The 57671-nt window shown below is 63.0% G+C and carries 44 protein-coding genes, 3 pseudogenes and 1 riboswitch (1 of these 48 running past the window's edge); of the genes and pseudogenes, 25 read left to right on the top strand and 22 right to left on the bottom strand.

Annotated features, from left to right (window positions below):
- The 3 genes in view from M3484_RS21935 to M3484_RS21925 are tightly spaced (each overlapping or abutting the next) and all read left to right on the top strand, a layout consistent with a single transcriptional unit that may run on beyond the window.
- Nucleotides 1-127: the 3' portion of a ribokinase gene (locus M3484_RS21935; RefSeq protein ID WP_249499247.1), read on the top strand. Its footprint begins 800 nt before the window's first position; 127 of the gene's 927 nt are visible here — the last part of the coding sequence; its start codon lies off the left edge, out of view; its stop codon occupies nt 125-127.
- Nucleotides 124-585 (top strand): D-ribose pyranase, encoded by a 462-nt coding sequence (gene rbsD, locus M3484_RS21930; RefSeq protein ID WP_249499246.1) that lies wholly within the window; start codon nt 124-126, stop codon nt 583-585. The genes M3484_RS21935 and rbsD overlap by 4 nt, the downstream gene beginning before the upstream one ends.
- Nucleotides 585-1415, top strand: a complete 831-nt coding sequence (locus tag M3484_RS21925) for a 3-methyl-2-oxobutanoate hydroxymethyltransferase (RefSeq protein WP_249499245.1) — start codon at nt 585-587, stop codon at nt 1413-1415. Before rbsD ends, M3484_RS21925 begins: the two co-directional genes overlap by 1 nt.
- A gap of 27 nt (nt 1416-1442) precedes the next feature.
- Here the strand turns inward: M3484_RS21925 and M3484_RS21920 are convergent.
- Nucleotides 1443-1610, bottom strand: a pseudogene (locus tag M3484_RS21920) (transposase); the annotation flags it as partial.
- 30 nt (nt 1611-1640) lie between these two features.
- Between M3484_RS21920 and M3484_RS21915 the strand changes: the two are divergent.
- Nucleotides 1641-1799 carry a hypothetical protein gene (locus M3484_RS21915; RefSeq protein WP_249499244.1) on the top strand — a complete coding sequence of 53 codons (159 nt, stop codon included), beginning with the start codon at nt 1641-1643 and terminating at the stop codon, nt 1797-1799.
- A gap of 89 nt (nt 1800-1888) precedes the next feature.
- On the opposite strand, the gene M3484_RS21910 is transcribed toward M3484_RS21915, so the two are convergent.
- On the bottom strand, nt 1889-2812 hold the full coding sequence (locus M3484_RS21910; RefSeq protein ID WP_249499243.1) for a LysR family transcriptional regulator: 924 nt from the start codon (nt 2810-2812) through the stop codon (nt 1889-1891).
- A 141-nt stretch (nt 2813-2953) separates the two neighbouring features.
- Between M3484_RS21910 and M3484_RS21905 the strand changes: the two genes are divergently transcribed.
- Together M3484_RS21905 and M3484_RS21900 are read left to right on the top strand one after the other, a co-directional pair.
- A complete protein-coding gene (locus M3484_RS21905; protein ID WP_249499242.1) occupies nt 2954-3778 on the top strand; it encodes an aldo/keto reductase in 825 nt (274 codons plus the stop codon).
- Between the two features lie 9 nt (nt 3779-3787).
- A complete protein-coding gene (locus M3484_RS21900; RefSeq protein ID WP_249499241.1) occupies nt 3788-4960 on the top strand; it encodes an MFS transporter in 1173 nt (390 codons plus the stop codon).
- 55 nt (nt 4961-5015) lie between these two features.
- Here M3484_RS21900 and M3484_RS21895 read toward each other — a convergent pair whose 3' ends face one another.
- Both M3484_RS21895 and M3484_RS21890 read right to left on the bottom strand, forming a co-directional pair.
- Nucleotides 5016-6104: an isocitrate/isopropylmalate dehydrogenase family protein gene (locus M3484_RS21895; protein WP_249499240.1), complete on the bottom strand. Its 1089-nt coding sequence runs from the start codon at nt 6102-6104 to the stop codon at nt 5016-5018.
- 9 nt (nt 6105-6113) lie between these two features.
- On the bottom strand, nt 6114-6860 hold the full coding sequence (locus M3484_RS21890; RefSeq protein ID WP_249499239.1) for a glucose 1-dehydrogenase: 747 nt from the start codon (nt 6858-6860) through the stop codon (nt 6114-6116).
- A 178-nt stretch (nt 6861-7038) separates the two neighbouring features.
- Here M3484_RS21890 and M3484_RS21885 point away from each other — a divergent pair, with 178 nt between their 5' ends.
- Entirely contained in the window at nt 7039-8526 is a 1488-nt protein-coding gene (locus M3484_RS21885) for an aldehyde dehydrogenase family protein (RefSeq protein WP_249499238.1), read from the top strand.
- Here the strand turns inward: M3484_RS21885 and M3484_RS21880 are convergent.
- The 11 genes from M3484_RS21880 to M3484_RS21830 all read right to left on the bottom strand — a co-directional run bounded on the left by M3484_RS21880 (nt 8523) and on the right by M3484_RS21830 (nt 18918).
- Nucleotides 8523-9422, bottom strand: coding sequence for a LysR family transcriptional regulator (locus M3484_RS21880; protein ID WP_092904107.1), 900 nt, complete (start codon nt 9420-9422; stop codon nt 8523-8525). The two genes, M3484_RS21885 and M3484_RS21880, sit on opposite strands and share 4 nt — an antisense overlap.
- A 152-nt stretch (nt 9423-9574) precedes the next feature.
- On the bottom strand, nt 9575-11086 hold the full coding sequence (locus M3484_RS21875; protein WP_249499237.1) for a sugar ABC transporter ATP-binding protein: 1512 nt from the start codon (nt 11084-11086) through the stop codon (nt 9575-9577).
- Nucleotides 11086-12150 carry a hypothetical protein gene (locus M3484_RS21870; RefSeq protein ID WP_249499236.1) on the bottom strand — a complete coding sequence of 355 codons (1065 nt, stop codon included), beginning with the start codon at nt 12148-12150 and terminating at the stop codon, nt 11086-11088. The genes M3484_RS21875 and M3484_RS21870 overlap by 1 nt, the downstream gene beginning before the upstream one ends.
- Entirely contained in the window at nt 12147-14261 is a 2115-nt protein-coding gene (locus tag M3484_RS21865) for an ABC transporter permease (protein WP_249499235.1), read from the bottom strand. The genes M3484_RS21870 and M3484_RS21865 overlap by 4 nt, the downstream gene beginning before the upstream one ends.
- A gap of 13 nt (nt 14262-14274) precedes the next feature.
- Entirely contained in the window at nt 14275-15288 is a 1014-nt protein-coding gene (locus tag M3484_RS21860) for a sugar ABC transporter substrate-binding protein (protein ID WP_092904113.1), read from the bottom strand.
- A gap of 39 nt (nt 15289-15327) precedes the next feature.
- Nucleotides 15328-16329 (bottom strand): ABC transporter permease, encoded by a 1002-nt coding sequence (locus M3484_RS21855; RefSeq protein WP_249499234.1) that lies wholly within the window; start codon nt 16327-16329, stop codon nt 15328-15330.
- 321 nt (nt 16330-16650) lie between these two features.
- Nucleotides 16651-17301, bottom strand: a complete 651-nt coding sequence (locus M3484_RS21850; protein ID WP_249499233.1) for an HAD family hydrolase — start codon at nt 17299-17301, stop codon at nt 16651-16653.
- Between the two features lie 115 nt (nt 17302-17416).
- Nucleotides 17417-17776, bottom strand: a complete 360-nt coding sequence (locus tag M3484_RS21845; RefSeq protein WP_249499232.1) for a hypothetical protein — start codon at nt 17774-17776, stop codon at nt 17417-17419.
- Nucleotides 17751-18182, bottom strand: a complete 432-nt coding sequence (locus tag M3484_RS21840; protein ID WP_249499231.1) for a hypothetical protein — start codon at nt 18180-18182, stop codon at nt 17751-17753. Before M3484_RS21840 ends, M3484_RS21845 begins: the two co-directional genes overlap by 26 nt.
- An 84-nt stretch (nt 18183-18266) precedes the next feature.
- Nucleotides 18267-18656, bottom strand: coding sequence for a type II toxin-antitoxin system VapC family toxin (locus tag M3484_RS21835; protein WP_249499230.1), 390 nt, complete (start codon nt 18654-18656; stop codon nt 18267-18269).
- Nucleotides 18643-18918, bottom strand: a complete 276-nt coding sequence (locus tag M3484_RS21830; RefSeq protein WP_092904423.1) for an AbrB/MazE/SpoVT family DNA-binding domain-containing protein — start codon at nt 18916-18918, stop codon at nt 18643-18645. Before M3484_RS21830 ends, M3484_RS21835 begins: the two co-directional genes overlap by 14 nt.
- Nucleotides 18919-19438: 520 nt before the next feature.
- On the opposite strand from M3484_RS21830, the gene repA reads away from it, so the two are divergent.
- From repA to repC, 3 genes are all read left to right on the top strand, one after another.
- Entirely contained in the window at nt 19439-20614 is a 1176-nt protein-coding gene (gene repA / locus M3484_RS21825) for a plasmid partitioning protein RepA (RefSeq protein ID WP_249499229.1), read from the top strand.
- Nucleotide 20615: 1 nt separating this feature from the next.
- Complete coding sequence (repB, locus tag M3484_RS21820) at nt 20616-21584, top strand: plasmid partitioning protein RepB (protein ID WP_249499228.1); 969 nt, start codon at nt 20616-20618, stop codon at nt 21582-21584.
- Nucleotides 21585-21853: 269 nt separating this feature from the next.
- A complete protein-coding gene (gene repC / locus M3484_RS21815; RefSeq protein WP_249499227.1) occupies nt 21854-22987 on the top strand; it encodes a plasmid replication protein RepC in 1134 nt (377 codons plus the stop codon).
- Between the two features lie 56 nt (nt 22988-23043).
- Here the strand turns inward: repC and M3484_RS21810 are convergent, their stop codons facing one another.
- Nucleotides 23044-23817 (bottom strand): carbon-nitrogen hydrolase family protein, encoded by a 774-nt coding sequence (locus tag M3484_RS21810; protein ID WP_249499226.1) that lies wholly within the window; start codon nt 23815-23817, stop codon nt 23044-23046.
- A gap of 86 nt (nt 23818-23903) precedes the next feature.
- On the opposite strand from M3484_RS21810, the gene M3484_RS21805 reads away from it, so the two are divergent.
- Both M3484_RS21805 and M3484_RS21800 read left to right on the top strand, forming a co-directional pair.
- Nucleotides 23904-25571 carry a flavin monoamine oxidase family protein gene (locus tag M3484_RS21805; RefSeq protein WP_249499225.1) on the top strand — a complete coding sequence of 556 codons (1668 nt, stop codon included), beginning with the start codon at nt 23904-23906 and terminating at the stop codon, nt 25569-25571.
- Nucleotides 25572-26045: 474 nt separating this feature from the next.
- Nucleotides 26046-26723, top strand: coding sequence for a glycosyltransferase family protein (locus tag M3484_RS21800; RefSeq protein WP_249499224.1), 678 nt, complete (start codon nt 26046-26048; stop codon nt 26721-26723).
- Between the two features lie 158 nt (nt 26724-26881).
- Here M3484_RS21800 and M3484_RS21795 read toward each other — a convergent pair whose 3' ends face one another.
- Both M3484_RS21795 and M3484_RS21790 read right to left on the bottom strand, forming a co-directional pair.
- Nucleotides 26882-27373 (bottom strand): hypothetical protein, encoded by a 492-nt coding sequence (locus M3484_RS21795; RefSeq protein WP_249499223.1) that lies wholly within the window; start codon nt 27371-27373, stop codon nt 26882-26884.
- Between the two features lie 238 nt (nt 27374-27611).
- The gene (locus tag M3484_RS21790; RefSeq protein WP_249499222.1) at nt 27612-27854 is read right to left on the bottom strand and encodes a hypothetical protein; all 243 of its coding nucleotides are present in this window, start codon (nt 27852-27854) and stop codon (nt 27612-27614) included.
- A 419-nt stretch (nt 27855-28273) separates the two neighbouring features.
- On the opposite strand from M3484_RS21790, the pseudogene M3484_RS21785 reads away from it, so the two are divergent.
- From M3484_RS21785 to M3484_RS21780, 3 genes and pseudogenes are all read left to right on the top strand, one after another.
- Nucleotides 28274-28618, top strand: a pseudogene (locus tag M3484_RS21785) (DUF1403 family protein); the annotation flags it as partial.
- A pseudogene (locus M3484_RS24080) lies at nt 28567-28938 on the top strand (DUF1403 family protein); the annotation flags it as partial. The pseudogenes M3484_RS21785 and M3484_RS24080, both read left to right, overlap by 52 nt.
- Before the next feature lie 65 nt (nt 28939-29003).
- Complete coding sequence (locus M3484_RS21780) at nt 29004-29288, top strand: hypothetical protein (RefSeq protein WP_249499220.1); 285 nt, start codon at nt 29004-29006, stop codon at nt 29286-29288.
- On the opposite strand, the gene M3484_RS21775 is transcribed toward M3484_RS21780, so the two are convergent.
- The 3 genes from M3484_RS21775 to M3484_RS21765 all read right to left on the bottom strand — a co-directional run bounded on the left by M3484_RS21775 (nt 29238) and on the right by M3484_RS21765 (nt 32392).
- A complete protein-coding gene (locus M3484_RS21775; RefSeq protein ID WP_349306288.1) occupies nt 29238-29660 on the bottom strand; it encodes a transposase in 423 nt (140 codons plus the stop codon). The genes M3484_RS21780 and M3484_RS21775 overlap by 51 nt on opposite strands.
- A gap of 360 nt (nt 29661-30020) precedes the next feature.
- Nucleotides 30021-31142, bottom strand: coding sequence for an aromatic ring-hydroxylating oxygenase subunit alpha (locus M3484_RS21770; protein WP_249499219.1), 1122 nt, complete (start codon nt 31140-31142; stop codon nt 30021-30023).
- A gap of 353 nt (nt 31143-31495) precedes the next feature.
- Nucleotides 31496-31697: riboswitch (cobalamin riboswitch) on the bottom strand.
- Between the two features lie 254 nt (nt 31698-31951).
- On the bottom strand, nt 31952-32392 hold the full coding sequence (locus tag M3484_RS21765) for a BtpA/SgcQ family protein (protein WP_249499218.1): 441 nt from the start codon (nt 32390-32392) through the stop codon (nt 31952-31954).
- Between the two features lie 573 nt (nt 32393-32965).
- Here M3484_RS21765 and M3484_RS21760 point away from each other — a divergent pair.
- The 9 genes from M3484_RS21760 (at nt 32966) to M3484_RS21720 (ending at nt 54355) form a co-directional block, all read left to right on the top strand.
- The gene (locus tag M3484_RS21760; protein WP_249499217.1) at nt 32966-35257 is read left to right on the top strand and encodes a putative Ig domain-containing protein; all 2292 of its coding nucleotides are present in this window, start codon (nt 32966-32968) and stop codon (nt 35255-35257) included.
- Nucleotides 35258-35601: 344 nt separating this feature from the next.
- Nucleotides 35602-46500, top strand: coding sequence for a calcium-binding protein (locus M3484_RS21755; RefSeq protein ID WP_249499216.1), 10899 nt, complete (start codon nt 35602-35604; stop codon nt 46498-46500).
- Between the two features lie 19 nt (nt 46501-46519).
- Nucleotides 46520-46828: a DUF3467 domain-containing protein gene (locus M3484_RS21750; RefSeq protein ID WP_143040590.1), complete on the top strand. Its 309-nt coding sequence runs from the start codon at nt 46520-46522 to the stop codon at nt 46826-46828.
- Nucleotides 46829-46950: 122 nt separating this feature from the next.
- Nucleotides 46951-48447 (top strand): efflux RND transporter periplasmic adaptor subunit, encoded by a 1497-nt coding sequence (locus M3484_RS21745; protein ID WP_249499215.1) that lies wholly within the window; start codon nt 46951-46953, stop codon nt 48445-48447.
- A complete protein-coding gene (locus M3484_RS21740) occupies nt 48420-50423 on the top strand; it encodes a site-2 protease family protein (RefSeq protein WP_249499214.1) in 2004 nt (667 codons plus the stop codon). The genes M3484_RS21745 and M3484_RS21740 overlap by 28 nt, the downstream gene beginning before the upstream one ends.
- Before the next feature lie 28 nt (nt 50424-50451).
- Nucleotides 50452-51936: a TolC family protein gene (locus M3484_RS21735; RefSeq protein WP_249499213.1), complete on the top strand. Its 1485-nt coding sequence runs from the start codon at nt 50452-50454 to the stop codon at nt 51934-51936.
- Nucleotides 51923-52777: an efflux RND transporter periplasmic adaptor subunit gene (locus M3484_RS21730; protein WP_249499212.1), complete on the top strand. Its 855-nt coding sequence runs from the start codon at nt 51923-51925 to the stop codon at nt 52775-52777. Before M3484_RS21735 ends, M3484_RS21730 begins: the two co-directional genes overlap by 14 nt.
- Complete coding sequence (locus M3484_RS21725) at nt 52774-53874, top strand: BamA/TamA family outer membrane protein (protein WP_249499211.1); 1101 nt, start codon at nt 52774-52776, stop codon at nt 53872-53874. Before M3484_RS21730 ends, M3484_RS21725 begins: the two co-directional genes overlap by 4 nt.
- A 262-nt stretch (nt 53875-54136) precedes the next feature.
- Nucleotides 54137-54355, top strand: a complete 219-nt coding sequence (locus M3484_RS21720) for a hypothetical protein (protein ID WP_249499210.1) — start codon at nt 54137-54139, stop codon at nt 54353-54355.
- Nucleotides 54356-54649: 294 nt separating this feature from the next.
- Here the strand turns inward: M3484_RS21720 and M3484_RS21715 are convergent, their stop codons facing one another.
- A complete protein-coding gene (locus M3484_RS21715) occupies nt 54650-55432 on the bottom strand; it encodes a response regulator transcription factor (RefSeq protein ID WP_249499209.1) in 783 nt (260 codons plus the stop codon).
- A gap of 187 nt (nt 55433-55619) precedes the next feature.
- Here M3484_RS21715 and M3484_RS21710 point away from each other — a divergent pair, with 187 nt between their 5' ends.
- Nucleotides 55620-57605: a sensor histidine kinase gene (locus M3484_RS21710; RefSeq protein ID WP_249499208.1), complete on the top strand. Its 1986-nt coding sequence runs from the start codon at nt 55620-55622 to the stop codon at nt 57603-57605.
- Nucleotides 57606-57671 lie beyond the last annotated feature (66 nt).

The following is a 57671-nucleotide window of genomic DNA, read 5'->3' as shown; positions in this document are numbered from 1 at the left end:
GAAATCCATCCCCGAAGCTGCCCGCTATGGCACGCTTTGCGGCTCCTGGGCCTGCACGAAACTCGGCGTGGTGCCATCCCTTGGGCGGCGCCATGAAATCGAAACCTTTGCCAGGGAACTCCAATGAAACGCGGTCGTATCCTCAATGCCGAACTGAACCACGCCATTGCCTCGATGGGTCATGGCGATCTGATGATCGTCTGTGATGCGGGCTTTCCGATCCCCGATACCACCTGGCGGGTCGATCTCGCGATTGAAAAAGACCTGCCAGACCTCGGGCAGATCCTGTCGCTGATCGCCTCGGATTTCGTGGCCGAAAAAGTGGGCTATGCCGACAATCTGCCGACCAATAACCCGGTTCTGCTGGACAAGGTGAAGAGCCTTTTCCCGGATGCCGATCACGAGATGACCACCCATGCCAATATCCTGGGTGCGATGGCGGCACAGGCCAAAGTGATCGTGCGCACCGGCGCTTTTGATCCCTGGGGCAATATTCTCCTGTGGTCGGGCGTAGATGTGCCGAAATGGTTCGACAAGCCGGGCGTCATCGCGCCGCCGGAATATGCGCGGAAGCTGAAAGCCTGATGCCGAAGATCTTTGACTGGGCCGCGCAACCGGCCGAGCGCATGGTAACGGTCGGCTCGCTCCGGGCGGGGAAAGGCACCCCCGCCCGCCACGCCCAGGTCACCGCCGATACCGCCGAAGAGGCCGCAGCAGCCGAGGCCGCCGGGATCGAGATGGTCGTCTGCCGGGCCGCCAATGTGACAACCGTCCGACGCGGATCGAAACGGGTCTTTGTGACGGCGGCGCTTGGTTTCGCCGAAGCCATTACCGAAGATGAGATCCTGCGCACCGCCTTTCGCGCGCTGACCGATGGTGCCGATGCGGTGATCACCGCGCGGCGTCTTTCCATCGTCAGCCTGCTGGCGGCCGAGGATATCCCCGTCATGGGCCATCTGGGCTTTGTGCCACGCAAAAGCACCTGGACCGGCCGCACCCGTGGCGTTGGCCGCGAACCTGGCGAGGCAGAAGAGCTCTGGCATCGCTTCCGTCGTCTCGAAGACGCCGGTGCCTTCGCGGTCGAGGCCGAGCTGGTCGCAGCACCTTTGCTCGCGGCGATCACCCGCAAATCGGGACTGGTCACCGTCTCGCTTGGCTCTGGCCCGGGCGGTGATGTCGCGTTCCTGTTTACCTCGGATATCATCGGCGACAGCCCGCGCCTCCCACGCCATGCCCGGTCCTGGGGGGATGTGGCCAGCCTGCGCCAGCAGATCGTCACCGAACGGCAAAGGGCGCTGACCGCCTTTCGCAGCGAGGTCGCCGGCGGCAGCTATCCGGCGCCTGGTGAACTGATCCACCCCGAGAGCGACCCGGAGCTCGACGCGCTGCTCGACCGGCTCAGCAACGCACGCTGATCTGCCGGCCGCGCGACAGGACAGAGGCCCGCGCAGGGCCTTCACCATCAGACAAAACCGGACAGCCGCATCGCTGAATACCGGCGGTCGGCGATTGACGCCGAGTTTCGGCGCGACCCACACCATTTCCGCGTCCAGCCAGATCAGCAGGGCACGGCACCGCTTCAGCGCGTGGTTGTGACTTTCCCGGATCAGCGTATTGGCCCGATCCCAGGCAACCCGCCAGTGCACCGGATCATCAGCCTGGCGCGCGGCCGGATCTGCCGTTTCGCCTTCTTGCTGCCGGGCGAAGACAACCACCGCCGCGGCATTGTCGAAAATCCTTTCGCCGATGCCGCACAGGCATTGAATTCGAAGGCATCCAAGTCTCGCCGCCAGGGGTGAGCGGGGGTTACCTCGCAAGAGGAGTCTGCCTTTGGTTTTGCCGACGGGCAAGCTTGTCACAGTCACGCGGATGCCACGCCGATACGGTATCAGCTGCTGCGATATCCCGGCGCCTGTTCCAGAAACGCGCGCAGCCGGGGCGTCATGAAATCGAGAAACGCGCGGACACGGCGCGGCATGTGATCGCCGCCCGGGAAAACGGCATGCACATCTTCATTGTCACCGTCGACGGCATCGGCAAGCACCTCGACCAGGGTGCCGCGCGCCAGATCCTTCCGGATATGAAACTCCCCCATCCGCGCAAGGCCCATTCCGGCCAGCGCCATCTGACGCACCGTCTCGCCATTATTTGCCAGAAGCGGGCCATTCACTCGGTTGTCAATGATCCGCGCACCCTCCTTCAGCTGCCAGACCGGCGATGAACGGCGGAAATTAAGGCCAAGACAGGCATGATCCGCCAGATCGGCACCGCTTTGCGGCACACCGCGCCGACGCAGATAGTCGGGCGAGGCCACGATTTTACGCGCCGCATGGCCCAGGCGGATCGCGGTCAGACCCGAGCTTGCCAGCCGCCCAACCCGAAACGCCACATCCGTGCGGTCGAGATAGAGATCCACGACCTCATCCGAGATCGAAAGATCCAGGGTGATATTCGGATATGCCTGCCAGAACTCCGGCAGCAATGGCTGTATCGCCACCACCCCAAGCCCGACCGAGGCCGAGACCCGTACTTTGCCGGTGATGCTGGCCGCGCCCTGGCGCAGATCGGCCTCGATCGCGTCCATCTCGGCCAGCAGGTTCAGGCTGCGTTCATAATAGACCTGCCCCTCCCCCGTGAGCGAAAGCCGCCGGGTCGAGCGTTCCAGCAGCCGCACGCCAAGCCGTGTCTCGATCCGCCCGACCAGTTTCGAGACCGTGGAAGGGGTCATGAACAACTGCCGGGCCGCCTCGGAGAAACTGCCGGATTCAACGACCCGCAAAAACACCTGCATCTCGCCTGCGCGGTTGTCCATGCTCGTCCCCTGCCCCTCTCAGCGCATCCAGGAAATAATTTCACAGATGATGCGAAGATCGAAGGAATTATCAAGCCCTCGCAGCAGGTCTATCTGGGGGGTAACGCCAGCCACCCGATGGAACTGGCAAAGGAGAACAGGATGCAATTTGTAAAGACCCATGAGGCTGTGATCCCGGCGCTTGGCTTTGGCGTATTCCGCATGTCTGACCCCGAGGTGCAGGCCATCATCCCGGCTGCGATCGAGGCCGGATTTCGCCATTTCGACACGGCGCAGATCTATGAGAACGAGGCATCGCTGGGCCAGGCGCTGAAGACGTCGGGCCTGCCGCGCAACGAGCTGTTTCTGACCACCAAGGTCTGGGTGGCGAATTACACAGCAGATCGTTTTGCGGCTTCGGTCGATGAAAGTCTCGACAAGCTCGGAGTCGATCAGGTTGATCTTTTGCTGGCGCACTGGCCCGGCGATCAGGTGCCGGTTGAACAACAGATCGACTGGCTGAACGAGACCCTGGCAGCGGGCAAGACCCGCCATATCGGCGTCAGCAATTACAACCGCAGCCAGCTGCGCAGGGCGACCGAAGCCAGTGCAGCCCCCATCGTGACCAATCAGATCGAGATCCACCCCTGGCTCGACCAGTCAGAGATGGCCGCTCTGGCGCGGGAAACCGGCATATCCCTCACCGCCTATTTTGGCATGGCCGATGGCGCCGTGCCAAAGGATCCGCTGATCGCCGGGATCGGCGCAGGGTATGGCAAGACCGCCGCCCAGGTCGGACTGCGCTGGCTGATCCAGCAGGGCTTTGTCGCCCTGTCGAAAACCGCCAACCCCGCCCGTGTGACCGAGAATTTCGACATCTTTGACTTTGAGCTGACCGGGTCCGAGATGGCAGCGATCAGCGGCCTTGCCCGCGCCGATGGCCGCATCGTCTCGCCCGCAGGTCTGGCACCTGACTGGACCGCCTGAGGACAAGCCATGGAGAACCGCAAACTGAACTGGCCGTTGCTGGCCCTCGCCGTGGGGGCCTTTGCCATCGGCGTGACCGAATTCTCGCCGATGGGGATGCTGCCGGTGATCGCGCGCGGGGTCGGGGTCTCGATCCCTTCCGCCGGGATGCTGGTCAGCGCCTATGCCCTCGGGGTGATGATCGGGGCACCGGTCATGACGCTGCTTTTCGCGCGCTTTGGCAAACGCACGGCACTGATGGCGCTGATGGCGATTTTCACCCTTGGCAATCTGATGTCGGCGCTGTCGCCTGATTACTGGACGCTGCTGGCCGCGCGCGTGGTGACCAGCCTGAACCATGGCGCCTTCTTCGGGCTGGGTTCGGTCGTGGCCGCAAGCCTCGTTCCGAAAGAGAAACAGGCCAGCGCGGTCGCGACCATGTTCATGGGTCTCACAATCGCCAATATCGGCGGCGTGCCGGTGGCAACATGGATCGGACAGGTGACCGGATGGCGCGAGGCCTTTGCCGGGACGGCGGCCCTTGGCCTTTTGACCATCGCCGCCCTGTGGCTGGCTTTGCCGCAGGGCAGCGCCGGCGCGCGCCCCGAAACCGCGCGTGAACTGCGCGTCCTGACCCGGCCGCCGGTGCTGGTGGCGCTTGCCACGACGGTGCTTGGGGCCAGCGCGATGTTCGTGCTTTACACCTATGTCGCGCCGGTGCTGGCGACCCTGGCAGGCGCGTCGGACGGGTTTGTGACGCTGGCGCTGGTGCTGATCGGGCTGGGCTTCACCTTCGGGAACTGGCTGGGCGGCCGGATGGCCGACTGGTCGCTGGAAGGAGCAACGGCGACATTCCTCGCGGCGCTTTCGCTGATCATGCTGGTCGCACCCTTTACCCTTGAAACGCTTCCCGGTGCCGCGATCACACTGTTTCTCTGGGGGGCAGCCGCTTTTGCCATCGTGCCGCCCGTGCAGATGCGGGTGATGCAGGCCGCAGCGGATGCGCCGGGCCTTGCCTCTTCGGTGAATATCGGGGCCTTCAACTTCGGCAATGCAATCGGTGCGGCGCTTGGTGGCGCGGTGATCGCGCTGGATCTGGGCTATAGCGCAGTGCCGGTCGCGGGCGGGTTGACGGCGGCGGCGGGGCTGGCTCTGGTCTGGTTAAGCCGCCGGAACCCGGCAGGGATGCCCTGCAAGGCATGAGATAAGGGCGCGCGGGCTCTGGCCCGCGCGCCCTGCTATTTCAAACAGCGCCCGATCAGGTCAGGCGGGCGCGCAGCCCTTCGGTGATGGCGGCACTGCCGCTGTCGCCGCCCAGATCACGGCTGATCAGCCCATCGGCAATTGCCGCGCTGACGGCAGTACGGATCCGCGTTGCGGCCACCGAGAGGCGGCTGTCCTCATGCCGCGCCGCCAGCCATTCCAGCATCGACGCCGCCGAAAGCACGGTGCCATAGGGGTTCGCGACCCCCTTGCCCGCAATATCCGGCGCCGAGCCATGTGCCGCCTGGAAAAGCCCCTGCCCCTCGCCAACCTCGGCCGAAGGGGCAAGCCCCATGCCGCCAATCGTCGCCGCTGCAAGATCTGACAAGATGTCCCCGAACATATTCTCGGTCACGATCACATTGTAATGGCCCGGCTTTGTGACCAGATACATCGCCATCGCGTCGATCAGACCATGCTCGGTCTGAATATCCGGATACTCCGCCGCCACCTCGTCAAAGATCGCGCGGAAAAACGCATAGCTGCGCAGCACATTGGCCTTGTCGACACAGGTGACACGCTTCACGCCATCCGCAGGCGCGCCGTTCGAGGCCCGTGCCAGCTCGAACGCCTTGCGCACGATGCGTTCGACCCCTTTGCGGGTCTGAACCAGAGTATCCACCGCCATCTCGCCACGCAGCTGCGCGCCGGCGCCCCGGGCGGCGTAAAGCCCTTCGCTGTTCTCGCGCAGGATGATGTAATCGATATCTCCGGGCTTCACGTCCGCCAGCGGCGAACGGATACCGGGATAAAGCCGGATCGGGCGGATATTGGCGTAAAGATCCAGCTCGAACCGGAGCCGCAGCGTGAAATCAAGCCCGGCTTCGGTCCCGTCAGGACGGACGACGCCGGGAATTCCCGCCGCGCCATGCAAGACCGCATCCGCCCCCGCACAGGCGCGGAAGGTGGTGTCCGGAAAGCTCTCGCCGGTCTGGCGGTAAAATTCGGCCCCCGCCGGATGATCGGCTAAGCGCAGCGGGCAGTCATTCCCGAAGGCCGCGCGCAGCACCTCGACGCTGGCGGCCGCCACTTCGGGGCCGATGCCGTCACCGGGGACGACCGCAATATCATAGATCTCTTTCATCTTGCCGCCTCAGATACAGCGCCCGCCATCGACTTCCATCGCGACGCCGGTGATCATCGAAGCTTCTTCGGAACACAGGAATGCGGCCGCATTGCCCATATCCTCAGGCGTCGAGAACCGGCCAAGCGGGATCGAAGCGAGGAATTTCGCGCGGATCTCGGGCGTGTCAGACCCCATGAAGGTGGAGAGAAGCGGCGTATCGCCCGCCACCGGGTTGATCGCATTGACGCGGATCCCGAACGGGGCAAGCTCCACCGCCATGGCGCGGGTCGCAGTGATCACCCAGCCCTTGGAGGCATTGTACCAGGTCAGATTGGGGCGCGGCGAGACTCCGCCTGTCGAGGCCACATTCAGGATCGCACCCGCTTTCTGCGCTTTGAAATGCGGCACCATCGCCCGGGCACCGTGATAGATCGAGCGCATGTTCACATTGGCGATCCGGTCGAAATTCGCCTCGTCCAGCTCATCAAGCGGGGTCGGCAGATGGCCCACGCCGGCATTGTTGACCAGCACATTCAGCCCGCCAAAGGCCGAAAGCGCCAGATCGCGCGCGCCCGTCATGCCTTCGGCGCTTGCCACATCGCCGATGAAGGGGCGGCAATCAGCGCCAAGGCTTTCCGCCACCCGTTCAGCATTGGCCTGATCGCGGTCCATCAGCACGACTTTCGCGCCCTCGGCCACGAATTTCCGCACGATCCCTTCGCCAAAGCCCGAACCGCCGCCGGTGACGACAGCAATCTTACCACTCAGTCGCATCATATCTCCTTCGCGGGGCTTTGCCCCCCGCCAAACGCCGGCAGAATGGGGGAAAGCCGGCGCCGGTGACAGCCGCATTATCTGAACGCGCGATCAGGTTTCCTTCCTTGAGCGCAGCCGCGCGCCGGGTATTTTGTGCCGCAGAGACCCGGCGATCTGACCGGCCGGAGGGAATGACATGACTGACTGGACCAGCCGCGCGCGCGCGCTTTACGATGGCGGCTTCTGCCCGATGTTCCTTGATGGCCAATGGGTCGGCGCCGTCTCGGGCGAGGTGATGGAAGCCCGCAATCCCGCCACCGGCGCCCTGCTCGCCACCGTCCCGAAAGGCGGCGCAGCCGATATCGACGCCGCCGTCCGGGCCGCACGCCGCGCTTTTGAGGGGCCCTGGTCGAAATTCACCCCCTTTGAGCGCCAGGCGCTTCTGTTGCGTATTGCCGAGCGGTTCGAAGCGGACTGGGAGGATCTGTGCCTTTCGGACACGCTGGATATGGGGATGCCGATTGCCCGCACCCTGGGCAATTCACGGCGCGTCCTGGGGATGCTGCGGTTTTACGCAGGTCAGGCCGTGGCGATCCATGGCCAGACCATCCCGAACTCCTTTCCGGGCGAGATCCTGTCGCAGACGGTGAAAGAGCCCATCGGTGTCGTTGGCGCAATCATCCCCTGGAATGCCCCGATTGCGGGATCGGTCTGGAAGATCGCCCCGGCGCTGGCGACCGGCTGCACAGTGGTGCTGAAACCGTCAGAGGAAGCCTCGCTGACCGTGCTGATGATCGCACGGCTGATGGCAGAGGCGGGCCTGCCCGAAGGCGTGTTGAATGTGGTGACAGGAACCGGAGCCGATGCCGGCGCGGCGCTGGCGACGCATCCCGATGTCGACAAGATCGTCTTTACCGGCTCGACCGCCACCGGTCAGGCCATTGCCCGCGCCGCCACCGGCACGCTGAAACATGTCTCGCTGGAACTGGGCGGCAAATCACCGGTCATCATCTGCCGCGACGCGGATATCGACAAGGCGGTCCCCGTGGCCGCGATGGCGGTCTTTGCCAATTCCGGCCAGATCTGCATCGCCGGATCGCGCCTGTTTGTCGCGCGCGAGATCCATGACGATTTCGTCACACGCGTCGCGGATTATGCCGCGAAGCTCAGGATCGGCGACGGGATCGCCCCGGAAACCGAGATCGGCCCGATCATCTCGGCCCGGCAGAGCCAGCGGATCGAAGGGTTCCTTCACACCGGCCTGGAAGAGGGCGCCGAGGCCTATACCGGCGGCAACAGGCTTGAGCTTCCGGGGCTTGAGGGCGGCAATTTCATCGCGCCTACCGTCTTTGGTGGCGTCACCGATGAGATGACCATCGCCCGCGAAGAGATCTTCGGGCCGGTGATTTCCGCCATGCCCTTTGACACGCTGGACGAGGTGGTGCAGCGCGCCAATGCCACGCCCTACGGCCTCGCTGCGGGAATTTTCACGACGCATCTGGGCACCGCGCATAAGCTTTCGCGGCGCATCCGTGCCGGATCGGTCTGGGTGAATATGTATCACGCCATCGACCCCGCCGTGCCGTTTGGCGGGACGAAGATGTCGGGCTATGGCCGCGAGGGCGGGCTGGAGCACCTGAGCGAATATCTTGAGACCAAGGCGATCTGGATCAATACCGACTAGATGCGGCCCAGTTCGGTGCGGATCAGTTCGATCAGCTGTTCGGAATAGCTGTGCTGGACATAGCCCTTCGCGGTCAGGATCCCGACCGCACGGGTAGAACCCGGATCCGAGATCCGCACCACCCGGAATTCGGCCGTCGGCATCATCGGCACCGCAATTTCCGGCACGAGCGCCACACCAAGCCCGGCGGAAGCCAGCGCAATCGCGGTATAGGCGTTCTGAACCTCATATTGCAGGTTCAGCGAGATGTCCTGATCTGCCGCCAGCCGGTCGATCTGTGCCCGGATCGCGGTCTGGCGGTCCAGCAGGATCAGCGGGAAACGCGCCACCTCTGACAGCATGAAACGCTGCGCACCCTCGTCGAAATCGGCAGGGATACAGGCGACGAGATGGTCTTCGAGGATCGGCTCGAACTGGAAATCGCTGAGCCCGGGCACTTCCGGCCCGATATAAAGCTCGACCTCCTGCTCCTGTAAAAGCGCAAGCGCGCCATTGGGCGGCGTTTCCTTCAGATCCACCAGGCTGCGCGGATAACGCAGCTTGAAGGTCGCAAGGATACGCCCGAGCCGGGTCGAGGCGAGGGTGGGCGCACAGGCAATCCGAACATGGCCGCGCCGCTGCGCCGCGACCTCAGACAGGCGCGCCAGGCCGGCCTGCACCTCGGCCATCGCATGGCTGACCTGTTCATAAAGCACCCGCCCTTCCGAGGTCAGATTGGCGCGTTGCGGCGTGCGGATGAAAAGGCTCATCCCCACCTGCGCCTCGAGATCGCGGATCTGCATCGACACGGCCGAGGGCGATCGGTTGCTTTCTTCGGCCGCGCGGCGGAAACTGCCATGCTCTGCCGCCAACAGAAAGGTCTGCAGCAATTTAAGATTAATATTGCTTGCAGCCATGATGGCCCCCCTGTGACAAGATCGTAGCCCCGGGACAGGCTGTTGTCAGCCTTTCCCGAAAACCCCTGTCTCTGAGCCTGGCCGCCGCTTCGTCTATCCGGATGCCTATGCGCCGCCGGCGGGGGCTGATACGCGCCCCGCGCCAGGGCGGCTCAGTGAACGGCCGCGAACATGATCTTTTCTTCATCCGCGTCAAGGGCCATCATTTCTTCGACGATCTTGCCGCGTTTGGCCACCAGGATACGGTCGGAAACCGCCATGATTTCAGGAAGATAGGACGATATCACCACCACCGCGAGCCCCTGATCGGCAAGATCATGGATCAGTTGGTGGATCTCGACAATCGCGCCGACATCGACGCCACGGGTCGGCTCATCGAAAATGATCAGCTTCGGCTCCTGGATCAGCGATTTTGCGATCACCACCTTCTGCTGATTGCCGCCAGACAGTTCGATCATCCGCGCCCGGTCCGAGATCTGCTTCAGCCGGAGCCGCTCGCCCCATTCCTTTGCCAGCTCCAGCGCGCGGCGCGGCGAGACAACGGAAAGCGGGTTCGATTGTTTCGACAATTCCCCCAGCAGGAGGTTCTGCCCCGCCGTCATGGTTTCGAAGAACCCGTCATGTTTGCGGTCTTCGGTGACATAGACGATGCCATCGCGCATCGCCGGGCGCGGCACGCGGTAGCGCACCGGTTTGCCGTTCAGCCGCACCTCGCCGCCATGCATGAAATCGCGTTTCAGGACCCCCGCAACGACCTTGGCCATCTCTGACCGGCCCGCGCCGACAAGGCCGAAAATCCCCGTCACCTGGCCTCCAAAGACCGAGAAGGACGAGTTCCGGACCATGGCGCCGCAGGACAGGTTCTCGACGCTGAGAACCTTTTCGCCGTAAGGTCGGGGCTTGCGTTTCACGCTGCCATGCAGGCTTTCCGACAGGGTCCGCCCGACCATCGCCTGGACGATGCTTTCGCGGGTGAAGTCGTGTGCCGCGCCGGTCGCAGCCAGCTGGCCGTCGCGCAGGATCGTGATGCGGTCCGAGACCTCCAGCGCCTCTTCCAGCGCATGGGTGATGAAAACAATGGCCACACCCTTTGCCTTCAGCCGCTCGATCAGCATGAAGAAATGGCGCTTTTCCTCGGGTGTCAGCGTCGCGGTCGGCTCATCAAAGATGATGACACGGGCATTGTGATGCACCGCGCGGGCGATCTCGACCATCTGCTTTTGCGCCGCCCCCAGCGTCGTGACCTGGGCGGTCGGATCAACCTGAAACCCCATGCCGACAAGGAATTGCCGCGCCTCGATATAGAGACCGCGCAGGCGGTTGAACATCTTTTCGTCGCCCAGATAGATGTTCTGTGCGACGGTCATGGCGGGAACCAGATTGGTCTCCTGGAACACCATGACGACGCCGTTTTTCAGCGCTTCAGCGGGCGAGGCAAAGCTGACCTCGCGCCCGTCCAGCAGCATGCGGCCCTGGCTCAGCCGGTAGACACCGGCAATCACCTTGGTCAGCGTCGATTTCCCGGCGCCGTTTTCCCCCAGAAGCGCATGGACCTCGCCCTTGCGCAAAGTGAAATCCATGTCGCGAAACGCCGCAATGCCGCCGAAGCTTTTGGTGGAATTTTGCAGTTCAACCACGGTTTCCATCTTCAGATCCCCCGCCATCAGATCCCCCGGGCGGCGCCGTCAAGGCGCAGGATTTTGCCATGGCCTTTCGAGGCGACACAGAGATCATCGCCCTGTTCCGCGACCGAAACACAGCCATGCGCCTGGCCATCGGCCCGCGAATGGAAACTGCGCAGCGGTTTCATCTGCGGCGAACATTGCAGCACCAGCCCATAAGACCGCGTCTCGGCAAAAGGTTTCGTCACGCCCATCCGTCTGAGCTGACTGCCCTGCATCGGTTCGGAGAAGGACAGCCCCGAGGCGAAGGCGGGCGCCATCCAGAACGGCTCCGGCACCTCGGCCAGCATGCGTTTGCAATAGGCCGGTTCGCGCAGGATGAATTCAACCAGCTGATTGCGCACCGAAAAGAAGCTGAGCCAGAACCCCGCCTCGACCGCGGGCGCGATCCGGGCCGGATAGGCGGGCAGATGTTCCAGAACGGGCTCGGCTTTGCCGGTGCTCAGATCGACCGCCAGCACACGGTGCTGCCAGCTTTCCGAAAGCCAGACCTTTTGCGACCCCGTCGCGGCAACGCCCCCCGCCCAGGCCAGACCGCCCAGCACCCTGACCGCCTCGCCCGTGGCGAGGTTCAGCCGCCAGAGCGCGCCGGACTGGCCCCGCTCCATCAGATCACGGCGCCAGTCTGCGGCGCGGCGCTGGCTCGCGCCTTCGGTCACCAGCAGCGTATCGGCATCAAGGAAGGCAAGCGCGCTCGGGCTCTTCGGCGTGGCAAAGCTTTTGCCGTCATGGGTGCCGCCGCGCAGGGTCACGCCCTTGCCGTCAAGCCCCACGGCAAGCATGCCCTTGCCATAAGCCAGCGACGAAACATCGGCGTCGAAAGCGGCGATCTCTTCGCCGGTCTCAACCCGGATCACGCGCGGGCCTGAAGACGCCACCAGCCCCTTGCCGGTCACGACGAGATTATCGGCATCCCTAAGCAAGGCGATCTCGGCCGCCTCGTCGAGGCCCGCATTCGGCAGCAAAGGGCCATCCAGCACCGGCACCGTGATCGCGGCCTCGTCCCGGCCAAGGCGGCGGTCGATAAAGCGGCGGATCGCGCTCATTTCGGTTTCCCCCAATAGCTGTCGACGCCGCACCAGTCCTGATCCGCCCCGGGCAGTTTCAGGGCGCCCATGCGGTTGTTGAAAATGCCGCACAGATACAGCGTGCCTTTATGCTCGCGCATCGAGGTGATCATCGGATGGCGGGTGCCGCCAAGATCCCAGAAGCTTTCCAGGATCTCGCCTTTTTCATTGAATTTCAGCACGCAGCCGGTGTTGAGGTTCGGCATCAGCCAGGCGTCCTGCGACACACGGCGCGCCATGCGGCGGCGGAAAGACGGCATCTCAAGCGAAAGATCCAGCGCCGGAGTGCGCGAGCCCATCAGGGCCAGCCAATAGGTGCCGTCAGAGGCGCGGTTGATATTGTCCGGATATCCCGGCAATCCCTCGATCACGCGTTCCAGCCTGCCCTTTTTCGGCCCGGCATAGTAATAGCGGTTGATCCGGCAGGCCCAGCTTTCGGCAAACAGCACGGATTCCCCGTCATAAGAGGTGCAGACCCCGTTCGGGAAGATCAGGTTCGACAGCACGGTGCGGGTGGTTCTGGATTTGGGATCGTAGACGATCAGCCGCCCATTGCCGCGACTTTCCAGCGCATCGGCATACCAGTCATGCATCTCGAACCGGACGGTGGCCTCGGAAAAGATGATCCGGCCATCGGGAAGGATGTCGCAGTCATCGGCCAGTTTCATCACGGAATCGTCCGCGATCGAGGTCCAGCTGCGGTTGGTTTCCGCTGTCAGAAGCGTGACTTCGCCCTGGGGTGAGACCTGGTAAAGCCCCATGCCGCCGACACAGACCGCAAGGTTCCCCGCAGCATCGAACGCCATGCCCTGGGGCGCGCCACCGGTATGGGCGAAGATCTCGTAACGGGTATAATCCGGCCCGAACCAGCGCATGATGTCGCCATGGCGCGAGCCGGTGTAAAGATTGCCCTCGCGGTCGAAAATCGCATCTTCCGCACCATCCATGATGCCAAGGCCGATGGGCTCTGACGCGCGCAGCCGGTCATTCGGCACCAGCGGCCCCTCGGTCGTGGAAATCGCCGGCGGCAGCTTGTTGAAGGTGGGCGAGATATAGACCGCGCGCAGCAGTTTATGGCGGTTCTTCACCCAGCGAACGTCGAGAAAGACAGCGGTGACCAGCACAAGGCCAAGGATCAGCGCATTGACCGGGCCCGGAATGGCCAGCGCCAGCAAGGACGTCGACAGGATCAGCACGAACAGCGCGCCCATCAGCGCTTTCGCGACCGATCCACGCCCGCCGCCCAGCGAAATGCCGCCCAATACCGTCGCGGTCAGCGCCTGAAGCTCCATCCCCGCGCCGATGTCGGATGCAGCCGACCCGATCCGCGCCGCGAAATGGAACCCGCCAAGCGCCACCAGAACCGAGCAGATCACATAGGCGGAAAACACCGTCCAGCGCACATTGATCCCGGCATTATGCGCCGAGCGCCGCGCACCACCAACCGCCAGCAGCCGCCAGCCATAACGGCCACGCGACAGCACGATATGCAGGATCAGCGCAATCGCGGCCAGCACCCAGAAAGGGGTCGGCAGGCCCAGAACATGCCCCATGCCAAGGAAATCCCAGGCCGGGGAATCCGGGTAGTTCATCACGATATCGGTCGAGATCTGCGGGAAGACGATATCGAAAACCGACCGGAAGATGATCAGCGTCACCAGTGTCGTCAGAAAGGCCCGCATCCTGAGGATACCGACCATGAAGCCGTTGATCGCGCCGCAAACCGCGCCGACCCCGAGGGTGGCGGCCAGCCCTCCGCCAAGGCTCAGCCCCATGACATTCATGGTGTAAAGCGCGGTGGTGACCGCAAGCGCAAACGTTGACCCGACCGAGAGGTCAATCCCTCCCGAGATCATCACGATGGTCAGGCCCAGAACAACGAGCCCTAGCTCGGCCATCTCGCCGGAAAGAAGTGAGATCGTCCCGAACTCGAAGAAGCGCGGCACGATCGGTGCGAAAATCGCAATCACAAGCACAAGGGCTGTGAAGGGAATTGCGCTGTCCACCCATTTCTTGGTGAGAAGCTCGCCCAGAACGTGATCGGGCAGAACCCGGTACCGCAACCGGACAAGGCTTTCGCTGAGGCTCATTGCAGACAGGTCCTTACTTCAGCTCGTCAATTTTCCAGCAGTTGCGACCGCTGGCATTGTTCTTATCGACACGGGTGATCGGCCCGAAGAAGACGGTTTTCTCGGATCCGGCCGGGCGGTCGGGATTTTGCAGGAATTCGGAAATCTGCTGCGCGGCAATCTCGGCCTGGATCGGCGCGTTGAAATTATAGACCACGTCCAGCAGACCCTTTTCGATGCTCTCGCATGCGGTATGGGCGCCCGCGCCATTGGTGACGATGGTCACCTGATCCTGCTTGCCTGCGGCCAGAACGGCAGCACCGGCGCCGACTTCGGCATTGTCCCAGATGCCCATGATTCCGCAGAGATCGGGATGCTGTTGCAGCACGGTCTCGGTGATCTGACGGGCTTTCTCGCTGTCGTAATCAGCGGGCTGGTCCGAGACCAGTTCGAGGCCGGGATTTTCCGCAAGGATCTGGTTGAGACCTTCACGCATATAGATATTTGCGGCACCGGTCTGCACGCCCGCCAGCCAGACGATCTTGCCCGAAGGCGCGCCGGGGGCAAGGCAGGTCCGGGCCAGCTCGCCTGCTTCCAGCCGTCCCATTTCGATCCAGTCATTGCCGACATAGCTGTCGGTCTGGGTGATCGACTGCATATTGATCTGCAGGATCTTGATCCCGGCATCCTGCGCCTGTTTCAGCGCACGGGCATAGGTCTGCACATCGGGGTTCTGCACGATCAGCACATCAGGCTTTTCGGCAATCGCACCCTGCAGCGCGCGGATGCCGGCGGCGGTGTCCATATTTGGGTCACGCACTTCGAAGGTGAACCCATAGCGCGCGGCATGGCGCTGCCAGACGGCGGTCCAGGCCTGGTTGAGATCCATCCCCTGCGAAAGCGGCACGAAAATCACCTTCTTGCCGGTCACGGCCTCCAGATAGGCGGCACGACCAACCTGTTCGATATCATCGGCCTGCGCCGGAACCGCTGCCAGCAGCGCAGAAGCCGCCAGTGCCGCGAAGGTGGTATTCTTCAGAACTTTCATAGTGTCTCCTCCCTGAAACTTTCTTGTCTGCGTGATGGGTCAGATATCGCCGCTTTGCGAGGTCTGCTCGTCGCGGGGGTTGATCACCGCATCCAGCGCCAGCGCGGCCAGCAGGATCACGCTCTTGATCAGGTTCTGGCTGGTATAGCTGAAGTTCATGATCGTCATGCCGTTGATCAGAATGCCGACCAGAACCGTGCCAACAAGAACGTTGCGCACGCCGCCCTGACCACCGGAAAGGCTGATCCCGCCCAGCACCACGACCAGCAGCACATCATAGATCAGCGTGGAATTATAAAGCCTTGTGTTGATCCCGGACACGAGGCCGGTCATCAGGATGCCCGCGGCATAGGCGATCAGCGCGGCCAGCACATATTGGCTGATCTGCACCGGCCGGGTCGGAAGGCCCATGGTCCGCGCCGCATGCGGATTGTCGCCCGTCGCATAGATGAAGCGGCCAAACCGCGTCAGGCTGAGAAACAGTGCGACCAGCGCCGCAATGCCTGCAAGGATCAGAATGGAATAGGGCACGCCCAGGAAGGTGCCCGAGCCGATGGCCACCAGCCAGCCGATCCCCGCCGGGGCATAAAGCACATCCGAACTGAAGGCGACGCGGCCCCCGCCATAGACGATAGACGCCATGGCAAGGGTGGCAAAAATCGGCGGCACTTCGGCAATGGCGATCAGAATGCCGGTGATCAGCCCGCAAAACGCCACCAGGGCCGCGCCAATCAGCACCGCTTCACCAAAGTCAAAGCCCTGCGATGACAGCCAGATGGCAAAAGCCACGCCCACCACCATGACCGCAACCATGGTCAGGTCAATGCCGCGCCCGACAACGATCATCCCCATCCCCACCGCAAGCGTGCCAAGGATGGCCACGTTTTTCAACAAGGTCAGCAGATTGCCCTGGGTCAGGAAGTTGTTCAGAAACAGGGCGAAAGCCAGAAACAGCGTCAGCGCGATCAGTGAGACCACGCCCTCCTGGGTCAGCCGGAAACGGCGGTGACGTCCGGCCTGTGCCGGTTCTCTCAAGGACATGTCTTTTCTCCCCCTCCCCGGCATCGCAGGTCTCATCACATGCCTGCAACACAAACTGGCCCGACGGATGCGGGTCATACCTCTCCCAAGGCAAGCGCAATCTCCAGCTTGTTTTCCGCACAGGCAATTTCATTTTCCTGACCGCGCGTGCTGAAAATCCCGCCAGCATCCGAAAAGCGGCCCCCCCCCGGCGGTTAGCCGGGGCCTGGGGTCAGCGTGAGGGCAGTGATGTGCAATGGGCCGGATCCGACCCGTAAACTGCGGCCCGGAGCTTTCGCCGCTTCGGTCAGGGTGCTGCCGGAGGCCCGCAAGCGCGCCGGGTCAAAGCGCCCGTAACGCAGCCTCGGTCAGCTCGGATGTGCGGGTGAAGATCCGCGCCGCCCCCGCCGCCAGAAGCTGGTCGCCATGTCCCGGCCAGGAATGACGCCCTGCGGTCAGGCCAGCCACCCGCATCCCGGCCGCCAGTGCCGCTTTCACCCCGGCGGCGCTGTCCTCGACCACCACACAATCCGCCGGATCGACGCCGCACTGGCTGGCGGCGAACAGGAACACGTCCGGAAAGGGCTTGCCCCGTGCCACCTGGCTTGCGGAATAGATATGCGGCGCGAAAAAATCGCTCAGCCCGCAGATCTCAAGCGAGCGGCGCAGTTTCGGCAGCGCCGAAGACGAGGCTACAGCTTTACGCCCCGGCAGGCGCTCCAGCGCGGCCCGAATGCCTTCGACCGGCTGCAATTCGGTCTCCATTCGCGCGAGGAGCAATGCATCGGCCTCTTGTATCAGACCCTCGGGCCAGGGCGCGCCCCGCAGCGCGGCGATCTGATCCCAGATCACCGCTTTTGGCTGGCCGATATGGCCGCGGATGATCTCTGCCGCCGTGATCGGCCAGCCAGCCGCCGTCATCAGTTCTGCGTCAATCGCATTCGAGAGGATCTCGCTGTCGACCAGCACACCGTCACAATCAAAGATAATCATTCGCCGTAAGGAACCCAGATATTTTTGACCTGTGTGGCGCGGGTCAGGACCTGCCGGCCCTGACCCTCGGATGAAAGCCAGTTGCGGGCCGTGCCATCCTCGGTCCAGGTCTGTTTCAGATTGCCGGCAGAAGCGATTTCGACTGCCTTAGCCCCTTCTCCGGTGCCGAAGTACCAGAGTCCATCGACATCGTCATGCTCCGCCAGCGAAACAAGGCCCAGAAGCGGCAGGGCTGTCGGGCAGACCAGCCCGACCACGCCGAGCGGACCGAGAGGTTTTCTGCCAGATAATACAGCACCTGGGCGCGATTATGCCCGGTCTGCCCGCCCCTGCCCCTGGCGGCATGGGCCGCATTACGGATATCCTTGCGGCTGCCAAGCGACGCAAGGCCAACCATGCCTTTCGGCCCTTCGACACGGTAAGAATAGCCACTGTCGGGGCGCGTCTGTTTACCACCGACATAGAGCTTTGCCATGCGGTCGATGGCAGATCCCGGCAGGGCTTTCGCCGACCATGGTCGGATAAACGCAGACCGCGCCGGTCGTAAGCCCGGGATCCCCGATCCCCAGCCCCTTGGTGTTATGCGCGGCCAGCGGCTGGCGCACCTTGGCGCAAAGACGGCGGACCCGCGCAGCAGTATCGTCGCCCGCGAGCGTCGTCAGATCAGTGCAGCGGATCGCATTGATCAGCCAGGCGGCCTGACACTCTTTCTTGACCGTGCGGCGCGCCCCCAGCGAAGCGGCCCGGCGCTCTGTGGCAGAGCGATTGACCGCATGGCCATCGAACATCGCAGTCTCAAGCGGCATGCCCGGATTGCGCGGGTCATTCGCCAGATCCTGCGGTCGCAGGGCGCAGAGAGACCTGCGGCGGGTAATGGTCATAGGCATGCTCCAATACCCTGGTCGCGCCGGCCCCAACGCCACCGCACCCATATTGCCATAAAGCGTGAGATGGCGCCCGGCGGGTCAGGCGCTTTGCACGTCTGAAAGACCCGCCTCCTGCGCCAGTTTGACAAGCCTGCGGTCAAAACTCACGAAACCGTCGCATTGTGCCGATTTTCCCAGATGCAGTGCATCGGCGAAATCCATGCCCTGTTCGGCCCGGTCCAGCGCATCCGCCACGATCACCGCATCCTCGATGGTCACGGTCGCAAGCCCGCCAAAGGCGCGAAGCGCGCGCGCCACTTCCGCCGGTTTATAGCCGTAAGCGCTGCGCAGCACCCATTCGGTTTCCAGAATGACCGTCACCGCGACAAAGACCGCCTGAGCGTTGACCAGGGTGCGGGCGCGCGGCGACTGGTCGGGGTGATCGCCGGTCAGGTAGCGCACCACCACATTCGTATCAATCGCGATCATGACGCCGCCGCGCTTCGGCCAGCACGGCCGCGTCCATCTCTTCAACCGATTTCGGATCGCCGCGATGGGGCAGCAGGGCAAAGACATCCTCGGGCTTTGTTGCGGCAAAGGCCGGCGCGCGTTTCAGAAGCACCCCCTCTGCCGTCTCTTCGACGATCAGCCGGGTGCCGACCTCCCAGTCCCGCCGCTGCCGGATGGCCTTGGGCAGAATGATCTGGCCTTTGGTCGAAAGAGTGGTGGTCGTGGCAGGTGGCCGCGGCATGAGCAAAGCTCCAATGTAAGACAAAGGTAAGATAACAGTTCCCCTCCTGCCTTTCAAGCATGCCGGACAGGGCCAGCTCCATCCTCCGGAGCGCAGGCGAAGGGGATATCACTGCTCTCGAAACCCCGGGCGAGACCCGGCGATTGAGCGCGTGCCGACCAAGTCAGGTACTGGCCGGGCAGCGGGCGTTCTCGCCTGCCTTACGAATCGCGGATTTGACCCGACGACCGCGGCTGCGGAAATGCTACAAGATATTGATACAGGTCGGGATGACGAACCCGGCGGTTTTCGTTACATTTCGGCCACATGACTGCCGGGCGCCGCAATTTATCCACAAGCTGGCCCGGGAAGGCGCTACCAGGTGTAGAATTTTCTTGCGCGGCGCCCGTTCCTGGCGCATTTCTTTCTGTAGCGCAGAAATGCAAGAATTTCGGTTTTTTGCGCTACAGACATTATGAGCATCCCTGTAGAAGGGGCAGAGCGCAGAGAAACTGCGCCGCACAGGACAAATGAGGGCTGCATGACAGCAGAGCGTGTATTCGCAGAGCTCCAGGGCGATGCAGCAACCTTGCACGATTCCATCCGCCAGCATCTGGAGCGCAATTTTGCGCCGGATGCACGGAAATATCTGCGCAGCTTTTCTTCGGGGGAAGCCGCCGATTTTCTTGGCCTCGCGCCCGGCCATCTGCGCAAGCTCCATGCCGAAGACAAGATCCCCGATGTGGCGCAGGACGAACGCGGCCGCCGGCTTTACACCGCCGAAGATCTCGGGCTGATCCGCCTGGCGCTGGCGCGCACCACCCGCGACCCCTCGCTTTACCTGCGCGGTCGGGTCGGGCAGGAGCCCTTGCAGATCCTGTCCTGCGTGTCCTTCAAGGGGGGGTCGGCCAAGACCACTTCGGCTGCCTATCTCAGCCAGTGGTTCGCACTGCATGGCTACCGGGTGCTGGTGATCGACATGGACCCCCAGGCCTCGCTGTCCTCGATGACCGGCCTGCGCCCCGAGATCGATTTCTCGCATCAGGGCACGATCTATGACGCGATCCGCTATACCGACCCAGTGCCGATGGAAGAGGTCATTCGCAAAACCTATTTCCACGGGCTCGACATCGCGGCGGGCGGGCTGATCCTGTCGGAATATGAGACCGAGACCCCCTATGCGCTGCGCCAGGGTTCCGAGCCGCCGTTCTATCTGCGGCTGCGGGAGGCGATCCGGTCGGTCGAGGCGAATTACGACATCGTCTTCATTGACTGCCCGCCGCAGCTGGGCTTTCTGACGCTTTCATCGCTGGTGGCCTCGTCTTCGATCCTGATCCCGGTGGTGCCGAATTTCATCGATGTGGCCTCGCTCGCGCAGTTCCTGACCATGGCGGCATCGCTCCTGGACACGATCCGGGACGCGGGCATGACGCTGGATTACGATTTCCTGCGCTACCTGGTGTCGCGGTTCGAACCCTCGGACGGGCCGCAGGCCCAGGTCGCCGGGCTTTTGCGCGCGAATTTTGGGAAACGGGTGATGACCGAGACTTTCCTGAAATCAACCGCCATCTCGGATGCCGGGCTGACGCATCAGACCCTGTTCGAGGTCGGGCGCGGCAGCATGAACCGCAACACCTATGACCGCGCGATGGAATCCGTGAATGCGGTCGCGCGCGAGCTGGAGCAAGACATCCACAGAGCCTGGGGAAGGAACTGACATGGCCCGCAAAAACATGTTCGAAGGCATCTCCCCTGCCCCGCGCCCCGCCGGCGTGGCTGAGCCCGCGAAGATGCCCGAGGTCTTTCAGGCCAGCGGCCCGATTGCAGCGATCCGCAATGATCTGCGCAGCATCGGCAGCCGCTCGGTCCAGGAGATTGATCCGGCCCAGATCGAAGATACCGGCCTCAGGGACCGGCTTGGCGATCTGGGCGACGACATCGCCGAGCTGCGCGAGAGCATTGCGAAACACGGGCAGCAGGTGCCGATCCTGCTGCGTCCGCATCCAAAGCTCAGCGGGCGCTATCAGGTGGTCTATGGCCGGCGCCGTCTGGCGGCGATCCGCGGTCTTGACCTGCCGGTCAAGGCGCTGATCCGCACGCTGTCGGATGAAGAGGCGGTGCTGGCTCAGGGCCAGGAAAACAATCTCCGCAAAGACCCGTCTTTCATCGAAAAGGCGCTGTTTGCCGGCGATCTTGAAGAGGCCGGCTATGAGGCCCGCGTGATCCAGGACGCGCTGAATGTCAGTCGCAGCCATACCTCGCATATGCGCAAAGTGCGCGAGGCGCTGCCGCGTGAGGTGATCGAACGGATTGGCGCGGCCCCCTCGGTCGGCTGGAAACGCTGGTATGATCTGGCCTTGCGGGTCATCGAAGGACAGATCGCGGCAGATTCGGTCCACCCTGCCCCGTTTGCCCCGGAACTGACCTCGGATCAGCGCTTCGAGGCCTGGGTCAGGGCGATCCCGACGACAGCGCGACCGGAAAAAGCAGCCGCTGCCGACAGCGCCGCCACGATCCTCGCCCGTAACGGGACAGAACTGGGCTCGGTCCGACTGCAAAAGGCCAGAATGAGCTTTGAGGCCACACCCGGCAATGCCGCTTTCGCGGCCTGGCTGCATGACGAGGCGCAGGATCTGCTGCCGCGCCTTTATGAAGAATTTCTGGCGGCGCGCGCGAAACGCAGCTGACCGGACACACCAAACCCCAACGATAACAACAAAGGAGCAGTGTCGGAAAAAGAAAGACCTTCCGAATGGAAACCACCCGGAAGGCCCGCGCAAACCACAGGGCGCCAACCCTGAGAATGCTTAACGTCTAGCAAGAGCACTCTAGCGCAGGCCCGAATCACATGCAACATCGCTGAGGCGGTGATTGGAAAACTGTTGTCGTTTTCCCGGTGTGCCAGCCGGCATGCGGCCCATAATCGGACCGTCTTCTCGTTCCGCCCGATGGCATCATGGAACAGATCCCTTATTCGCCCCTGCCCCGCCGGGACGGGCGCCGGTCTTTTGCACCCTCGCGCCCTGCCCTGCCGCAGAGGACAGGCAAAGGCGGCCCCGAGCTGCGCTGGCACCTTCTGGATCTGGTAAGGATCTGCCGCGAGCGGCTTCAGCTGCGCGACCGCGATATTGCGGTTCTGCGCGGGCTCCTGAGCCTTTTGCCGCAGGATCCGCAGCCGGATCAGAGGATGGTCTTCGCCTCGAACCGGGTTCTGAGCGCGCGCTGTGACGGCATAGATGAGCGCACCCTGCGCCGCCGGCTGAACCATCTCCGGTCGGTCGGGCTGGTGAGCAAGAGGCCGAGCCCCAATGGCAAACGCTATCAGATCCGCAATTCCGAGGCCGATGTGCAGCTGAGCTATGGTATCAGCCTCACGCCGCTGTTCGACCTGCATCCCCATCTGGAAGCCCTTGCTGAAACCTGCCATCAGGAAGCCGCAGAGGTAAAGGCCCTGCGCGCAGTGATCCGCGACCGACTTTTTCACAGTGCCGGAGCTTCGGCTGAGGCACTCCTGGAAACGGCCCGCCTCGCGCTGCGCCGAAAGCTCGGGCCAGATGAGCTGCGGGCCATCGTGGCGTCCCTGCCCCAGCGGGAAGACAGCGCGCCTGGCCACACGCCGCACGACGTGACAAAGCCCGATATTGTATCGGAAAAATCCAGTGAAATGACCGCCAGAAACGGCCAGAATGACCGGCACATTCAGAGATCAGGAAAAGATACCTTTGATTCTGACTCTGCTCAGAAACCACAGGATATCAGCATTGATGAATGCCTGGAGATGGCAGCTGCGGTGAAAGACTACGCTCCACACCCGCCGCGAAGCTGGTCTGATCTTATCCGGCTTTCTGATTCACTGGCGCCGGCAATCGGTTTGTCGCATCCCGTGCTGGGCCTTGCAAAAGAACGGTTTGGGCTGCAAGGCTGCGCGCTGGTTGTTCTCGGCCTCGTACAGGCCTTTGGTCGTATCCGCAGCCCCGGAGCCTATCTCAACGCGGTACTGCGAAAGACAGAGTCGCGGATTTCAGACCCCGTTCGGGTGTTCCATTCCCTTGTGAGACCCGCGCCTTCGGCCAGATGTATACCGGGGTAAACACCTGGGGTGCGGGCTATGTATACCTGGGTAAACATGCTTCATGTGCCGAAGCGTCAGACCGGCCTGAAATCCGCCGTCTGCGCGGATCTCAGATCCTCTGGCACCGCATCTGACGCTGCGAGGTCCACAATCAACAGCGCCTCTCCCCGGGCTCCGGCAGTCGCAAGCGGCTGGCCGTCCGGCCCTGCAATCACGGAAAGCCCGCCGAAGGTCAGATCCCCTTCAGGCCCGGTCAGATTGGCATAGGCCACGGTGCAATTGCCTTCATGCGCGCGGGCCGGGACAAGGATGCGCTGAACATGTTCAAAGCCGGCAGGATTGGCAGTAGGCACCAGGATCAGCCCGGCGCCATTGCGGGCAAGGGCAGCCGCATGGGCCGGAAATTCAATGTCATAGCAAACCAGCATGGCGAGCTTTCGCCCTTCAAGCTCAAATACCGGACACAGTTGGTCGCCTGGGCGAAAAGATCTGCGCTCCATCGGGCCGAAAAGCTGGACCTTGCGGTAATGCGCCAGCACCGCACCATCGGGGCTGATCGTCGTGGCAGCGTTGTAGACGGTATCGCCGTCTCGCTCGGCCCAGCCCAGGCAGATGCCGCACCCCGCACGCGCGGCCATTTCACGCAGCCGGGTGATCCATGCGCCGTCCAGCGGCTGAGACAGACTTTCATGCAGATCCGGCCGGTTATACCCCGGGAGCAGCAGCTCTGGCGCCAGCAGGAGTTTGGCCCCTGCCGTTGCCGCCGCCTGCAACTGCGTGCAAATCGCCGAAAATGCCGCCTCAATGTTCCCATTGGTCGGCTTCGCCTGCCAGAGTGCCACCTTCATCCGAACCCCACTTCCGCTACTGTCTTTACAAATCTGCCCTGGTTTCCCTCAATCTGCAAAGCATCTGCCCGGAAGTCCCTGATATCATGACCCTGAAAAAGCCTGTAACCGCCTTCGGCCCGGATTTTCCCTTTGCCTATGATGACTGGCTGACGCATCCGGCCGGGCTTGGAAGCGTGCCGCAGGCGCGCTTTGGTGAAAAGCTCGCTGTGATCGGGGCAGGGGCTGCGGGCATCATCGCGGGCTATGAACTGATGAAGCTGGGCCTCCATCCCGAAATCTACGAATCCGGCAAATTTGGCGGCCGGCTGCGCTCTGAGCTGTTCGAGGGCACCGAAGATATCATCGCGGAACTTGGCGGTATGCGCTTTCCTGTTTCGTCGCGCGCTTTCTATCACTATGTTGATCTCCTCGGGGTCGAAAGCCGCCCCTTCCCCAATCCGCTGACCGAGGCCGCCGGATCGACGGTGATTGACCTTGAGGGCGAGACGCATTTCGCCCGCGGCCCCGAGGATCTGCCGCAGCTTTATCACGAAGTCGCCGCTGCCTACCGCGCCGCGCTTGAGGAACATGCCGATTTCGCAGCCCTGACAGAAGCCGTGCGCGACCGCGATGTGGTCCGCCTCAAGGCGATCTGGGATCCGCTGGTCGCGAAATGGGATGAGCGCACATTCTACGATTTCGTCACCTCGTCCAGCGCGTTCCAGAACCTTGGCTTCCGGCATCGTGAGGTCTTTGGCCAGGTTGGGTTTGGCACTGGCGGCTGGGACAGTGACTTTCCGAATTCGATGCTCGAGATCCTGCGGGTGAACCTGCTCGAACTGGATGACCATCAGCGCTATATCGTCGGCGGGGTCGAAGGGGTGCTGCACCGGCTCTGGCGTCTGCCTGCGCGTGCGGCGCATTGGCCCGAGGGCACCTCGCTGGCGGATCTGAACGGAGGCGCGACGCTCGGGCGCGCGACGCATATCGCGCGAAGCGGGCAGGGTGGCTTCACCGTCACCGACCAATGGGGTGTGGCGCGCGATTACAGCGCGGTGCTGGTGACCTGTCAGAGCCATCTTCTGACCACTTCGGTTGCGGTGGATGAGGCGCTTTTCGATCAGAAACTCTGGATGGCGCTGGACCGCACCCGCTATATGCAGGCCGCGAAAACCTTTGTCATGGTTGACAGGCCGTTCTGGAAAGAGACCGGCCCCGACGGGCGGCCGCTACTGTCGATGACCCTGACCGACCGTAACACACGCGGAACCTATTTCTTTGACAACGGGCCCGACAGGCCTGCCGTCATCTGCCTGTCCTACAGCTGGATGACCGACGCGCTGAAAGTGCTGCCTTACGGGCCGGAAAAGCGGGTCGAACTGGCGCTTGCGGCTCTGGAGCGGATCTATCCCGGCGTTGATATCCGCAGCCATATCCGCGGCAATCCGATCTGCGTCAGCTGGGAGGCGGATGACAATTTCCTCGGGGCCTTCAAAGGCGCGCTGCCCGGGCATTACCGGTATAACCTACGGATGTACCGGCATTTCATGCAGGCCGATATGCCGGCGGATCAGCGCGGTATTTTCCTTGCCGGGGATGGCATCAGCTGGACCCCGGCCTGGGTCGAGGGGGCGGTCCAGACCGCATTGAACGCAGTCTGGGGCATCATGACCCATTTCGGCGGCAGCTCTGACCGGGCCAATCCCGGTCCTGGAGATCTCTGGCCAACTCTCGGCCCCGTCTCGCTCGAGGGGCTGGAGCCGTCAGTCTGACAGCTGTGCTTTCAAGCGCCACCCGATGGCCGGGGCATAAAACCCCGGCCTGTGTCTGGTTTGCAAATGCGCCACCATCGCGCGCAAGGGCAGGGCGCGTGACCGACCAAAAGACGCCTTAAGGGGAATTCCGGCAACCGAAGCCGAAACAGCAACCATTTCCTTGTAATGTATTGAATTATAATGGGTTTGTAGGTGTTTTCCGAGGGCAGGGGCGTAAAGGCCTGCAATCGCGCCCGATCTATGCGCACAGCCCGCCCGAAGGGGGGACGCAGCGCATTGATACTTCTCGCAAAGACCTCAAATCTGGGCCTGCCGGCGGGGGGCGCCCGGGTGCTCCCGGAGGTATCGGGTTAAAATGCTATGAGTGGGGCAGGGTTCTCTTGCAGACCGCTGGCCCGCATCTTGATGAGCCTGCCGTGGGGAAGGCCAATCTCCACTGGATGATCAGTCCGCCGAACGTGGCGGATCGGGATGTTGCGGCGCTGTGAGGCGCGGGTCATCGGTTCAGAGAAGCTCACGGCACAGCCGCAGGATCATGGGCTTGAGTCAGAACTGGGGCCGGGCTGGAAGGATGTGGTGGGCAGTCTCTGGCGGAGCGAGCACCTGACTTCTGAGGCGCTGGCCGGGGTTTATGTCGGCGCCCGCATCCTGCTGAACAGCCATATGCCGCAGCGGGTGACGCGGGGCTTCATGAGCGACCGCAGCTATGATGCGCTGGCCAGCGGGGCGCTAACTGTCTCCGACCGGGTGCCCGGCTTCCATGATCCGGGTTTTCCCGAGATCCGGCAGGTCGCCGGGCAGGAAGTGCTGGTGTCTACGCTGAAACAACTGCCCGCGGCGCCACCCGTCGGTTTGCCGGACCCGATTGCCCCGCATGATCGTGTGGCCTCCCGATACCGTTTTGACAAGGCTGCGGGTGTGGTCCTTGACCGGGCGCGTGCACTGATCAGTAATTCTTTCATCGCCGTTGCGGCCTACGCTCCGGGGCGATCCGGATGTGCAATTCGGCCCCGGTACGATCACCATGCCCTGGACCCGGCTCTGGTCGGCAGTGCGGATCGGCAAAAATGTGAATATTGCTCCGAGGGGTGCGATCATGAATGGCTGCCGCCGCCGGGTGATGGAGATCGGCGGCGACGCTGGTGTTGATCAGCGCGGCCGCGCCCTGCGCCAGCGCTGAGTCCAGCCCGGTCGATCCCATTCCCTTGCCAGGATGAAAACGGGGCCAAGCGCACGAAACCTGTCCAGCAAAGGCCTGGCATTGCCCATCAGGAAACGGGCGCCGCAGAGCGAAGCCGGTCAAGGCTTCATTGCAGAGAGGGCGAAATCGCCCTAGGGGATTTATGACTTACGGTCACGCCACGGAACAAACGGACGAGATCTACCTCATGGAGGCAGGAGAACCCGGCAGGCCAGAGTGACCAGTTGAGGCGGATTTTTCGACCGCCGAAGACAGCGAGCATGTCTTTACGGTCAGTGACGATCTGGCGCTTTCCATTGCGCAGCGCTTGAAATTCGCCGATCTTGAGGACGTCAAAGTTTGTGTAGAGGATGCAATGCCAATGGCAACGCCGCTCTTGGTCGCCTTGGTCGCCAGCGACAAGGAAGTGGACATAAGGAACGATGTTGAGCTTGTGGCGCTTGGCATAGCGCCGAGCAGCAGACCGCCGCCGGTCAACGAACATCTTGACGTCATAGTAACAGAACATCTGGGCCGCATCGCGGCCCTCCTGCGTATCTTCGGAATAGGTCAGGTCGACCCAGAGGGTACGCTTGGCCCATGCATCCGCAAGGATCATACCTGCGTCAGCGATAGCATTCCCATGTAGTTAGAGTCAGCGCCACCGGGGGCAACAGTGCCACCGGTAGCGCCAAGGACGGTCAGGGGATTGAACCCAAAGCGTTCACCAGCCTCGCGGGCAGTGCCGACTTGGTCCAAGATCACGTGGCGCGTGTCGCGCCCCGGATTGGCTTTCTTGCCCATCATGCCGCCAAGAAGGCCAAAGCCGCCTTGTACGAGTGCAGGCCCAATGGACATCAGGAAACCTGCGCCATCTTGATCAGATCGGCGCGGACCTTCCGGGGTTCGACCCAGAAGATATCAGCGACAAGCTGAATGGCCCAAGGCATGGGCGTTTTCTGATAGTCGATACCGGTCTCACGCTGGTATTCGAACAGACGCCAGAGCGCGTCCCGATAGGACGAGACAGGCTCTTGAAGCTCCGAGAGGACTTGGAGGCGGGCGGGAAGAGCGCCCGCTATAGCGGGAACCTGTCGCATCACAGAGCCCCCGCGCAGAAGGCCTGAAACTACGCCGGGAAGAGGGTCGAGACCGTCCCGCCGAGGAAGCCAAGCACCAGAGGCACGATTGCCGCGAGCGTTTTGCTAAGTGGTTGTTTTACACGTGTTTCTCCTGTTAAGGCGAAGAAATATCCGATAATGCAAGATTATTGGATGTTATTCTATCATGACAGATGCGGCGGATAAAGTTGACATATATAGTAAAAAACGCCGAACACATGCTAATGTTTCGACATGGCCTGTGCCCCGAAACCCCCTCAGCTCGTCCGAAGCCCTCCGCCGCTGCCGAGTTGGATCCGGCAAGCAGTGGGTGGTGATGATATTGAGACAGCGATGTTTTCCGCCGGCGCGGCGCTCGCCGTTCTGGACCCGGTCGGCGTCCTGTTGCGCAAGCGCCGGCGCTGTCGAGCGCAGCGACGACTTCGCGTTTGGAAGGGCGCCGGGAAGTCGAAGCGCAACTCCGAGATACCCTCGCGCTGCGCAAACCCGGCGATGATCCTGGTCCCGCCGGACGGATGCTCGTCGGTTGGCGCGCCCTTGGCGAGGCGCGGGCGCTGAGATCTTCCGACTGGCCCGCGCGACTGCCCGCCTTCTTCGATCTTGCACCTGAACCGAGCGCTGAGATCTTAGGCGATCTCGGCACGCGCTTTGTCGGCCGCACCCCGCCTCTGCGCTCGGCCGCAGAGGCGGGGTGCACGGTTCTCGCTCTCGGTCCAACCATCGCGGTTTCGCGCTTTGGCTGACTGACGCGCTTCTGGCCCGCGCATTCGGCTGGGATCGGCCGGTGCCGCTGCTTGCAGTCCATCTGCCGCGGGCGGCTTTCTGGCTGGAGGGCGAAGCATGGCTGACGGCCTGTGCTGCGGCTTGGGGCCGGGCGGCGGTTGCCGCCTTTGATCGTCACGTCGATCTGACCCGCCGCGCTGCTCTGCGCGCGGTAAATCTGCGGCGGCCCGGAAAGGATGCTGCCACCATCGTCGCTATGCTGCTGACCGGGGACGCGCTGGCAGCACAGGCGGGGGCCGAGGCCAGCGATCGTGCCGCGCGATGGCTCTTCGACCGACTGACATCACTCGGCCTGGTGCGTGAGCTGACCGGACGACCGACCTTTCGGCTCTACGGGTTGTTACAATGGCTCCGAAATCCGCCGAACGGCTGGACACCGGACTCACCGAGTTGCCGCAGGCCCCGCGTTGGCGCGAATGGATGGCGCGGGTCGAGGCGGTGGGTCGGGATGTGCTGGCCCGGGAGGTCGGCCGGGATTGTGCGCTCGATCTGTTGATCAAGGACATTTCTGCCGAACTGGCGGGGCGTCCTTACGAGATTGCGCGCATCGCAGGCGTGTCAATCGGCGTGGAAAGCCCCCTATCGGCGCGCAATATTGACCCCACCCGGCGGTCGGAGATCAGGGCCTGAGCCGACGGGATTGATCATGTTGTAAGGGCGAGTCAGGCGCGGTTCTTGAAGCGCCAGGACCTTCAGCGTCTTGTGGCGCCGCGACAGCGTGCTGAAGTCCGGCACAGTCCAATCCAGGCCGACCAGCCGCAGCTGGCTCTCGACAAAGCCGGTGGTCTGTCTGAGCGCCATTCCGAACAACACTTTCATCGTCAGGCAGGTCTGGATCGCGGCATCGCTATAGTCACGCTGTCGCCCGCGCTTGCCGGATGGCGCGGCCTCCCACGTCATGGCTGGGTCGAACCAGATCGCCAGTGAACCGCGGCGCTTGAGCGCCTTGTTGTCGCTTGGCCAGTTCCCGGTCTTGCAGGTCGGTGGTGTGGGCCGGCTCACGCAGAGCAGCTATCACGCTGGATTCCCGAGATGAATCCACTCAGCCGATTTGTGCAACAAAGCAGGCGATTGGCACAAGGTTGGGAGTGCAGCTTAGCGATCCCGATGGCGGTTTCATGTGCAGGCTGCAAACCGCGCGGCAAGATGACCTCGCCGTCCTGTCGCATCTGGCGGAAGATATCAGTTTACTGCCCGGAGATTTTTGCCGGGTCCGTCAGGATCCGGATGCCGGCAAAAAACCTGTGCCTCGCGCTCAACTTCTCATTCCGCAGGTCCTCAGAGGCGCAAGCAAAGCTGCTCCGGCTGCTCAGCGCATTATCGGGATAGGGCGCTGAGCAGCCGCGCTAAACAAAGCCGATCTCACCCCCGAGCGGCCTCGAGGCGGCTGATGACATATTGGCGGATGTCGAGATTCCAATCCTCCATCGGGGCATAATAGCCATGATCATGTACCCGGTTGCGGATGCCGCGCTGCACCCGCTCACAGACCGACCAGTCCTGACGGTTCACCAGATCCCAGAACTCCACCGCATCCGCCGGGTCAAAACCGGGCCGTGCCATCTCGTCTTGCGCGAAGAGAAAGAGGCAGCGAATTGTCGTGGCTGTGGGGCTCTTTGGCGTCAGCAGGAAACAGGCGACATGATCGCGCGCGAGGCTTACGAAAAGATTGGGATAGATCAGTTCTCCCTTGTGGTTTTGCTGCTCTGCCGCATCAAGGCCCGGGAAAGACGAGCGCGGCGTGGTGCCGGTTGCGGTGAAAGTATCGGCACCCTCGCGATGCGGCACACCATTTTCCCAGTCCAGCCCGGAACCGCCATTGGCGCGAAACGCAGGAACGATGGCACAAAGCTCGGGATGCACGCCGCCGCAATGATAGCATTCGTTGTAATTCTCGGCGAGGATCTTCCAGTTCGCCTCGATCTCATAGGTGATCTCTGCCCCGATCCGCAGATTGGCCAGCGGGTAACGCGCAATGCGTTCGGGCGCGCCGCCCAGCTGTTCGGCCAGGGTGCCGGCTCCCTCAGGTGAGAGATGGACGAACAGAAAGCCGCCCCAGCTGTCAACGCCCACCTTATGCAGTGAGAAATCCGCTTTGCGGATATGTTCGCCCTCCACCAGATGCGGAGCGGCAACGAGGCGGCCATCAAGATCATAGGCCCAGGAATGATAGGCGCAGCGGATCATACTGCCGGCAACGCCGCCTTTCAGCGGCGCGCGCCCTGCCCGCTCTTCCAGATGGCGCGCGGTGCAAAGCTCTGCCCCACGGTGGCGGCAGACGTTGTAAAAGGCACGCAGCGCCCCGTCCGGTTTGCGCAGGATCAGGATGCTCTGCCCCATGACATCGACGACCATATGGCCCCCGGCGGCGTCGAGTTCCTCGACCCGTCCGGTGCAATACCATTCGCGCATGAAGATGGCCCTGCATTCCGCCGCGTGATGGTCCGGATCGCTGTACCAGTTGCTGGGCAGCGTTTTTTCCATCGGCTGACCCTCTGCTTCAGCGGCAGTTATCTGACGGCCTTGTGTCATTGATTGTCCTTTTCAGCTGTCTTCAGTTTAGCGGGGACGCAGCGACTTCGGGACCAGCCTCAGGGCCGGGGGTCCTTGTCGGAATACCAGTTACCTCAACTCAACTCCTGAAATTCCATGAGGACGCCTGCCATGGTCCGGAACTGCGCCGCTTTATTGCCGGGGCACTGCGGCCATCGGCGGCTTGCGCTTCTCGTTCAGGCTGGGCCGCCAGGGGTATCTCCATTTCCGCGCGGCGAGACGGGTCGGAGACGATGCCGAATAACTTCGGCACATACGCCCCGAGGCCGCCCGCCGCAGCCATAGGTGGTAGGTCCATCGGGGCTGGTTTCCGGACTTCGGCCTCGCCCTTTCGGACGTTTCAGGCGCCTTCCTGGGTCTATGCCCGGTGGCATCTGCCTGAACTCTGGACCGCTACCGTTGCGGGGGCAGCGCCGGACTCTGACCGGCTTCCCAATTCTCCCTCCGGCATCGCTGTCGCAGGGCACCCTGATTGCCCCATTGGGACGCATGCCCTTCCCTTCGTCTGTCCCTGGAGCGAAGCGTGGATGTCGCGAACAGACCAGCCAGCGGCAATTCTCCCGTGTCGCATTGCGTCTCGCTGGGGCTGTGACGTGGTGAAAGGTTAACGACATGGTTTTTGCGATAAGGCCGGCACGCCGATGAAACGGAATGCCGGCCTGCTGGGTCACCCCACCGGGTCTGGTGTCATCGCGCAGAAAGGCTGTCCACCGGGAGGGGACGGGGCAGCACTCCGCCACTCAGCCCCGCATCTTGCGCACGATATCCATGAATTCACGCGCGCGTTTGGGATCGACCGCATTCCAAGTATGACCATCCACTTTGAGCGAGGAACCAACCACACAGCCATCCGCGATTTTCAGTACATCTTCGACCGTGCCATGTTTCACGCCGCTATTGTCGAGAACCGGAGTGTCAGGCAGCGTCTTCTTCACGTTTTCCGGATCCACCATCTGGGCAGATTCCCCGGTGATCGTGCCCGAGACCAGCACGGCATCCCGGATCGAGGAAAACACTGCCGACCGCGCGCGATCCGCCAGCGGGCGACTGTCAGGCGAGACGGCGAATTCGGCTGAAACGTTGTTCAGGATCACCAGATCCTTGCGGTCCAGCCGACGTGCGCGGCACATCGCGCGACCGGCATTCGGCGTCCAAACACGCCAGCCAAACCAGATGAACAAACCGGCGTCCTCGAACATCAAAGGAAAATGTCTTCAGCGCCGGACTAAATCAGCACCCTTTTTAAGGGATGGTTTCGTGAACCGGTCCATCTATGCCGTAGTGCCCCCCGCGTCGAATATGTGTTGACCGATCCTGGCCGCTCGCTTCTGGAGCTGATGAAAGGTTTTGTCGCCTCGGCCGATGAGAACCACGCTGCGATCCGCAGTGCGCCGGGCTTTCAGGACGTGAGAGACCGCTGACGTCAGCGCGGCGTTCCCTCCTTCAGAAATCGCCTGCGAGGAAATCGCAGACCCGACCTGAACCAAGCCTTGCCTGCGCGACAGTGACCGACAGGATCCCTGATTGCCGCAGGCGCAACGTGGGTTTCCCGGAGATTGCGTTAATCATGACACGCATGATGTTTCAGGGCGTTACGCTGCATTTCCTGCGGTTTCATCTGAAGAATTGCTGCATTTCTTCGTGATCGGTATCGCCTTTAAAGTGTAACCAGGTCGTCGCAATGCCACCTGATATCAGGTGCCTTTCGGGACCTGGCAGGAGCAGCGGGTCGGCCCAATCCGAAGGGAAGACCGATGCGGCTGAGCAGTGCCGGCAGAACTCCATCTCCAGATTTCCGCGCCTTCCGACCCCTGGTCTGGCTTGCCGGCCTGATCGCGGCGCTGTACGTCGCGCTGGTCTCGCCCGCCCTTGCGCAGGAACGCCAGCAGATCGCCAGCGTCGATCTGTCGAATATCTCGGTCTGGGGCAACGCGCCCAGCAGCCGTACCTTTACGGTCCCGGCCGGGAGCCGTGTGACCGAGATCGAGACGGCAATCGGTGTCTCCCATCGCGGCAGCAGCTGGGGCAGCGAGACAGTTCTGACCCTCATTGCGCCGGGTGGTCAGCGGTTCGTTTTCACCGGGGACGAAATGAATTTCGCCGGGCAATCCGGCTATTATCGCGCCACCAGCAGGTTGCAGGTCGATCCGCCTGTGCTGAATGCCGGCGGCACCTGGACTGTCGAGCTGAGCGATACATACGATGATCGCGCCAACCCTGACTACATCACCGACAACAATTCCGGCATCGTCCTCTACGACCTGCCCAATCCCGAGCTGAGCCTTTCGGCCTCCTCGGCCGTTCTGGTTATGGGCATTGCCATTGACCCGATCCAGGCCAGTGCAACCGGCGGCGTCGGGGCTTATACCTATTCCATCAGCCCGGCCCTGCCGGCAGGTCTGACGCTGAACGCCAGCACCGGCGCGCTGACCGGCACGCCGGAAGCCGGCAGCCCGGAGACCACCTATACCATCACCGCCGTCGACAGCCGCAATCTGGGCGATGAGGCGACGCTGACCCTGACGGTGGAGGACCGGTCGCTGGTCCTGACTTTGTCGGAGAGCAGCATCTCGGCGATCCGGGGCACCGCAATCACTCCCGTCACCGCCAGCGCGAGCGGCGGAGATGAGAATTTCAGCTTCTCCATCTCGCCCGCCTTGCCCTCCGGTCTGTCGATTGACGCAGGGACCGGAACGATCAGCGGCACGCCGACGGTTGCCAGCCCGGTCACCGGCTACACGGTCACCCTGACTGATGGCAACGGCTATACCGAGACCGCCGCTATCAGCATCGGGGTCGAACACCCGCCGCTGGGCCTCAGCCTGTCGCAAAGCTATCTGCACCTGACCCGTGGTGTGGCGATTGACCCGGCGGTCACCGCGACGATCACCGGCGGCTCGGGCACGGTCAGCTTCTCGGTCAGCCCGATGCTGCCCGCGGGGATTGAACTTGACCCCGTCAGCGGCACGATCAGCGGCACGCCGGGCGCCATACTGGCCGCCACCGCCTATACCGTCACCGCCACCGACCAGACCGGCCCCGCTCTCAGCGCGATCCTGACCATCAGCGTCGAGAATGATGATGAGCGCGTCGCTGAGGCTTTCGAGCAGGCCACCACCCGCTTCATGGCGGAGCGGATCGACCGCATGCTCGCTTCCGAGCCGCGCGGATACCGGCTGGAGAACCGGGGCGACACCTCCGGCAATGGCATCACCTCACGCTCCACCCAGAACGGCGCCGATCTCAGCTTTGCCGCCGGCCGGCTCAGCGCGGACGGGCTGTGGTTCCTCTGGATTGAGGGCGAATATGCCGAATACCGCTACAGCCACAGCGGCGAAGCGACGCGCAAGGGCGATTTCGGACTGGTCTCGGCAGGGTTCGACTATCTGCTGAACCCTGATCTGACGCTCGGGATGATGGTCCAGGTCGACCGCATGTCCGAGACGGCCAAGGATGCCAGCGACATTTCCGGCAATGGCTGGATGGTCGGACCTTATATCGCCGGCCGCTTCAGCAGCGATCTCTATTATACCGCCCGCATCGCCTATGGCCGGTCCGACAATGACGCCGCGCTCGACGTGTTCGGCGGCGGTGCGGAGTGGTTCCGGGGCGGTTTCGACACCGAGCGCAGCCTTGCGCGCGCCAGTGTCTACGGCATCCGCGATCTGTCGTCCGGCGTCACGGTTTCGCCGAAGCTCGACCTCGCCTGGATGCGCGAAAGCCAGCAGGATTACAGCGTTACTGATGGCGTCAGCAGTGTAGCAGTTGACGGGCTGGCGGTTGAGGTCTGGCGCCTGAAGCTGTCGTCGCGCTTCGAGGGGCATGTGGGGCAGAACCTGCGCGCGTTTGTCGAGCCGTCGCTTGCCTGGGACTTCGCGGGCAGCGGTTATCAGGAGAGAGACGATCTGATCGGCGCACTGGAGCTGGGCCTGCGCTCGGACGCGGCCAGCGCCTGGCAGAGCCTTGTCGCGCTGCGCTATGAGGGGATCGGGGCTGACGACCGGGAGGCGGTCGCGGTGCGGCTCAACCTTAACCGCAGCTTCTGATCTGTCTTGCTTTGACCGGGTTTCCGGCTGTGGCCCCCTCGCCGCAGACCGGGCCTGGTCAGGGGCGTCCGCGCGGGCCAGGCCGAAGGTTCAGAGCGCGTTAACGGGGGTGCCGGTGGCATCCCCGAAGCAAACCGGAGACGTTTCTGCAACAAATGCGTCGCCAGTGACACGCATTATGTTCCGGGGCGTTACGTTCTGTTTCAGACGGTTGCCTCTGCCCGCTTGATCGCGTGGCCCGCTCCCTGCGAAAGATACCTGCTGCCTTCGCGCAGACGTTAACGCGGCTTTGGCCAGCGGGTTCCAGTGCCAAATTCCCCCCAATTTCCGGTTCGGAGACGCTGATGACCCGTGAGCTGATTTCCTCGTTTCATGAGCTTTCCGCAACGGCCGGGCCGGTTGGGCCAGAGCTGGTAACGTCCGGGCTGGTTACCCCGGATTTTGTGCCGCTGGAGCCGCGTGTTCTGATGGATGCGACGCTGGGCTGGGATATCTCGGGCGCCGATGACCTGGCGGAGTTGCTGTCGGGCGTGCATCACCTGCTGGAAAACCAGCTGACCGGCATTGATGATATCCTGTCGCAATTCGACACCCTCGCCAGTGCCGCGCTTGGCGTGCTGGATGTGCTGGGCGGCGCCGGCAGCCAGACCGGCGTCAGCGGCGCCGATCAGATCCAGGACATTGCCAACCGGCTGCGGGCGACGATGGCGGAGTTGCGCGACAGCTCTGCCCTTGCGCTGCGGCTGCTTGGCGCGGATACGGCAGGTGGCGATGCGGTTGCCGATCTGGTCGGGCTGCTGAATGCTGAGCTGGGCGGATCGGTTGTCACCGGGGACGATATCCGCGCGACCTTTGATCTGGTGGCATTCACCGGCAATACCGTCGGAGCCAATATCGACACGCTTGTCGACAGCCTGCTGTCGCGCAATCCGGGTGCGGGGTTCACTGCTGAAGGGCTGCATGCCACCATCACCTCGGTCACCGATGACTATTACGCTGCCGCGCTGAACGGGCTGTTCAGCATCGAGCTGAACGATATCATGATCGGCGGCCAGACCCTCGTCAGTTTCACCCAGAATGTGCTGGATCCGACCCGCGTCGATGTGGCGATCAACCTGCCGCAGTTCGATTTCAACTTTGACGCGCTTGCCGAATGGGCGTTTGGTTCTGCCGCGCTGCCCTTCGATCTGGCGATTGAAAGCGACGCAACGCAGTTCCGCTTCCAGCTGGGCGGCGAGATCGCGGCGGTCGAGGGCGGCACCCAGATCCGCCTGCATGTCGACAATCTCGACTTTGACCCACTGGCGCAGTTCGGCGGGCTGCTGGATGTCACTGGCTGGAATGAGACGGTCAGCCTTGGCCTGCTGTCGCTTGGCATCGACGCGATTGCCCTGGCGGAGTTCCGCGTTGCGGTCAGCTATGACGCTGATGCCGATCTGGGCTGGGGCCTGACCATCGGCGCCGCCGGGATCACGGTTGAGCGGCTTGATACCAATACCGGCCTCGGCATCACGACTGAGATCCGCGAGATCGGTGCTGCGGATTATGCGGAAGTGACCGAGGGTGCGGTCTATGCCCTGGCGGCTTTGCAGCTGAAAGGCGGGCTTGATCTCTTTGGCCTCGTAGATGGCCCGGATGGCGAGGGGATGCCCTTCGCGATCAATATGACGCTGTCTTCCGCGCTCTTGGGCAGCGGGATGGCGGATGCCGGCCTCGCCGACCGGCTGTCGCGCTTCCTGTCAGATGCGCGGATCGGCTTTGATGTCGACCTTTCCGCATCGGTGGCGGATGAGGGCCTGCGCGAGACGCTGGAGGGCGCGATTGAGGGCCTTGCGGCGATGGGGATGGAGCAGATTTCCTCCTTCCTGTCGGACATCGGCGATGTGATTGCCGGCCTTTTGCAGAACTCGCTCCTGAATGTCGAAATCCCCTTCACCAGCATCGAGCTGTCCTCGGTGCTGGCCGAGATCGCCAACGCTTTCACCTCGATCAGCGATCTGTTCCATATTGATCCGGCGGGGCTGGGCTTTGATCCGCAGGCCAGCTCGGTTGCGTTGATTGCAACGGCTGTGACCGAACTGACCGCCGGTTTCGACCCCACGGTGCTGAGCGGTCTCGATCAGATCACCTTTGTTGTCGTGACCGAGACCGGGCGCGAGACGGTGACGGTCAGCCTGACCGGCAATGCTGTCTTGGCCGATCCCACGGCGACGGTTGCCGCGAAGACCGCCGCGCTTGCCGCGCTGATGAACACCGCGCTGGCCGCCTATGGCTTTGCCGTCACCGCCAGCGGCCAGGACCTGCGCATTGCCACCGCGAATGGCCAGCCCGCCGCCAATGCGCTGGCGCTCCTGGGCGCGCGGCGCAGCAATGGTCAGGCGACGGAGTTCGATTTCACCGATCTCGGTTTTGCCGAAGATCAGCTGGCCGGCGCAGCCGGGGTCTATGCCGATGGCGAGAAGGAAATCCTCGGTCTGCGCCTGGTGGATGCCCAGGGCCTGACCTTCACCCCTGGCGCGGATTTTGCCGAAACCATGATCGGGGTGGAAAAGCTGATCTTCACCGCCGTGGTCGATGGCAAAACGATCCCGGTCCAGGTGCTGAAACCGGCGGATGGCTGGTACGATGCGGCTGGTACGCCGAACCTGACCGGCATGCTGGCGGCGTTTGAGGCCGCACTGGCGCTGAACGCGCTGCCGTTGGAGGTCACGCTGGAGGATGGCGGCTTCAGCTTCGCCGCTGTGGGGCCTTCGGGCACCTCGATCACCTTCGGCGCTGATCCCGAACAGATGACGCGGGCCTTTGACCTCGCCTCGCTGATGGAATGGGTCAATCTGCAACTGGCGCAGACTGAGACGCTGGCAGGTGCCGAGCTGCGGCTGACCGCCGACGGCGCGCTGATGTTCACCTTCCCCGAGGTGACGGTGAATGCCGAAATCGAGGGCAATTTCTCGCTGGCAAATCTCGGCCTCGACGGGCTGTCGAACCTGTCGCTTGCGGCCCGCGTGCAGGCGGCGCTGTCGGCCAGTTTCGACGCGGCGGTCGGGATTGACCTGATCGGCTTCGCCTCGGCGATGGTGGCCGCTGCGGGCGAAGGGTCGAATGCCATCGAGGCGCGTCATGCGCTGGACAAGGCAGAGGGGGGCGAGAGCTCCATCGGTTCGGCGCTCCTCGACAATATCTTCTTTGCCGATCTGGCCTTGCAGGCGCAGATCACCGGCAGCGCCAGCAATATCACCGGCAGTGCCGATCTCGGCCTGATGTCCCTGACCTTCGGGTCGCAAAACTCCGCGCTGAACTTCCTGGAAATCGATACCCAGTTCGATTTCAGCATCCTGGGGCAGGGGGATGGCGGTTTCTCCAGCCGGGTGACGCTGCAGAATATCCTCGACGCTTTCCTTTATGAGGATGCTGACGGCACGCTGAACGTGACCCGCGGGCTGAACACGCTGATTGGCCGCGCCGATCTGCAGGGCGGTATTGTCACCGATGGCAAGGGCGCCGCGCTGGACGCGGATGGCGCGGCCACCACCGACCGCACCGATCTGCGCCATGTCGATGCCGATGGTTACACGCTGTCGGAAGGCGAGATCCTGTCGCAATTCTACCTGCAGCTTGGCGATGTGAAACTGAATGTGATCGGGATCGAGGGGCTGAATGAGGGCCTGATCGACGGCATCGCGCTGACCATCGACGATCTCGCCAGCCCGCTTGACAGCCTGAACTACCGCCTGCTCGGCGACGGGACCGAGGCGATCAATTCGCTGGCGACGCTGGGCGATGGCGACATTCTCGACAGTTTCAGCACCATCCTGAACCTCGTCAGCCTTGCAGGCGAGACGCTGAAGGAGAAGCTGCCCTTCCTGAACCAGAATATCCCGCTGCTGAATTTCTCGGTGCTGGATGCGGTGGATTTCGCCAAAGACCTCGCTGCCGAGATGCAGGAGTTGCGCGACAACCCGCAATCGGGTCTGGCCAAGCTGGAGACCATGCTGGAAGGCGTCTTCGGCCAGGACACCGTCAGCCTCGTCTGGGATGCGGATGCGAAAACGCTGCGCTTCGGGCTAAGTTTCTCGTTCCTGCAGGATTATGCGCAGTCGCTGCCGTTCAACTTCGATCTGCAATCGCTGATCGGCGATCAGCTGGCCTCGATCGTCGGCGCTGATGCCGCGAAGATCCTGACCAATCTGGCCGATGTGAAGGGCGATGGGCGGCTGGTTTTCGACCCCGATCTGACGATGAATTTCGCCTTCGGGATCGACCTGTCGAAGGTGTTGCTGGATGACGCGCCCACCGCGACCGGCGAGACGCTGCTGACCGATCTGGCGACGGTCGGCGCGCTGGTTGAATCCGCCGAAGGGGCGAATGATCTGCGCATCCGCTGGAAGGATGTGACCACGGGCGCGGCAAAAACCGTCAATATCGACATTGCCGGTGCCGCCACGCTGGAAGAGCTGGTCGCGAAGATCAACACGCAGCTGCAGGGCGCGATAGGCGCCAATGTCAGCTTCACCTTTGACGCTGAAACCGGGCAGATCACGCTGGCCGATGCCAATTCCGGCATCATCCTCGCCGATGATGTCGAGGCGCTGTTCGGGGCCGAGACGGCTGTCGCGGAAGTGGTCGACGGCGCGACCGTTCTGGCGTTGGCCGAAGGGTTTGAGGATTACGCCGCCGGCTACAGCTTCCACATCGCCTTTGGCGCCGATGCCGGCAAACTTGGCGCGGGCGTGGATATCACTATCGCCGCCGAAGAAGGCCGCACGGCGGAGGAATTCGCCGCGGCCCTGAACGCTGCCCTTGCCGCCGCCGATGTGGCGCGCAGCGAGGTCTCCGGCCGCGCGGTTTCGGGCTGGGCCATTGCGGTCAGCCAGCTGGTCCGCGCCGAACTGGTCGATGGCGAAATCCGCCTGACCGGCACCAATTTCGCCGAGAGCGTCGGCGCCGGTCCGATCACCTTCGGCGTGTCCGGCACCGATGGCGGCCATGCCGTCACCTTCGAGATTTTCGAGCTGGGCGGATCCAACGCCGCCCGCCTTTTGGGCTTTGACAGCATTGGCAAGGTGATCTCGGGCGATGTCACTTCGAAAACCCTGCTGCAATCGCAGGAAATCGGCGCGCCGCGCGTCTATCTCGATACCGAGGCCTCGGGGCTGAAGCTGGAATTCACCGCTGGTGCCGAGGATGGGCTGAACCTGAAACTCGGCTTCGGCCCGATCTCCATCGGCGTCGTCAACGGGACCGCGCTGCTGACGGCGGGCGCGGGCAGCACCGACCCGGCGCACCTGTCGCTTGGCTTCAACGATGTCGATGGCGACGAACACGTTGGGCAATACAATCTCGGCGACCTGGCCGCGCTGGTGATGGATGGCGGGCGCTCGTTGCTGGATCTGTTCAACATCGACGTGGCCATCGGGATCGTGGTCGATCTGGCGTTCGAGGACAGCCTCGGCTTCCTCAACAAGAACGAACATGGCCTGACCTACCGCGCCGATCTGGTCACGACCAATGGCCCGGTCTCGCTGTCGGGTCAGGTGCTGGATGCCTTCTCCGGCGATCTGATCAATCTGTGGAACGGCGATGATCTGGAGGGCGAGTTCGATCTGCGCCTGCCATCCATCGATGACATCACCAGCTTCCTGTCGGATTTCAACATCCTGGCCTTCCTGAACGATCCGGCGGCGGTGCTGGACGGGCTGGATATGATCCTCGACCGCATGCAGCAGCTGTTCGATGACTATCTGAAGGGCATCGACCTGCCGGTGGTCGGCAATGCCATTGGCTCGGCCGTCACCTTCTTCAGCGATTTCCGCTATGGCATTCTGGCCGAGGCGCGCGAGATCGCCCATACGCCGATGGAAGATGGCAGCCTGCCGACCACTATCGACCTGCTGACCGGCTGGTTCAACGATCAGCTGAACGCGGTCTTTAACCCGAATGGCGAGAAGATCCAGTTCATCCAGGCCGCCCTTGATACCGAAGGCGGCATGACCGACAGCTACCTTTACGGGGCGATCAATTTCTCGGCGGTGATCTTCGACGAATTCCTCGACATCGCCTTCGATCTTGGCCTGCCGGGCTTCGATCTGGCGGTGAAGGAGGGCTCGGGCATCCGCATCACGCTGGATTACAGCGTGAACCTTGGCTTCGGTCTGAACAAGACCGGCTTCTTCCTGCTGAACGACACCGATCAACAGGAGATCCGCATCGGCGTGACGGCGGATGCCGGCACCTTCCAGGGCTCGGCCAAGCTGATGGGCATCCTCGGCCTTGATGTCGATGCGATCACCAAGGTGGATGGCAGCTATATCGGTGAGGGCACGGGCGAGGGCACCGCGATTGTCACCGGTACGCTCGGCGTCGATCTTTACGGCGATCAGGGCCTGACGATCATCGACCGTGACGCCACCGAAGGCGCGGGCGAGATTGCGATTGATCTGAGCGGCATTACCCCGCTGACCGGCGCCGGGGCGGAACTCAGCTATGAAAAGCTGGTCTATCTGACCCGGCTTTCTACCACCAATCTGGTGAACTTCGTCTTCAACGCTTCGGTCGATATCCAGCTGGGCCTGACCGCGAACATCATCGACCCCACCAAATCCGGCAACCAGCCGCTGCTGATCGGTGGCTATCAGGTGATCCCCTCGGTCAAGACCGAGCTGATCGTGCTGGGCGGCTATGATTCCACCAGTGGCGGGGGCTTCACCTTCGAGACGGTGGCCTTCGAGAATGTCCGCATCGACGCCAGCGTGCTTTACGACGCAGTGATCCGCCCGATCCTCGACCCGCTGATGGCCTTTATCGAGCCGCTGGCCGCTGCTTTCAGCTGGATGCAGGAGGTGCCGTTCAGCTTCGTCGTCGACGCGCTGTCGCAGTATTTCCCGATCTTCGGCGTGGTCAACTCGGTTCTGAAGACCATCACCGACATCGCGAATTTCGTGGAAGCACTGCATGCCTCCGATGGCGAATTCGTCTTCGGCACCTTCGATTTCACCGGCAGCTTCGTGGGTGACGACGCGACGGGCAAGATCGACAGCTCGTCGATGGTGATGGATGCCTCGGCCTCCTCGACCTCGGTGCTGGCGGGCAGCACCAGCGGCAACGCGCTTGGCGTTTTCGGCAGCCTTTCCAGCGGTTTCGCACTGGAATTGCCGCTGCTGAGCGACCCCTATTCCGCGATCAATATCCTGCTTGGCAAATACGACCAGGTCGATCTGGTGAAGGTCCACTTCACGCTCTTCAACCTGAATCTGCCGAAGACCGATTTTGTGCAGCTGATCCTGGGTGAGATCGGCGCGCCGGGCTGGGTAAAATCGATCATCTCGGGCGCGCTGAAATTCGAGATCGGTGCGCATGCCTATGCCGGTCTTTCGGCGGGCTATGACCTCTCGGGCATCGTCAATTTCGTCAATACGCTCGATCCGGTCCGGCTGCTGGATGGCGTCTTCCTCGACACCAAACCCTTCATCGATGTGGGCTTCCAGGTTGCGGCTTCGCTGAACCTTGGGATTGCGGGGATCAAGGTTGGCGGCGGCGCCAGCGTCTGGCTGGGCTTCAACGACCCGAATGACGATGGCAAGCTGCGCTTCCCGGAACTGCTGGCGATCATCGATGCCGGGATCGAGAACCCGTCGAAGTTCCTTGGCTATCTGTTTGAGGGTGGCTTCAACGTCAATTTCTACCTCTCGGTCTGGGCCGGGATCAAACTGGGCTTCATCAATCTGACCTTCGATATCGATGTGGTTGATTTCGATGTGACCATTCCGTTCGGGGGCTTCCAGTTGCCGCCGCGCCTGACGCCCGCCGTGGCGGATGGCGGCACCGCTGTGCTGGCCGTCGGCTCGAACATCGGCAATTCGATGTCGACCATGGACAAGGATGGCAATGACGTCATCACCCTGACCGGGCCGCATTCGCCGATCCAGATCGGCCTGTCGAATGAGCAGGGCAGCCTCGGCGGGTCGATGAACCAGAATGTCGGCGGCATTATCATTCCGGCGGGTGAGGGCAACAACACAATCAACCTGTCGCAGCTGGGGACCGATATTCCGATCGTGATCTATGCCGATGGCGGCAATGACACGGTGATGCTGCCCGATGAGGGGCTGATCGTGGTCTTCCTCGGCGATGGTCAGAACAAGGTCACCGCCAATCCGGGCGCGACGGGCACCTATGTGATCTTTGGCGGCTCGGGTAATGATGTGATCGATATTCCCGGCGGCAATGTCGTCTTCTTCGGTGATGGCGATTACGGCATGCGCGACATTTTCCTCGCGCGCTTTGCCAGCACCGATCTGTCGGTGGCCGAGATGACCGCGATCCTTGGCATCACGGCGGATGGCCAGGTCGATACCTCGGCCCGGGCCGAGGCGAATTACGCGATCACCGATGTGGACGGGGTGGCGAAGAAGGTGACGCTTGCGGCCTTCCTCGATGACTACACCCGTTACACCCAGACCAGGGCCAGCACGGCTGCCGATACCGTCACCACCGGGGCCGGCAATGCGCTGATCATGACCGGCGCAGGGGCCGACAAGATCAGGGCAGGCGCGGGCAGCAGCGGTGTCGTCAAGGTCTATTCAGGTGCGGGCGATGATGACGTGACCGTCGCTGGCGCATATGCCTATGTCGAGGGCGGTGCGGGCGCGGATATCATCCGCACCGATGCGGCGGCCTCCGAGATCTGGGGCTGGGGCAAGGCGGCGGGCGAGAGCGGCCTGTTGGACACCACCGGCAATCCGCAGGCGGCCAAGATCAACCAGCTCGCCAGCCGCGACGGCGCCGATATCATCATCGGCGGCGCCGGCAGCGATACGATCTATGGCCAGCTTGGCAATGACGTGATCGAAGGCGGCGGCGGCAATGACGTGCTCTATGGCGGGCGCGGCACCGATCTGATCACCGGCGGGCGGTTCGAGATCACCTCGGCCAAAACCGGCGCGTCGATCTCGGTCGAAAGCTACAACAAGAACACCGGCTTTGGCCAAAGCGTCTACCTCTCGACCCAGGATCTGGCCGATGGCAATGACGCGATCTATGGCGGCGATGGCGATGACATCCTGCTGGGCGGGGGCGGCGACGACACGCTTTCGGGCGGGCGCGGCGCCGATGTTCTGATCGGCGATTTCGCAAAGATCCGGCTGTCGGCGAACCTCGTGGCCGAGGATATCGAGACGCAGTTCGACAGCTCGGCCAATGCCGGGGTGGACCATCTGAACGGCAATGAGGGCAATGACATTCTGATCGGCGGCGGGCGCGGTGACATCATCACCGACACGCTGGGCGACAATATCATCCTGGGCGATTTCGGCGTGGTGCGCGGCACCCGTCTGAATGAGGCGGTGTCTTCGGTCGAGACCCGCACCGATGCGATGGGCGGGGCCGATCTGATCACCACCGGCGCAGGCAATGACTATATCCTCGCCGGGATCGGCGATGACACGATCTATTCGGGCGATGGCAATGATGCGATCCTGGCCGATGACGGGGTGATGTATCTGCTGCGCGACAAGGATGGCACGGTTACGGCCACGCTGGTCGATACCGGCACCTCGACCGGCAATGATGTGATCGTCACCGGCAATGGCAACAGCCGGGTGATCGCGGGTCTGGGCGATGACCGTATCACCGTGGGCCACGGCCATAATGTGATCATTGGCGATCTGGGCCGCATCGACGCGACCTCGGCCGAGGGGATCTGGACCGCAACCGATGGTGCCGACACGCTGTTCGGCGGCAATGGCTGCAACCGGGCGGTGCTGGGCGGCGGCGATGACCGCGCCACTCTGGGCAATGGCGGCAACCGGGTGATCGGTGATGCCGGCACCCTGTCCTGGATCGGGCTTTCCGATTTCGGGGGCGACGTGATGGAGACCACCTATGCCAATCGTGGTGGCAATGACGTCATCACCACCGGCTCGGGCGCGGATGTGATCATGGGCGGCTTCGGCAATGACACGCTTTACGGCGGGGCGGGCGATGATGTGATCCTCGGCGATAACGGGCGCTATGCGGCGCCGCTGAACGGCAACGCTGGCCGCATCACCTCGCTGGTCGGTGAAGAGGAAGGCCGCGATCTGATCTATGGCGGCGCGGGCAATGACATCCTGATCGGCGGCCAGGGCGATGACAGCCTGTATGGCGGCACAGGCGAGGATGTGATCTTCGGCGACAGCGGTGAGGTCACCTTCACCAATGCGACCGATATCGTCACCCTTGAGATGACCGATGTCACCCGGGGCGGCAATGATTTCATCCATACCGATGCCTCCGACAAGGGCGATGACATCCTGCTGGGTCAGGCCGGGAATGACACGATCGAGGCGGGCGGCGGCGATGATGTGATCCTCGGCGATATCGCCACCTTCCTGTTCTCGCATCCCGATCTTCGCCTGCCGGGCCAGTCGGCGGCGGACCGCATGATCCGGCTGGAATCGACCCGGATCGACGTGGGCGGCGATGATCTGATCTATGGCGGCACCGGCAATGACATTGTCGTCGCGGGCTTCGGGGCCGATACGCTTTACGGCGGCGATGGCCAGGATCTGCTGATCGGCGATACCGCGATCATCACCCGCCGCTGGGAAAACGCGGCTGCGGGCGGGCTGATGGAATGGCTGACCATCGACACCAATTTCGCTTTTGAGACAGGTGGTTACGACCATATCTACGGCGAAGGCGGTCATGATGTGATGATCGGTGGCCTTGGCCCGGATATGTTCTACGGCAACACCGCCGAGGATGCGATCTTCTCGGATGGCTATGCGGGCCTCTTCCGCGCCTGGCTGCCCTCGGGCTTTGCCGACCGGGCCGAGAAGGATCAGCGCTACCTCTACACCTCGAACTTCGCCGGGCGTGGCGCGGTGGATGTGGTGTCGAACGCGCAGCAGAATGCGGCGATCGGCAACCCGCTGGAGGCGGTGCTGGAAAGCCCGCTCGGCAAGGTTGTGCCCTTCCCGGGTCTGTCGCGCCATGCGCTGGACCCCGATCTCTGGCGGCGCAGCATCGACATGCTGGACGATCCCGACGTGTTGCGCGCGCTGGCGCAGCTGATTGCGATGGGGGCGGGGTCCGACCTCTTGGCCGAAAGCATGCTCGCCACGCTGATCGAGGCGGGGCTGCTCTCGGGCGATACCGATCCGGTGATGCTGGAGATCCTGATCGGGCGTCTTGCCCAGGTGCTGCAAATGCGCGCCACCAATGCCGAGGCCGTGACGGGTGATCGCCCGCTGGCCGCTGAATAAGACAAAAAAGGAAAGAAAAATGACCGATACCCCGGCCACCAAAGGCAAACACACCACCTCGATGAATGGCATGACCATCCATTGGCATGACGACAAAATGGAAAGCGTCTACGCCAATATCGGCACCGCCACCGCCAATCGCGAAGAGTTCTATCTGCTGCTCGGCACGCATCAGAACTGGCGCGGCAATGCCGGCGACAACAAGGAAATCGACGTGAACCTGTCGACCCGCGTCGTGCTGAACCCCTATGCGGCCAAGCGCTTCGCCGCGATCCTGACCGGCTCGATCAAGGCCTATGAAGATCAGTTCGGCAAGATCGACATCTGACCATAACCTCCGGAAAGATCGCAGTTTTGCTTGATCAGGCCACATCAGTCTTCGTGACCGGTGCGGGGCGCCATGTCCTGCGCATCTTCGGTGAGCCCCCCTCGCCGGAGGAACGCGCGCTTATGGATGATCTGCTTCAGGAGCGCCCTGCGGCGCGCAAACACGGGCGCGGCATGGTGATCTCTGTGCCGCTGCCGGGGGCGCATTGGTGCATCTGGATGCTGGACAGCGTGCCGGCGCTGGCCGGGATCGGGCCGATGCTGGCACGCGCCCAGGCGATTTCGGGCGGGCTGGCGGGGTATGGCGCCAGCCAGGCGCGCCCCGTTTCGCAAAAGGGGCCGGAACTGACGGCGCTCGCGCTGGCGCTGAAGGCCCCGGTGCGGCGCGCCGAGAGTGTGGTGCAGTTCCTTGGTGAGCGGCTGGTCGAGGCGGGCGAAGGCTCTGGCCTCGCGATCTTTACCCTGAAAGGCGAGCGGGTCGCGAAGCTCTGGGCCTCGGACAGCGGTATTGCGGCGGCCTCGGATCTGATCCGAAACCTTTTGCCCCGCGCCATCGGCGTCGCGGGCAACAGCCCCCTGCGCTTCGATCTGGGAACGGATGCGCAGGGGGCGCTTGAGGCCGGGCTGATCCTGGAACGGCTGGGCCGCAAAAGCCTGACCCTGTTGCCGCCCACGCAGCCGGGCGGCTATGGCGCGGTGCTGTTTGATACGGAAAGCGCCGATCAGGGCATGGCGCCCGCGATCCCGGCGCTGATGCAGCTGATCCACCCGCTGCGGCTGCAGGCAAAATCCGCGCGCTGGCGCTGGATGAAGCCGCTCGGCTGGGCGGCGGCGGCGATACTGGCGGTCTTCCTCGCCTGGCCGGTGCCGGAGAGGATCACCCTGACCGGGGTCGCGACGCCCGAGCATTCGGTGATCGCCGCGCTGTCGAGTGATGCCGTGCTGGAGGAGATGCTGGTCCGCGTGGGCGATCAGGTGGGCGAAGGCCAGCCGATGGCCCGCTTCCGCTCCACCACCCTCTCGGAACAGGCGGCGCAGGAGCGGCTGAACATCTCGGTCGAGGAGCTGAACGCCCAGGCCGCGATGGCGAAGAATGATTACGGCGCGGTGCGGCTGCATGAAAGCCGTCGCCAGATCGCCGAGGCGCGGCTGGCCGAGGTGCAGCGGCGGATTGATCAGCTGGTGATCCTGGCGCCGGCGGCGGGGCGGGTGATCTCGGCTTTGCCAGCGCATGCGACCGGCGGCAGTTTCACCACCGGGCGTGAGGTGGCGCAGATCCAGACCGGGTCCGATTTCGTGATGGTGCTGACGCCCTCAACCGGCGATGCGCGCCGGCTGACAACCGGCATGCAGGGCAGCGCCATGTTCCGCGGCCTCAGCGATGCGGAATACCGCGTGACGGTGATCTCGCCCCCGGCGCTGGTCAGGAACAGCCAGACCGGCACCGATCATCTGGAACTGATCGCCCGCATCGACCCGGGTGATGACCGCCTTCTTGCCGGGTTGACCGGCTATGCCCGCCTTGAAGGAGAGACCACCCCCCGCATCCTGGGCCTGACCCATTACCTGACCGAATATGCAAGGACCACGCTATGGACCTACCTCGGCCTGCGCTTGTGAAGCAGGTGGAGCTGCATCTCTCGGCCGAGGGGCGGGGGTTCAGCTATCTGCTGGTGGACCGTGTCAGCGGTCAGATCCTGCGCCTGAGCCGGGCGGCAGCGGCGGGCTATCGCCGCTTTGCCGCCGCCGCACTTGGGGACAGTACCGCGCGCGAAGGGCTGGGGCAGGACGAGGCGAAGCACGGCTTCACCGCTTTGTCCTGGCTCAGACAGATGCGAGAGGGTGCGCGGTTCCAGCGCAAACCCTTCAACCCGATGCAGATGCAGCTGCCATTGTTCGAGGCCGCACCGCTGCAGCCGCGCCTTGCCTGCCTGTCGCGGCTGGCCTTTGGCCTGCCGGGCATCGTGATGCTGGCGGTGCTGGGGCTGATCGTTCTGATGCTGGGCAGCCGGAACGACTGGAAGATCATGGTCGAGTTCCGCGAGGTGTTTTCGATCGAGGCGCTGCTGACCTTCGGCCTTGTCGCGCCCTTCCTGAAGCTGATCCATGAATTCGGCCATATCCTTGCCGCTACTGCCTGCGGCGTGCGGCTGCGCAAGGCCGGGGTGAATGTGATCGGGCTTTACCCGATCCCCTATGTCGACTGCTCTGAAGCCGACCTGACCGCCAGCCGCCGCCAGCGCATCCTGATCTCGGGCGCGGGGATCCTCACGGATCTTTGCGTGGGCCTCTTGCTGTTCATCGCCTGGCACCTGGTCTGGAGCGATGAGCTGCGCCAGGTGCTGGGCCGTGCCTTCGTCTTCTCGGTGTTCAGCTCGCTTCTGTTCAACGCCAATCCGCTGATGCGGATGGATGGTTATTTCATTCTGGCGGACCTCCTGAACCACCGGAACCTTGGCACCGATGCCACCACGGCGCTGCGGCGACTCTGGCGGTCGGGTCTGGGGCTGGCAGCGACGCCGCAACGCTTTCCCATGCGCCATGAGCTGGCGCTGGCGGGGTATGGCCTTGCCTCGATGATCTATCGCTGGGTGATCCTGCTGACACTCGTCTGGAATTTGCTGCCGCGTTATCTGGGGCTTGGCCTGCTGGTCGGCGCCTGGGGCGGCTGGCTGATGCTGGCGGCGCCGACGCTGAACCGGCTGAACACGCCGCCGCCCGCCAATGTCGCGCCGCAGGCGGGCGGGCGGAGGCGCCGGATGCTGGCGGCAGGTGCGGGGCTTTTGCTGACCGGCGCGCTGTTCATCCCGGTGGCCCCGGTGGCGGTGATCGAGGTCGCGCCGGATGCGCTTGGCCGCTATGCGGTCACCGTGAAACAGCCCGGATTCGTCAGTGAAACCGTGGCCGAGGATGGCCATGTCGCGGCAGGCGCTGTGCTGCTGACGCTTTCAAACCCGGCGAGTGAGGCGCGGGTTTCGCTCGCCGCACTTGGGGTGGCTGAGGCCGGGCTTGCCCGCCAGATCGGCACTGCCAGCGGAGCTGCGGGATTGCGGCGGGGCGAGGATCAGGTGATTGCCGCCGAGGCGCAATATCGCCTGGTTGAGGCCGACCGCGCAGCGCTGACCCTCACCGCGACCGAGGCCGGTCGCTTCACCCTGACCCGCCGCTTGCGTCCGGGGGAGTTCCTGCCCGCAGGCACCGTGATCGGGCGGCTTTTGCCCGATACGGCGGAGGTCGTGATGGTCGGCGCGGTGCCCGAGCGGCTGGTCCAGCATTTTGAACGGGGCCTGAGCCGCGCGACGCTGCGTCTGGATGGCAGCTATCTGCCGCTCGACCCCGCCGCGCTGCATCTGGCCGAGGAACCGCGCCAGGAGGGGCAGCCCGGTCAGCAGGATGGCCGCAGCTTTACCCTTCGCCTGACCGCGCCGGTCACGGCTTCGGGGCTTGAGGCGGGCGCGGCGCAGCTGCGGCTTTCATTCGAGCCGATCCCGGTCTGGCGCCACGGCGCGCTTTGGGTCGCGGACAAGATCACACAATTCAGGAATGCCGAAATTGCCGAGCGGCAACAACGGCTTGAGAACAATGGCGGGCAGTAAACCCCCGAAAGGATCAGAGGGTAAGATCATGAACAAGGGAGCGATTTCGCTGCTGGCACTGGTGGCAGGCTTCGGGCTTGCGGCCTGCGATGGCATGTCGAACAAGGCCACGCCGGAGCGGCTGGACGGGCTGGTCACCAATGGCGTCGATGGCAAGAAGCGCGAAAAGGCCGAGGGCGCCTTTGACAAGGCTATGGCCCGCGCCAATTCCATCGCCGGTCTGAATGAGGCGCTTGGCGGCGATGCCACCATGAACGCGGGCGCTGTGCCGCTGAACACGCTGCTTGAGGCGGCGCTGGAGCATAACTCCGACCTTGGTCGTGCCGCCCAGGACATCAACCGCGCCGATGCGCAGCGGATGCGGGCGATCTTCGGCTATCTCCCGCAGCTGAGCCTGAACTACACTTCCTCGACCGTCGATACGACGGTGGTGTCTTCGGATAACCAGGTGTTTGAGCTTGGCACCGCGAATTACCCGGTGACCACGATGTATGTCGAAATGCGCCAGCCGCTGATCGATATGAGCCGGATCTATGGCATCAAACTGGGCTCCACCGCCCGCACCGCCGCCGAGGTCCGCTATATCGCCACCGCGCAAAAGGTGCTGTTCGAGACCTTCGACGCCTATCTGGTCGCGAGCCAGAGCAAGGCCAAGATCACCGAGCTGAAGGCGCGCGCCGAAAGCCTGCGGCGGCAGTCGAGCGCCGAAAGCGTGCTGACCGATGCGGGTCTGGCCAATGACACCTCACGCCGGGCGATCCTGACCGAACAGGCCCGCGCGGAAAGCGATCTGGCCATCGAGACCACCCGCTATGCCGAGGCGCTGAGCCGCCTGTCCTGGCTGACCGGCACCGCGATTTCGGATGTGCAGAAAGTCGATGTGCCCGGCTCGATCATGGGCAGCGAGCGCAATGTCACCGCCGAAGCCGCTAAAGAAGCCGCGCGCAAGAACAACCCGGAGCTTCTGAGCATCGCGATTGGTGTGGTGCAGGCGGATCTGGCGCGCAAACAGGCGATTGCCGCCGATTTCGGCCCGGTGGTCGATCTGTTCATGACGATGGAGACCGAGACGCGTGAGGGCAGCCGCTTTGGCGGTGGTTCGGAAACCGAGGAAACCACCACCGGCGTCCGCGTCACGCTGCCGATCTTCAACGCGCGCGGTGACGGGCTGCGCACGCTGGATGCCAATGTCGATCTGCGCGCCGCAATCGTCGATTTCCACGCCTCGCGCCGCCAGGTCGATACCGAGACGGTTATGGTGCTGGAGCGGATGAAACAGCTGTCGGCCTCCATCGGGCGGCTGTCGCAGGCGGCCTCCAACGCCAATGCCAATGCGAAGACCGAGCGTGACCGCGTGGCGACCGGCGAGTCGAATGAGCTGATCCTCGCCGCGCGCGAACGGCAGTCCAGCGAGATGAAGATGGAGCTGGAAGTGCAGCGCATCGAATATCTGCGCGCCTGGGTCAAGCTGCAGCACCTGACCGGAGCGATGAACAAGAATGTTCTGCGCTAAACCTCTGCTGCCCCTCACCCTCATCTGCGCGCTGCTGCCGGGTCAGGCCCCGGCGCAGAGTTCCGCGCAGGACCTGGCACCCGGCTTTGCGCCGATGCCGGTCTCCTGTGCGGTGCGCGCCTTGCGCGAGGTCAGGGTGGCGGCGCCGGTCTCGGGCGTGATCGCCAGCGTGGCGGTGCGGCCCGGCCAGAAAGTGGCTGAGGGCGAGGTGCTTGCACGCTTCGATTCCCAGCTGGCCGAGGCGGAACTCGCACTGGCCGAGGCGCGGGCCAGCGATACTGCTGCGCGCGACAGTGCAACGGCGCGGATCGCGGCGCTGACCTCACGCCTTGCGCGGCTGGAAAAGGCGCTGCGCAGCCGGGCGGTCTCGGAGGCGGAAGTGGAAACCGCGCGCCTCGATCTCGATCTGGCGAAAGGCGAGCTGCTGCGCGCCGAGGCGGAGCTGCGCTTCGCCGGGCTGGAGGCCGCGCGGGTACGGGTTGGCGTCGAGAAAGCCGTGATCCGCAGCCCGGTTGCCGGCACTGTGGGCGAGATGCTGATCGATGCCGGGGAGGCGCCCGACAGCCAGCAGCCGATTGCGGTGATCACAGTCACCGATCCGCTCCGGGTTGAAGCCTGGGTGCCATCCTCCGAGGTGCCGGCTTTTCTTGCCATGACCAGCTTCCGCGCCCGGATCGGCGGCACCGAACGCCCGCTCGATTTCGATTATGCCGCGCCGATGGCCGATATTTCCTCGGGCACCATCTCGGTCTTTTTCACGCTGACGGCCCCGGATCTGCTGCCGGGGCTGGACTGTCAGATCATCACTCCGCCGCCCGGCGGTGAAGGAGCGAAGCTATGAGCCGCCACATCCTTTCATCTCTCGCGGCCCTTTTTGCGCTGGCCGCGCCGGTTGCCGCGCAACAGACTGGCGGCGGGGCAGAAGTCTCCGCCGGGGCGGCCTGGTCCTCGACCAGGGGCGCGATTGTGAGCATCGGGCTGGAGGGGGAGAATATCCTTCAGAGCGGCATCGATCTGGGCCTCGAATATCGCGAAGGCGAGAAGGGCCAGGATGGCCGGCTGCGGCTGCGCTATGTGCATGACATGGGCGACACAAGGCTGGGCACTGACACGCGGCTGATCCTGTCGGGGCTGCACAGCCGCAGCAACTGGGATGATGATGGCTATGCCACCGCGCGCTCACGCCTCGGGCTGGCGGTTTCGGCGCGGGTTGCGCCTCGGGTCCGGGTGCAGGGCGGCGTGTTCTGGCAGGAAGATGCCATCGACGATATCGAGATTGACACCTCGCCGCTGATCCTCTCCGAACAGGGCCATTCCGACACTGCCGGGATCGAGCTGACGCTGAGCTTCGGTGAGATCGACCACCGCCAGTTGCCCGGTCATGGCCAGATGCTCGACCTGACCTGGACCAATGCTTTCGCGGGCGACCGGCATTTTGACTCGCTGGAGATGAATGCGGTGATCGCCCGCAGACCGGCACCCGACTGGGCGCTGAGCCTGCGTCTGGGCGGGGGCGCCATCGAGGCGCGGGACGGGCAGAGCCTCTCGATCCATGACCGCGCCTTCCTTGGCGGCAAGGCACCACGCGGCTTTGGTATCGGCGGCGTCGGCCCGCGCGATTACCTTGCGGATGTGACCGACACCGCGCTTGGCGGCAGCCGCTATGTCCTCGCCAGTGTCGAGCTGCGCCGCGATATTTCCGAGCGCTTCATGATGGGGGCCTTTGTCGATGCCGGCAGCGTCTGGAAGCTCGACGGTGCGCCGGTCGGTGCCGGTGGCCCGGTGGATGACAGCTATGGCCTGCGCAGCGCCGCCGGCCTGTCGCTTTACTGGAAGACGGGGCTTGGCATCGTGAATGTCAGCTTCGCCGCGCCGCTGTCGCACCGGGAACATGACAGCCTGAACCGGGTCTCACTGAACCTGATCTCCAGCTTCTGACCGGCGCATCCGGCCACCCGGAGCCACCGGTTCCGGGCCGCACCGCCGAGGCGGCCCGACTGTTACCCGCCCGCATCACTTTCAAACACGCGCTGTTGCTCGGTGTTTCATTACGTTACTTTATGACAATTGCCCGGTTTTCCCTGAAACTCTATAAAATAAATCATTGCAGCTTTTGTGAGTGGTGTCGGGTTCCGACAGAAAACAGGAACAGATGCAGCCACTGCCTGCACGGTCTGATCCGAGCACGCGGAGAGCCATCATGAAAACTGAATCATCGACAGAGTTGGCAGAGCGGATCCTGGACTGGCTGGAGCATTACGCCAGCACTCCGGGCCCGGCTTCTGGTCCGGGCGATGACGCTTTGTTTTTGCTTTTGGCGACGCTGAAAAGCGATCTGCAATATGTAAGCAACATGGCAAAGCCGCCGCCGCCCTCCCGTCGGCGACCGGGCTTTTCGCCTTTGGCTGTATCACGCTGACGAAATCGGGTTTCGCCTGAAGCGGGGGAAGCGCTTCAGGCGGCGGCCCTATCATGGATACAAGAATGACCAGGCGATTTTTCACATGTCATTGCGGGCATAAAGTCCGCTTTTTGTCCGTGCATTGCGGCCTCTGCTGGGCCCCGACGCCGTTGCGCAACAGAGGCTGGGTCTGGATCGGCACCGGGCTTCTGGTGACCGCCGCTCTGCTGGGGTTACTGATGTCTCTGGTGGTCTGAGGCATCCCGGTGTCAGGCCCTTCCTGAAGCGAGGGCATGACACCGGAAATCCGGCTCAGGTGATGATGATAGGTTCAAGCAGACGAATACCCCCGCCGCGAATGATCTGGACCGGCAGTTCCGTGCCCGCCGATCTGATTTTGATCCGCAGCCGGCTGATCGCCACATCAAGTTTGCGGCTTTCGACCGGCACAAAATCCTCCTCATAGATGCTTTGCAGGCTGTTGCGGCTGATAATCTTGCCGACCTGGCCCGCCATCTGCTCCAGCAGGAGCGACTCCTTGCCGGAGACTGCCAGCGTCGCGCCATTTGGGCAATGCAGCGCCTGCCGCGCCCGGTCCAGTACCCAGCCGCCCGTCTTCGCCGCAGGCAAGGCGGGCTCCGGGGCGGTATAGGGCAGCGGGGGAACCGTCTCAGCCTTGTCCTGTGTCTGGCTCGCCAGCCCGCGCATCCGGCGTACCCGCAGCCCCAGGTTCCACGCCGCCAGCGCCAGTTCCTCACTGTCGACCGGCTTCGTCAGATAAAGATCGGCCCCGGTCTCATAGCCCCTGACGCGGTCCTGCCGGCTGCCCCGCGCAGTCAGCACGATAATACCGGCATCGCCTTTTGCGGCCATGAACCGCGCCAGATCAAAGCCGCTGACATCAGGCAGGTTGACGTCCAGAATGACCACGTCATAACGATTTTGCTGCAGGGCCGCGAAGAAGGCCGCCCCCGTTGCCGCCTCATCCACCACGAAATTGCAGAGGCTCAGATACTCTGCCAGGCCACGCCGGAGATCCTCATTGTCCTCTACGAGAACTACCCTCTGCCGCGGAGAGTCGGGGTTTCTTGGCATCAGGAGCAGGCCTCATTCATATGTCTCAGACCCGTCTGCGGGACGGGGCGGGAAACGTGCGGTTCGGGGCGTGGGGAAAAGGAAAGCACCTGGCCGCAGAATGGCAGCCGCACTGAAGCACATGGAATGGTCAGGATCAGTTAACACATTCCGGGCCTGTGCCGGTAGGTGGTTAGGCGCCGTTCTGGTGATCTTTTTAATCTTTGTATCCGCAGGCACCGCCGGGGCCGACATGGTTCCGGGCGCGCCACTTTCGCTGGAGGGCCGCGTCGCCATGCTGCGCGACAGCACCGGTCAGCTGAGCCTGACCGACGTGCTGGAGCGCCAGGACAGCTTCGTCCCGACAAAGCCCACCGCAAGCTTCGGCTATACCAGCGACGCGATCTGGCTCAGGCTGGAGATCACTGCGAAAGAGCGCAAACGTGCGGTGCTGAGCCTGCAGCCGAACTATCTCGACCTGGTGGATTTCTACATTGCCGAAGAGCGCGGCGGCCTGCGCGCCACCGATTTTGCGCTGTGGAAAGGCGGCGATCACCGGCCGTTTCAGGAGGACGGGATTTCCGGCCTGATGGATGCGGTCCGCCTTGATCTGAAGCCGGATCGCACGACGGTGGTGCTGATCCGCATTGAAAACCGCAATTCCTCGACCCAGGTCGATCTGCGACTTTACCCCGAGCAGAACCATATCATTTTCGTCACCACATCGGCCCTGATCTACGGGCTGTGGTTTGGCGGCATGGCGATCATGGTGATGATCCAGTTCGTGTTCCTGTATTATGACCGCAAGCCGCAATATTTCTGGCTGGCGATGGCGACATTCGGCGTCTCGATGATCTATTTTGGTAATCTCGGGATAAGCCGGGTCTATCTCTTCCCGGGGAACGGCCGTGCCAATGATTTCTTCATCGGATTCAATGCCTGGATCGGGATGACGATCAGCGTGGTGTCCTGCATAAGTATTATGGAGATTATGCGGAAGAATATCTTTCTGCGGATCTCCTACATCATACCGGCGATGCTTGGTCTGGTCGGAGGTTTATTCTCTGCGCTCGGTATGAACCTCGTCTTTGGTCCGATCGGATCGCTCGCTGCCTTGGCAATCGCCATCCTGAATATGTGCGTGGCAATCTACTATCGTAACGAGGATGGATTTGCCGGAAAGATGCGGGCCACCGCCTATTCTCTGACCGGGATAGGCGTTTCAATGGCGCTGATGCAAAGATTAGGCGCGCCTTTGCTGCCGAATTTCGTTATGCACGCCTATGGAATTGCCGTTCTCGGCCAGATGCTGCTATTGACCGGCGCAATGGCGGTGCGGATGCGTGATATGGAATCCCGCAACCGCATGATCCGACAGCGCGAGCTGGAAACCGCGAAAACGGCTGAAAAGAAGGCGGCAGATCTGGTCGAGGAACGGACAGAAGAGCTTGCCTCCGCAAAGCAGGTGGCGGAGGAGGCCCTGCAGGCGGAACTGGAAAGCCAGCGTCAGAAGATCAATTTTTTTGAGGCGGTATCGCATCAGTATCGCACCCCTCTGGCAATCATCCGTGCAACGGTGGACGCAATCGGTATGTCGCTTCCCACGGAGGATGAGGTCAACGAAGGACGTATAACCCGCGTGCGCCGCGCCATATCCCGGCTTGTCGATATTCTTGAGGTGAACCTGGTCCGCAGCCGCGTCCAGGGCGCGTCTTTCCGGGCAGATCTTGAAGCGCATACCGTCAGAAATCTGATCGCCGCAGGCACTGGTCGCGCAATGGAACTGATGCCAAATGCGCAGTTGGAACTGATTATAGAGCCAGATACAGAAGATGCCCTTATTATGGCCGATCTGGAAATGTTTGAAATCGCCCTGGTCAGCGTGATTGAAAATTCCACCAAATACGCCTCTGATGAACGCAGCTCTGAAATAGCGCTGACGGCCGGACTGGAGGGCGATGAAATCGTCATCAGTATCAAAGACAACGGCGTCGGAATACCCGAAGACGAGATTTCCAGAATATTTGGAAACGGCTATCGTGGCCGCAGCGCGATAAATATCGACGGCTCCGGCCTTGGACTGTTCCTGGTCGACCGGATCATTGCATCCCACTCCGGCACGGTCACGGCAGAGAGTAAGGTGGGAACCGGCACGACGATAAGCTTCCGCCTGCCACAGGCGCCGCCAGTCTGAGCCGGAGCTTTGGAGAAATTTTTGCGCATTGTAGGTGTTCAGATAGGGTATTCGGCTGGCGTCCCA

Source organism: Pseudomonas sp. GX19020, from assembly GCF_023371075.1.
In the GTDB taxonomy this organism is placed as follows: domain Bacteria; phylum Pseudomonadota; class Alphaproteobacteria; order Rhodobacterales; family Rhodobacteraceae; genus Pseudogemmobacter.
This window is presented reverse-complemented; position numbering and strand designations above follow the sequence as displayed.

Bases quoted from the DNA above. Each gene is read 5' to 3' on its own strand.
- M3484_RS21865 (WP_249499235.1), bottom strand. From the start codon at position 14,261: ATGAGCCTCAGCGAAAGCCTTGTCCGGTTGCGGTACCGGGTTCTGCCC.
- M3484_RS21750 (WP_143040590.1), top strand. From the start codon at position 46,520: ATGACCGATACCCCGGCCACCAAAGGCAAACACACCACCTCGATGAAT.
- M3484_RS21840 (WP_249499231.1), bottom strand. From the start codon at position 18,182: ATGACCATTACCCGCCGCAGGTCTCTCTGCGCCCTGCGACCGCAGGAT.
- M3484_RS21795 (WP_249499223.1), bottom strand. From the start codon at position 27,373: ATGATCCTTGCGGATGCATGGGCCAAGCGTACCCTCTGGGTCGACCTG.
- M3484_RS21885 (WP_249499238.1), top strand. From the start codon at position 7,039: ATGACTGACTGGACCAGCCGCGCGCGCGCGCTTTACGATGGCGGCTTC.
- M3484_RS21905 (WP_249499242.1), top strand. From the start codon at position 2,954: ATGCAATTTGTAAAGACCCATGAGGCTGTGATCCCGGCGCTTGGCTTT.
- M3484_RS21870 (WP_249499236.1), bottom strand. From the start codon at position 12,150: ATGAGCGCGATCCGCCGCTTTATCGACCGCCGCCTTGGCCGGGACGAG.
- M3484_RS21835 (WP_249499230.1), bottom strand. From the start codon at position 18,656: ATGATCGCGATTGATACGAATGTGGTGGTGCGCTACCTGACCGGCGAT.
- M3484_RS21855 (WP_249499234.1), bottom strand. From the start codon at position 16,329: ATGTCCTTGAGAGAACCGGCACAGGCCGGACGTCACCGCCGTTTCCGG.
- M3484_RS21800 (WP_249499224.1), top strand. From the start codon at position 26,046: ATGTTGCGGCGCTGTGAGGCGCGGGTCATCGGTTCAGAGAAGCTCACG.
- M3484_RS21805 (WP_249499225.1), top strand. From the start codon at position 23,904: ATGACCCTGAAAAAGCCTGTAACCGCCTTCGGCCCGGATTTTCCCTTT.
- M3484_RS21900 (WP_249499241.1), top strand. From the start codon at position 3,788: ATGGAGAACCGCAAACTGAACTGGCCGTTGCTGGCCCTCGCCGTGGGG.
- M3484_RS21910 (WP_249499243.1), bottom strand. From the start codon at position 2,812: ATGGACAACCGCGCAGGCGAGATGCAGGTGTTTTTGCGGGTCGTTGAA.
- M3484_RS21740 (WP_249499214.1), top strand. From the start codon at position 48,420: ATGGACCTACCTCGGCCTGCGCTTGTGAAGCAGGTGGAGCTGCATCTC.
- repC (WP_249499227.1), top strand. From the start codon at position 21,854: ATGGAACAGATCCCTTATTCGCCCCTGCCCCGCCGGGACGGGCGCCGG.
- M3484_RS21845 (WP_249499232.1), bottom strand. From the start codon at position 17,776: ATGGCAAAGCTCTATGTCGGTGGTAAACAGACGCGCCCCGACAGTGGC.
- M3484_RS21725 (WP_249499211.1), top strand. From the start codon at position 52,774: ATGAGCCGCCACATCCTTTCATCTCTCGCGGCCCTTTTTGCGCTGGCC.
- repB (WP_249499228.1), top strand. From the start codon at position 20,616: ATGGCCCGCAAAAACATGTTCGAAGGCATCTCCCCTGCCCCGCGCCCC.
- M3484_RS21755 (WP_249499216.1), top strand. From the start codon at position 35,602: ATGACCCGTGAGCTGATTTCCTCGTTTCATGAGCTTTCCGCAACGGCC.
- M3484_RS21925 (WP_249499245.1), top strand. From the start codon at position 585: ATGCCGAAGATCTTTGACTGGGCCGCGCAACCGGCCGAGCGCATGGTA.
- M3484_RS21895 (WP_249499240.1), bottom strand. From the start codon at position 6,104: ATGAAAGAGATCTATGATATTGCGGTCGTCCCCGGTGACGGCATCGGC.
- M3484_RS21745 (WP_249499215.1), top strand. From the start codon at position 46,951: ATGGATGATCTGCTTCAGGAGCGCCCTGCGGCGCGCAAACACGGGCGC.
- rbsD (WP_249499246.1), top strand. From the start codon at position 124: ATGAAACGCGGTCGTATCCTCAATGCCGAACTGAACCACGCCATTGCC.
- M3484_RS21760 (WP_249499217.1), top strand. From the start codon at position 32,966: ATGCGGCTGAGCAGTGCCGGCAGAACTCCATCTCCAGATTTCCGCGCC.
- M3484_RS21880 (WP_092904107.1), bottom strand. From the start codon at position 9,422: ATGGCTGCAAGCAATATTAATCTTAAATTGCTGCAGACCTTTCTGTTG.
- M3484_RS21735 (WP_249499213.1), top strand. From the start codon at position 50,452: ATGAACAAGGGAGCGATTTCGCTGCTGGCACTGGTGGCAGGCTTCGGG.
- M3484_RS21720 (WP_249499210.1), top strand. From the start codon at position 54,137: ATGAAAACTGAATCATCGACAGAGTTGGCAGAGCGGATCCTGGACTGG.
- M3484_RS21830 (WP_092904423.1), bottom strand. From the start codon at position 18,918: ATGCCGCGGCCACCTGCCACGACCACCACTCTTTCGACCAAAGGCCAG.
- M3484_RS21730 (WP_249499212.1), top strand. From the start codon at position 51,923: ATGTTCTGCGCTAAACCTCTGCTGCCCCTCACCCTCATCTGCGCGCTG.
- M3484_RS21810 (WP_249499226.1), bottom strand. From the start codon at position 23,817: ATGAAGGTGGCACTCTGGCAGGCGAAGCCGACCAATGGGAACATTGAG.
- M3484_RS21850 (WP_249499233.1), bottom strand. From the start codon at position 17,301: ATGATTATCTTTGATTGTGACGGTGTGCTGGTCGACAGCGAGATCCTC.
- repA (WP_249499229.1), top strand. From the start codon at position 19,439: ATGACAGCAGAGCGTGTATTCGCAGAGCTCCAGGGCGATGCAGCAACC.
- M3484_RS21790 (WP_249499222.1), bottom strand. From the start codon at position 27,854: ATGCGACAGGTTCCCGCTATAGCGGGCGCTCTTCCCGCCCGCCTCCAA.
- M3484_RS21770 (WP_249499219.1), bottom strand. From the start codon at position 31,142: ATGGAAAAAACGCTGCCCAGCAACTGGTACAGCGATCCGGACCATCAC.
- M3484_RS21890 (WP_249499239.1), bottom strand. From the start codon at position 6,860: ATGCGACTGAGTGGTAAGATTGCTGTCGTCACCGGCGGCGGTTCGGGC.
- M3484_RS21715 (WP_249499209.1), bottom strand. From the start codon at position 55,432: ATGCCAAGAAACCCCGACTCTCCGCGGCAGAGGGTAGTTCTCGTAGAG.
- M3484_RS21860 (WP_092904113.1), bottom strand. From the start codon at position 15,288: ATGAAAGTTCTGAAGAATACCACCTTCGCGGCACTGGCGGCTTCTGCG.
- M3484_RS21780 (WP_249499220.1), top strand. From the start codon at position 29,004: ATGGCTCCGAAATCCGCCGAACGGCTGGACACCGGACTCACCGAGTTG.
- M3484_RS21875 (WP_249499237.1), bottom strand. From the start codon at position 11,086: ATGGCGGGGGATCTGAAGATGGAAACCGTGGTTGAACTGCAAAATTCC.